Here is a 54,148-nt window from a genome sequence, read left to right as displayed (position 1 = left end):
CCCAACGCCGCCCCGCCCGCCCTCCAGGCGGACGACGGGAGCGCGAAGACGGACCCTAGGCGCCCGGCGCCTGGGAGACTCTCGGTGGGGCGCCGGTCCTTCACCGGCGCCGCACCGTTCCGTCCGTCCGCCCCCGACCAGCAGGGAGAACCCCCGGTGAGCGAGGACCACTCCGCCTCCGCCGGCCCGTTCGCGACCACCGACGCGCTGTCCGGCCACCCGCTGTTCGCCCGGCTGGCCCGGATCGGCCAGCGGCTGCGCGAGGCGGACCGCGCGCACCCGTGGGTGCTGGACGCCGCCGTGGTCGCCGTGGTGTTCCTGATGTTCGGCCTGCCCGACCTGTTCCCCGGCCACGGGGACGCCGGCCACGGGGACACCGGGCCGCACGAGCACCGGCTCAACCTGGTCCGGCTGCCGCTGCCGTGGACGCTGCTCCTCCAGGCCGGCCTGGTGCTGCCGCTGCTGTGGCGCCGCCGCCGGCCCACGGTGGCCTTCGCGGTGATCATGGCGGTGTTCGTCCTGCAGTGGTCGCTGGGCGTGGGCCTGCGCGCCGACGCGGCCCTGCTGGTGGCGCTCTACAGCCTGGCCCTGCACGGCCGGCTGCGGCACCTGGCCTGGTCCTGCCTGCTGATGGTCGGGGCGATGGCGCTGGCCGCGGTCGAGGTCTCGGGCGGTGGACTGCCGGTCGGGGACGCCCTGTTCTTCCTGGTCAGCGCCGCCACCGCGGGCGTCGCCCTGGGCATCGCGGTGCGCATCCGCCGCGCCCAGCTGGCCGGGCTGCGCGAGCGGGCGGCCCGGCTGGAGATCGAGCGCGACCAGCGCAGCCGGCTGGCCACCGCCACCGAACGCACCCGGGTGGCCCGCGAGATGCACGACATCATCGGCCACAACCTGTCCGTGATCGTCACCCTGGCCGACGGCGGTGCCTACGCCGCCCAGACCCACCCCGAGCGCGGCCGGGAGGCGCTGCAACTGATCGGCGAGACCAGCCGCCAGGCGCTCGGCGAGCTGCGCCGGATGCTCGGCGTGCTGCGCGACCAGGCCGACCAGGCCGCCGAGTTCAACCCCCAGCCCGGCATCGCCGACGTGGACGGCCTGTGCGCCCGGATCCGCGCGGCCGGCCCCCAGGTGGTGTACACCGTCTCCGGCGACCCGGACCGGCTGGACCGCGGCGTCCAGCTGATGGCCTACCGGATCGTCCAGGAGGCCCTCACCAACACCCTCAAGCACGCCGGAGCGGACACCCGGGCGCACGTCACCCTGACCGTCGACGCCACCCGGCTGCGGGTGCGCGTCCAGGACGCCGGCCCGCCCGGCGGCACCCGCCCGCCGACGCGCCCGGACGGCGAGGGCCACGGCCTGGCCGGGATGCGCGAACGCGCCGCCCTGTACGGCGGGAGCGTCACGGCGGGCCCCGGCCCTGGGGCAGGATGGACCGTGGAGGCCGTCCTGGACCTCACCCCCGACCCGACAGGCGGCCACCCGTGACCACCGTCCTCATCGTGGACGACCAGCCACTGCAGCGCTACGGCTTCCGGATGCTGCTGGAGAGCCAGCCCGACACCGAGGTGGTCGGCGAGGCCGCGCACGGCGCCGAGGCCGTCCGGCTCGCCGCCGACCTGCGGCCCGACGTCGTCCTGATGGACATCCGGATGCCCGGCATGGACGGCATCGAGGCCACCCGCCGGATCGTCGCCGAGGGCGGGCGCTCGCGCATCCTGGTCCTCACCACTTTCGACCTGGACGAGTACGCGCACGCCGCGCTGCGCGCCGGGGCCAGCGGCTTCCTGCTCAAGGACGCGCGGCCGGAGGAACTGCTCGCCGGGATCCGCGCCGTCGCGGAGGGCGACGCCGTGGTGGCCCCGGCGATCACCCGGCGGCTGCTCGACGCCTACGCCCACCACCTGCCGGTCCGCCCGGTCGGCGCGGCGCCCGTCGAGGACCCGAGGCTGGAGGCGCTGACCGAGCGCGAGCGGGAGATCCTGGTGGCCATCGCCCAGGGCTGGACGAACAACGAGATCGCCCAGCGGCTGGTGCTGGCCGAATCGACCGTCAAGACGCACGTCAGCCGGGTGCTGGCGAAGATCGGCGCCCGGGACCGGGTGCAGGCCGTGATCTTCGCCTACGACCGCGGGCTGACCCGGCCCAATCCGCCGATCACCACCTGATCCGGCGGAGACACTAGGCCCGGCTGTTGGGGGAGTCCTGCGGGGCCCGGCCGGGGTGCGGGACGGAACCCGGCAGGCCGTGGCCGGTGCGGTCGTCGGTGTGCCAGGACTGGGACTGGAAGGCGAGGAACACCGCCGCCCAGCGGTTCTCGTCCGGCAGGTGGATCAGCAGGGCGCCGTCCTGGTACACCCCGTCGTCCCCGCGGAACTGGCCGCTGTTGCCCTGGTTCATGTGCACGTCGTGCACGCCGTTGCCGGGCAGGAAGCCGAACACCTTGTCGGGGACGCCGGGTTCGGGCCCGAAGCGCTGGCCGAACACGTACAGGGCGGCGTTCGGGTCGGCGATGGCGTGCTGCACGTAGTGGTCGAGCAGGTCGGCGAGGTCGTTGTCCGGGCCGGGGAGGTCGGGCGGCAGTACGTGCATCGCCGCGTGGTCGAACAGCTTGCCGCGGACGAAGTCCAGACTCGCCGTGCCCGGGCGGGAGTTCAGCGCCGTCCAGCCGCTGCCGGCGGCCGGGAGGAGGGCGGTCACCGGGTGCCGGAAGTTCTCGTCGGCGAAGTAGAGCAGGTTCGAAGGGGCCTGCTGGGAGAGCACGTTGACGGCCGCGCGGTAGTCGGTGCCGGCGGCGTCGCGCAGGTGGATCTGGTAGTGCGGGGTGCCGGTGGCGCCCTCGCGGCGGCGGTCGACGGCGGTGGCGGCGAGCACGCCGTACTGGGCGATGGGCATGGGCGGTTCCTCGGGTGGGGTCGGCCAGGAGCCCCTCCGTTATCGCCCACGCGCCGGGTGCGGGGCCGGGGAATCGGCGAATGTTCACCTTCCGTCCCCCGGAGGGGTGGCCATGGCACCGAACGTTGACGAGCCCGCCGGACCGGGGTGTCAGGCCGGGTCGACCGACGTCGGGGTCGCTGCCCGCGGGGCGGACCCGGCCCGGCCGCGCAGCAGTTCGGCGGTGAGGAAGGCCGTCACGGCGGAGACGATCAGCAGCGGCATCGCGTTCGCCGCCTGCCCGCCCAGCAGCATCGTGGCCAGCACGGTACTGGTCACCGGCAGCCTGGTCACGGCCGCGCTGGAGGCGGCCAGCCCGGCGGCCAGCGCCGGTGCGGTGCCCAGGCCCGGCAGCGGCGCGCAGGCCACACCGAGGGCGGCGCCGATCAGGACGGCGGGGAAGATCGGCCCGCCGCGCAGGCTGCCCAGCGCGATGCCCCAGCCGAGCGTCTTGCACAGCACCAGCGCCAGCAGCGCGCCGATCGGCCAGGCCGCCGGGTCGGCCGCGAGCGCGCCCAGGGTGGCCTGGCCGGAGAGCGCGGCCTCCTCCGGCGAGCGGCCGGTGAGCAGCGCGTACGCGGTGAGGCAGGCGCCGACCGCGACCGCGCAGCCGACCGTGCGGACGGCGGTGCGCAGCGCCGTCCGCGGGGCGGTCGTGGTGTCCGTGAAGGCCTTGACCCGTCGGCCCAGCGTCTGCCCGGCCACGCAGACCAGCGTGACCGCGACCGCCAGCGGCACCCCCCACAGGAAGTCCCCGGGGTCGGGGGTGCCGGTCGCGGGCACGTGCGGCAGCGAGAGCGCGCCGATCGACAGGCCGGTCCAGTGCCCGAAGCCGGTGAACACCAGGGCGCCGACGCCGCTGGCGAGCAGGCAGGGCAGGACCAGCGCGACCAGCTGGGGGCCGCCGAGCCCGGCCGCCTCGATCATCATCACCGCGGCCACCAGCGGGCTGCCGAAGATCGTCGAGATCGCCGCTGCCGCCCCGGCCGTGCCCAGCACCGGGACGACCCGCGGGTTCCGGGCCCGGACGGGCGCCCGGACGGCGAGCAGCGCGAGTCCGCCGCCCAGCGCCATCAGCGGCGCCTCCGGGCCGAGCACCGCACCGAGCGGCAGGCCGACGAGCGCGGCCAGCACCACCCCCGGCACGTCCCGGGGCAGGCCGGGCGCGCCGCCGAGCCCGTCCACCGGCACGTGGCCGCCGCGCCCGGGCAGCCGGGTGACGATCGGGGCGAGCAGCAGCCCGGCCAGCGCCAGCGCGGGCAGCGGCCACCACCAGGGCGCCCGGTCGAACCCGGCGGCGTCCGGCAGGCTCTCCCAGATCCAGTGCTGGAGTTCGTGCTCCAGGCCGACGAACCCGAAGGCGACCAGCGAGATCGGGACGCCGACCAGCACCGCGACCAGCAGCAGCCCGAGGTAGCCGCGGTGCAGCAGCACCTCGCGCAGGGTGGGGCCGCCGCCCTGCCGCGGGGGCGTGTCCGGCGGCTCGGGCTCCGGCATGACCGCTCCTTCGGGTTTCTCATGGTGCTGGCCCCCGCCCTGCGACCGAGTCTCGCCGGGGCCCGCCCGCCCCGCACGGCGTGCCGCCCGTACGGGCGCCGTACACGGGAGCGGGCACCCGCCGCGGTGGCGGCGGGTGCCCGGGGCGGGCTGCGGGTCAGCAGCCGTAGGAGATCTCGCGGAAGTCGGCGTAGTGGTCGGCGGTGTAGTAGACCCGCTTGGAGACCGTGTCGCGGACGATGCGCTCGGCGTCCCGGTGGGTGTTGGCGGTGGGGCGGGGGTTGACGTCGTACTCGTGGTAGGTGGTGGCGTGCGGCAGATCGCCGCTGCGGTTGCCGTACGGGTTGCCGCCGCGGATGAACTCGCCGTCCGGGAGGCGGTAGGTGATGGGCTCCGGGGTGGCCGGCCACTCCAGCTGGCGCCAGGTCTCGCAGGCCTGGGCCACCTGCGGCGGGAAGGCTTCGAGCGGCAGCGGCGGCTGGAGGAGCGCGGCCGGGGCCCGGGTGGCCGTGACGGCGTGCGCGGGCACGGCGGCCGGGGCGAGGCCGACGGTGAGCAGCAGGGCGAGGGCGGTCTTGGCGAGGCGGGCGGTCACAGGTTCTTCTCCAATGCCGTCAGGTAGTTGCGCATGAAGTGGTCGCGGACGCCTTCGCCGGTGGGCTCGAAGGCGGCGGAGGTCAAGCCCTTGGCCCGGTTGGCGAGGCCGGAGAGCAGGCCGCTGGCGCCCTCGTGGACCGTCCCGGCCGAGTCGATGAAGCGCAGGGCGCCGACGTGGGTGAAGGCCGGCTCGGGCGGCAGCTGGGGGACGATGTCGTTGTTGTTGACGAAGCGGTAGTTCCGGCCGTGGAAGGCCCGGTCGTACGCGGCGGTGAGCAGCCGGTCGCAGGTGCGGGGCTGGCCGAAGGTGTACACGCCGTCGGCCGTCAGCCGGGGGTCCTCCAGGTGGAGGCGGGCGGCGGCGAGCATGGCGAGGGCGCCGCCGAGGCTGTGGCCGGTGAGCCAGACGCTCTGCCCGTCGGTGCGGAGTTCGGTGAGGGTCTTGAGGACGTCCGGGAAGACCGAGTCCAGGGCCTCGGCGAAGCCGTAGTGGACGTAGCCGGTGCCGGCGGGGCCCGGCCAGGGCGGGGTGGTGGAGTCGGTGAGCCAGTCGCGGAGCTCCTTGGGCTCGGTGCCGCGGAAGGCGACCACGATCATCCGGTCGCTCGCCATGGTGTAGGCCTGGGTGTCCTGGAGCGGGAACGGCGGGGTGAACCGGGTGTCGTGGTGGCGCACGGTGTCGAAGCCCCAGTCCCGGGCCTGCCGGTCGATGGTGGCGTCGTTCTGGTAGGCGAGGTCCGACGCCCTGGCCAGCCAGTAGGCGTGGGCGAGGCTGTAGCCGGTCGCGCTCTGGTCGAAGGTGGTGGGGACGGGCACGAAGGGGGCCGCCTTTCGATGGGGGGCGTCCCTCGTTGGTAGCGGAACCGCCCGCCGACGGCCGGGCGACGGGCCCGGGAGTCGTTCCAACAGAGCAGGGGCGGCGCACGAACCGGTCCGTAGGTAGACGGGTCAGCTGATTGCTTCATGGGATTTGCGGCTGGTGGTGGCCGGTGCGCTAGTTGGTGGCGTCGGCGGCTTCGTCGAGGCACCGGACGAACTCCACCATCGAGCAAAGGGACTTGAGACCATGAAGCTCGCCGCCCGTGCAGGGCGACGGCGTGGCCAGCATCTACTGGTACACCTACTGGTACACCGGCTTCCCGAACTGCAACCCGACCACCGCCGACCCGGCGAAGAAGCTGTTCCAGATCTACGGCGACGTCCAGATGCAGCCGGTCTACCAGGACGGCAGCTACGGCCCGCTGAGCAAGCTCAACGCCTACCAGGCCGACCGCTGAGCCCGTGCCCCGCCGGCCCCCGGAGCTGCAGGCCGGCGCCGGGGGCCGAACCGCGTACGGTGCTTGGGAGGGAACGGATTCGTTCACTAACATTGGCGGTAGGCCTGGTGAACAGGGAGTCCCCGGAAGGTGTGCAGCGATGTCCGCTGAAGTCCGAACCGCCGAGGGCGGGACCGTGCACGCGGCCGGCACCCCGGTCCGTCGGCGCGGGGAGGCGCTGGAGAGCGCCATCTACGGGGCGGCCCTCCAGCAGCTCACCACCGACGGCTACGCCCGGCTGACCATGGAGGGCGTGGCCGCCGCGGCGCAGACCGGCAAGGCCGCCCTCTACCGGCGGTGGTCCTCCAAGGAGGAGCTGGTGATGGACGCCCTGCGGGCCGCCCTGCCGCCGGCCCGGCCGGCCCCGGACACCGGGAGCCTGCGCGGGGACCTCCTGGAGGTGGTGGCAGGGCTGCGCGCCGCGATGTTCAGCGACCTGGGCGCCGCCGTCCGCGCCATCATGAGCGAGATCGACCACCAGCGGGCCCGGGTCTTCCTGGAGCTGGTGCAGGAGCGGGTGGTCGACCCGACCACCGCGCTGATCGCCGAGGTGCTCGACCGGGGCACCGCCCGGGGCGAGGTCCGCCCCGGGGCGGTCAGCCCGCTGGTCACCGACGTGGTGCCGGCGCTGATGCTCTACCGGATCAAGCTGTGCGGCGGGGGCGCCGTGGAGCTGGACCCGGCGGAGATCGTCGACGAGGTGCTGCTGCCGATCGTCCGCCGGTGACCGCCGACGTGCCTCACGCCCCGCTGTGGCGCAGCATGTCCTCGCGCTCGACGACCTTGACGCGCTCGCGGTCCTCGGCCTGCCCGAGCTCCCGCTCGTGGGCGTCGAGCTGCTTCCAGCCGTCCCAGGTGGTGTAGCGGACACCGCGGGCGCGCAGGTGCTCCTCGATCGCCGCCGGGTCGGGCTCGGTGGCGCCGGGCAGCCGGCCGGTGGCGTGGTCCTCCAGCAGGCAGGCGACGGTCTCGTTGGCGTCGCCCTTGGTGTGGCCGATCAGGCCGACCGGGCCGCGCTTGATCCAGCCGGTGACGTAGACGGCGGTGACGTGCGAGCCGTCGCCGTCCAGGACGCGGCCGGCCTGGTGCGGGACGGTGCCGGAGACCGGGTCGAAGGGCAGCTTGGGCAGCTCGTCGGAGTAGTAGCCGACGGCGCGGTAGACCGACTGGACGTCCCAGTCGGTGTGCCGACCGGTGCCGCGCACGTTGCCGGTGCCGTCGAGCTCGGTGCGCTCGGTGCGCAGGCCGACGACCTTGCCGTCCTCGCCGAGGACCTCGACCGGGGACTCGAAGAAGTGCAGGTAGACCCGGTGGGGGCGGTCGCCGACGTCGCGGATCGCCCAGTTCTCGACGGTGGCGGCGACCAGGTCGACGTGCTTGACGGCGCGGCGCTCGGCGATCGAGCCCTCGTCGTACTCGATGTCCTCGGGGTTGACGATGACCTCGATGGTGGGCGAGTGGTCCAGCTCGCGCAGCTCCATCGGGCTGAACTTGGCCTGGGCCGGGCCGCGGCGGCCGAAGACGTGGACCTCGACGGCACGGTTGCCCTTGAGGCCCTCGTACACGTTCGGGGGGATCTCGGTGGGCAGCAGCTCGTCGGCGGTCTTGGCGAGGATCCGGGCGACGTCCAGGGCGACGTTGCCGACGCCGAGGACGGCGACCTTCTCGGCCTCCAGCGGCCAGGTGCGCGGCACGTCCGGGTGGCCGTCGTACCAGGAGACGAAGTCCGCGGCGCCGTAGGAGCCGTCCAGGTCGATGCCCGGGAGGTCGAGCGAGCGGTCCGCCATCGCGCCGGTGGAGAAGACCACGGCGTCGTAGTGGCGGTGCAGGTCGTCCAGGGTGAGGTCGGTCGGGTAGTCGACGTTGCCGAACAGGCGGACCTGGGGCTTGTCGAGGACCTGGTGCAGGGCGGTGACGATGCCCTTGATCCGCGGGTGGTCGGGGGCCACGCCGTAGCGGATCAGGCCGAACGGGGCCGGCATCCGTTCGAACAGGTCGATCGAGACGCCGGGCGCCTTCGCGGCGTCGGACTTGAGCAGGGCGTCGGCGGCGTAGATCCCGGCGGGGCCGGCTCCGACGATGGCGACTCGGATCGAGCGGGTCATGCGGGTGAATCCTCCGGGTGGACGGAGCGGGCCGAATGGTCTGGACCCTTGCAGCCAACCCGCTGGCCGCGCGGAGGTGTAGGCGGTGTCGATCTATGACCTCATAGAGCCAAGCTATGGCCGGCCCGGGAACTTTCCGGGCCGGCCGGACGTCAGCTGCCGTCGACCGGGGCGGCGGGTTCGGCGTCGCGTGCCTGCGTGGGGACGGCGGGTGCGGGGGCCGGTGGGGCCCCCTCGGCGAGCCGGTTCGCGGAGGCCTCGAAGAACCGCAGCATCTCCACCGGGAACGGCAGCACCAGCGTCGAGTTCTTCTCCGCCGCCACCTCGACCACCGTCTGCAGCATGCGCAGTTGGAGGGCCGCCGGCGTCGCGGACATCGTGGCCGCCGCCTCGGCGAGCTTGGCGGCGGCCTGGAACTCGCCGTCCGCGGTGATGATACGGGCCCGGCGCTCGCGGTCCGCCTCGGCCTGGCGGGCCATCGAGCGCTTCATCGAGTCGGGCAGGCTGACGTCCTTGATCTCCACCCGGTCGATGTGCACGCCCCAGCCCGACGCGGGGCTCTCCAGCATGACCTCCAGGTCGTGGTGGAGGTTCTCCCGGCCGGACAGCAGGTCGTCCAGCTCGCTCTTGCCGATGATCGAGCGCAGCGAGGTCTGGGCGACCTGCAGCATGGCGAAGTTGTAGTTCTGCACGTCCACGGTGGCCCTGATCGGCTCGATCACGCGGAAGTACAGCACCGCGTCCACGCTCACCGACACGTTGTCCTTGGTGATGCCCTCCTGGGTGGGCACCGGCATGGTGACCACCTGGACGTTCACCTTGCGCATCTTGTCGAGCACCGGGATCAGCAGCGTCAGGCCCGGCTCGCGGACCGTCCCGCGCACCCGGCCGAGCCGGAACACCACACCGCGCTCGTACTGCTGGACCACCCGCACGCCGGTCGTCAACAAGAAGAGGACGACCACGGCCACGATCACGAGTGCTGCCACGCCAGTTCCACCTGCTCCCCGTCGCGGTGCGGCCGGGCCGGGTCCGGTGTGGCCCTGTCGCCGGGCGCTCGCCGCGCGCAGCACAGTATGCGCCCGGCCGGACGGCACGGTAAGGGCTGTGCAGGGATCTTGACGGTGAGTTGACGATCTGCGGTGGCGCCGGGAGAGGTGGTGTCGGGGGCGGTGGTCCGTCCCCGTCCCCGTCCCCGTCCCCGTTCCCGCCCCCGGGGGCCCGGGGACGGGAACGGCGCGGGTGGCTCAGGCGCGGAAGGCGTCCGCGTGCTCGGCGGCGAACTCGGCGAAGGAGCGGGGCGGACGGCCGGTCAGCTTCTCGACGTCCGGGCTGACCGTCGAGGCCAGCCCGGCCGCGTACAGCCCGTACAGCTCGACCATGCCCTCGGCCCGCCACCGGTCCCAGCCCATGTTCAGCAGGCCGTCGAGGGCGACCTCCGGGGTGAGCGCGGCGTAGGCGACCGGGTGGCCCGCGGCGGCGGACAGCTGCTCGGCCACCTCGTCGTGGGTGAGCGCGGCCGGGCCGGTCAGGGTGTAGACCGCGCCCTCGTGGCCCTCGGTGGCCAGCACCTCGACGGCGGCCGCCGCGACGTCCCGGGCGTCCACGTACGCCACCGCGCCCTCGCCGCCCGGCACGGCCAGGTGGCCGGCCTTGACGGTCGGGGCCGTGCCGAGGAAGTTCTGGTGGAAGCCGTTCGGGCCGAGGACGGTCCACGGCAGGCCGGAGTCCTTGAGGTGGTCCAGGCCCGTGACGTGCGAGCCGACGAAGCGCACCCCCTCCGGCCGGTACTCGACGCCGGCGGCCGCGTGCAGCACGATCCGCGGCCGGCAGCCGGTGCGCACGGCGGCGTCGATCACGTTGCGCTCGTGCTGGGCCATCTCCGGATGCACGGCGACCAGCAGGTAGACGGTGTCGGCCCCGTCCAGGGCGGCGTCCAGCGAGGCCGGGTCGGTGAAGTCGGCGGCGACCCGCTCGACCCCCGCGTCCCACTCGGCCGGGCCCGCCGACCCGCCGCGCACCAGGGCCCGCACCGCCAGCCCGCGTTCGCGCAGTCCGACGACGACCTTCGAGCCGACCGTACCGGTGGCACCCGTCACGACGATCACGGATGTGTCTCCTTGCTTCCCCGTTGTCGCGAAGCGGACTTGAGTCCGCGTCAGGGGGATGATCGCAGGCGGCGGACGGGTGATCAAGGTCGGGGCCCCGCGGGCCCGCCCCGGGGTTCTCCGACACGCACGGGGCGCTGCCGTTCCTCGACTCGGGGTGGGCCGGACGCTTGGATGGATCCGGCCTGGTCACCGCCCGGACACCGGTCCGGGCACCCCCCTTGGCGAGCCGAGGAGCCACCACCGTGAACGACACTCCCGATCCCGACCGCACCCCCGATCCCGACCGCACCCCCGATGCCGATCCCACCGCCGATCCCGACCCCGCCGTCGTGGCCCGCCGGATCGCCGAACGCCTCGGTCAACTCGGCCTCACCGAGGACGCCCTGGCCCAGCGGGCCGCGATGGCCCCGCAGTACCTGCGCCACCTGCTCGAAGCCGGACCCGCCTTCGACCCCGGCGGCTTCGTCCGGATCGCCGCCGCCCTCGGCCTCAGTCGGGAGGAGCTCGTGGCCGGCCGCGCGGACGCCCCGCCCGGCCACGAAGGGCCCGGCCCCCGACCCCGCCTGCTCGACCTCACCGACGCCGAGTGCTGGGAGCTGGTCGGCACCCACGGGATCGGCCGGATCGGCCTGCCGGTGCGCCCGGGCCCGGCGGTCTACCCCGTCAACTACGTGGTGGACCAGGCCTCCTTCGCCTACCGCACCGGTGAACGCACCGCCACCGCGCCGGAGTCGGGGGCACAGGTGTCCTTCCAGGTTGACCGCATCGACGAGTACCTGGGGCGCGGCTGGAGCGTGCTCGCCCTCGGCACGGCGCGGTACGTCGACGACCCGGCCGAACTGCAGCGCCTCGACGGGCTGCCCGGCGCGGCCCCCTGGGCCGGCGGCGACCGGCCCCGCTGGGTCCGGATCCGCCCGGCCGAGATCAGCGGCCGACGGCTCGTCACCGGGTGAGCGGACGCCCCCGTGCGGCCGTCCGGCAACTTTCCTACCGGCGCGGCGTGTTGGGGGTCGGCCGGTGCTGGACAGCCATGGTGGGCGGCCGCCGGGCGCTGGGGCATACTCCTCGGATGGACGCGACCCCGAAGGACACCTGGACCAACACCACCCACGACTGGGCGGCCGCCGTGGACGCTGAGCACCTCGCCGGGATCCGCGCGGGGGCGGGCGGCCTGGCACCGGGCGGAGTGGCGCACCTGGTGCTGGAGGTACTCGCCTACCCGGGCGACGAGGCGGCCGCGCGCGGCACCGGCCGGTGCGTGGTCACCCTGCACGCCGACGGCGCGGTCTCGGTCCGCGACGACGGCCGGGGCACCGACACCCGGGTCGACGAGCACGGCGAGGCGGTCAAGAAGCCGGTCATGGCGACCAAGGACCTGCGCTTCTTCGACGACCCCGGCGCGGAGCTGCTCCCGGACGGGCACCCGCGCCGGGGCATGTCGGTGGTCGCGGCGCTCAGCACCCGGCTGCTCCACACCAACCGCCGGCTCAACGGCGCCTGGACGCAGCGCTACGAGCACGGCCTCCCCGTCACCGGCCTCGACCCGATCGAGCCCGACGGCACCACCGGCACCTGCGTGACCTTCCACCCGGACGCCGCGTTGGTCCCGCAGGGCCTCCCGGACGCGGAGCGGCTGGCCCGGTGGGCGGCGCACTGGCCGGCCCTGGAGGTCCGGGTCGAACACGGCCCGGCGGCGTCCCGTGCCAGCGGTCGGAGTGCCGAGGCCGCCTTGTAGCGATCCGTAGCTGGGGCTACGCTCACCGCCATGAAGCAGTTGAACGTCCGACTGGACGACGCCGTGCACGAGGCCCTGGAGCAGCGCGCGGAGGCCGCCGGGATGAGCCTGCCCGACTACGCGCGCAAGGTGCTGGCGGAGGAGGCGGACGAGCGGCGCGAGCGGTTCCTCACCGCCGCCGCCCACTTCGCCCAGGCCTGGGGGCCCGCGTTCGAGGAGGAGTTCGGGCCGTACCCGCGCAGCACCCGCGACGCCACGGCGGACGCCGCGTGATCCTGCGGATCGACCGGGTCTGGCTGCTCGACATCGCGCACCAGTTCCTGCCGAGCGACCCGGACGTCACCGACTACGGCACCCTGGCCGCCGCCGTGGCCCGGCACGCCGACGAGGTGATGGAGGTGCCGGTCTACGGCGCCGTGCACCAGCGGGCGGCCGCCCTGATGCACCAGCTGATCCGGGTCCCGGCGCTGGAGTCCGCCAACGAGCACTTCGCCGCCGTGGTGGCCGCCTCCTACCTGAGCGCCTCCGGCGTCATCGTCACGGCCGACTCCAAGCAGGCCGTCGAACTGGCCGCCCGGATCCGGGCCGGGAACGCCGACGTCCGGGAGACCGCGGCCAAGATCCGCACCTGGTACCACTGAGCCAGGGGAGTTCGGGGTGCCAGGGGAGCCCGGGGCCTTGGGACGGGCGTCGCCGGAATTCGACGGCGAACGACCGATTTGGGATCACGGTTCGGTGACCTTCCGCTCCTTGGCGCCCCCATGGTCCGGTCTTGGTGTTCGAGGGGCGATAGGTTTCCCCGGCGAACTTTCTTGATCACCACGGGGGATCCACCATTTCCACTCAGTCTGCCGAGCTGCCCGACGCCACCGGGCCCGCCGAAGCCACCGCGCCTGCTGCGCCTGCCGTTCCCGCTGCGCCCACGGAGACCGCCTCCGCCGTCCCGATTGAGGGGGCGGCGCCCGGTTACGGCGAGGGGCAGCTCACCTGCGCCGTCTGCGGCTCCGTCCCGGCCGTGAACGCCACGATCCGCGGGCACCAGGGCTTCATCGTCGTCCTGCGCTACCTCAAGCGCCGGGGCCCGTACTGCCGCGACTGCGGCATCGCCACGCACCGGGAGATGACCTCCGACAGCCTGTGGCAGGGCTGGTGGGGCATCCCGTCGATGATCATCAACCCGATCGTCATGCTGCTCAACATCCCGCAGCGCTCGAAGATCAACAAGCTCGCCGAGCCGCTGCCCGGCGGCCCCAGCACGCCGATGGACCCGGGCAAGCCGGTCTACCTGCGGCCCACGATCGTCGGGGTGCTCATCCCCGCCGTCCTGGCCACGCTGCTCTTCGTGCTCCTGAAGGACGACCCGGAGTTCGCCAAGGCCGGCGACTGCGTCCACAACAGCAACGTGATCGCCATCCCCGGTCTGGACGACAAGAACCCGGACCTCAAGGTGGTTCCCTGCTCCGACCCGCAGGCCGACGCCCGGGTCGTGGGCCGGGCGGACGACTCCAACGACGGTGAGACGGAGTGCCGGAAGTACCCCGACGCCGACAGCTACTTCACCTACAAGCACGGCAGCGACAAGTACCTGCTGTGCCTCAAGAGCCTCAAGCCGAGGCCGCAGTTCACCTTCGCGCCGTAGGCCCCGCTACGGGCCGTCACCAGTGGGAGAAGTGCCGGCGGTACTCGCCGGGGGTGACGCGCAGGGTGCGCCGGAAGCTGCGGTGCAGGGTCTCGACGGTGCCGAAGCCGCAGGAGTGGGCGACGGCGTCGAGGGTCGCGGCGGTGCTCTCCAGCAGTCGTCTGGCAGCCTCGATCCGGACGCTCTCCACGTACGCGGCGGGCGTGCGGCCGGTCTCCGCGCGGAAGACCCGGGTGAAGTTCCGCTCGCTCATCGCGGCCCGGGCGGCCAGGGCGGGGACGCCCAGGTCGCCGTCGGGGTGGTCGGAGATCCAGTCGAGGACCTCCCGCAGCGGGGCCCGCTCCGGCCGCTGGGCCGCCAGCTGGGCACTGAACTGCGCCTGCCCGCCCGGGCGTTGGACGAACATCACCAGCTGACGGGCGATCGCGCGGGACACCTCCGGGCCGTGGTCGGCCTCCGTCATGGCGAGCGCGAGGTCCATGCTCGCGGTGATCCCGGCCGAGGTCCACAGCTCGCCGTCGCGCACGAAGATCGGATCCGGGTCCACGGTGGCCAGCGGGTACTGGTCGGCCAGATCGGTGCAGCGCGACCAGTGGGTGACCGCGCGCCGCCCGTCCAGCAGCCCGGCGGCGCCGAGCAGGAACGCCCCGGTGCAGACCGAGGCGGTCCGGCGCGCGTGGCGGGCGGTGCGGGCGAACCAGTCGACGAAGCGGCGGTCCTCGCAGGCCTGCTGCACGCCCGCCCCGCCGACCGCCACGAGGGTGTCCACAGGGGCGTGGGCACCGCCGTGCGCGCGGTGCTCGGCGCGTCGGTCGAACTCGTCGATCGTCAGGGTCGGGGAGACGGCGAGTCCGCCGCTGGAGGGCAACGGGCCGGGCGTCGCGGCCACCGTCTCGATGACGACGCCGCCGGTCAGGCGCCCGGCGTGGGTGAAGACCTCGTGGGGGCCGGTCAGGTCGAGGATCTGGAACTCGGGGAAGACCGCGAAGACGATGCGTGGACTGCTCACCCCTCCAGCCTGGCCGTACGGCCCGATGGCAGCAAGGACACGAAGGTGACGATTTCCGCCACGCGGGGGGTGCGACGTGCGGGCGAGCCCTCCGCGTGGCGGCCCTGCCGCACACCGGACCGTCCCTCAGCGGGCCAGGTCCAGCGCGCGGTTCAGGTTGTACTCGGCGATGGCCGCCATCGCCGCCCGGTCGGGGAAGTCCCCGTCGAGCAGCCGGAGCGGGCCCGCGGTCAGCGAGAGCCGCTGCGCCAGCAGGTAGAGGGCGAGCCTGTGTTCGTCCAGCCCGGCCGGTTCCAGTGGCCGGTAGTCCTCGTGCAGCCGGATCCGCAGGAAGACGTGCTCCCACTCGACGTCGAAGTACATCGTGCCCTCGATGTCGATCACCACGGGCTGTCCGGCCGGGTCGACCAGGACATGGTCGGGCCCCAACTCACCGTGCACCACAGCATGTTCAGCGCGTGGCCGGACGGCCTCGGCCAGCGCCGACAGCCGCGCCGCCAGCTGGTCACGGGCCTGCGCCGCGCGGGGATCGCGCGCGGCCGCCTCGGCGAGGTCCCGCCGGGCGCGGGTGAGGACGACCTCCTCGCAGGACCTCCCGTGCGAGCGGCCGCCCTCGTCGACCACCGCCACCTTGCCGTAGCCGGGCGCGCGGTGGCCGCGCATCGCCTCCAGCGCCTCGCCGAGCCGGGCCAGCACCGGCGCCGCGGCCCGCCGGTCGCGAGCGAGCAGGGCTTCCAGGCTCTCGCCCCGGACGTCCTCGACCACGGCCAGGTCGGCCGGACCGTGCGCGCCCTCACGGTCGACCAGTCGGATCGCGGGGACGCGGACGCCGAGCCCGGTCAGGCGGGCGTGCGCGGCCTCGAAAAGGTCGAGGCCGAGCCCGGGGGAGAACGGGTCGGCGAGGTCGTCGTCGCCCTCGGCCGCCGGCCAGTAGTTCTCGCTGCGGTCCCAGCGGTAGGCGACGGCCGTGGTGGCGTCGTCCATTAGCAGGCGGTAGACGCCCTTCTTGCTGCCGCCCGCCAGCCGCCGCACGGCGGCGAGCCGTCGCCCACCGCCCAGGGCGGCCTGCCCCGCGCTCGCCAACTGCGCCCGTACCGCTTCCGTTTCGATCGCCATGTCAGCGGGGCCGTCGGTGGAGGACGTCGGCGAGGGCGGTGGTCACCAGCTGGTGGACGGTCTCCGTGGTGGGTGGGCCGGGGTCCCGGTCCGCGAAGAGGAGGTGGCCGCCGCCGACGAGGGAGAGGGTGAGCGAGTCGATGTCGGCGTCGGCCGCGATGCGGCCCGCCGCGCGTTCCTCCGTCAGGTAGGCGGAGACCGCCGCGGCGACCTGGGAGAGGATCGCGATGCCGCCGCCCGGCATGGCCTGCCGCAGGCGTGCGCGCAGCTCGTCCCGGAAGGTGATGAGCGGGATGATCGCCACCGGGACCGGGCCGAACAGGGTGGTCAGCGCGGTGGTGAGGTTGTCGGCCACGGTGCCGGTGCCGACGGAGTCGCGCAGGGCCCGGGCGTGGGCTTCGAGCTGCGCGGCCCGGTCGATCACCAGTTCGGTGAGGAAGGCGTCGAAGTCGGCGAAGTGCCGGTGCAGCACACCCTTGGCGCAGGCCGCCTCGTCGGTGACGGCCCGGCTGGTGAGCCCGTTCGGGCCGTCCCGCAGCAGGATGCGTTCGGCGGCGTCGAACAGCCGCTGGCGCGCGTCGCGCAGGTGTACCCCGGTCGGCACGTGCGGACCCCTCCGGTGCCAGAAGTCTGGCGGTCGCTTGGCATGTGGGCGCATGCCCACTTTACCGCACGGACAGCAAGGGCGCCCGGAACAGGCGCAGTTGGCGGCGTCGGTGCAACCCCACCGGGCTCGGCAGGTGGCCGAGTCCTTCGGAGCGGAGGCGCAGCGCTACGACCGGGCCCGCCCTCCGTACCCCGACGAACTGGTGGCGCGCATCGTCGCGGGGAGCCCCGGGCCCGATGCGCCCGACGTGCCCGATGTGCCCGACGTGGTCGATGTGCTCGACGTCGGCTGCGGCACCGGCATCGCGGCCCGTCAGTTGCAGGCCGCCGGCCGAGGTGGCCGAGCCGTTCGCCGCGGCCTTCCGGCGGGTGGTACCCGACTCCCCGTTCGGCGACCGGCCGGCCCGGCGTCCGCTGGAGCTGTACCGCGCGGGGTACGCGAGGACCGCCGACGACATCCGCGCGACCGGGCGGTTCGCCGAACCGGAGCAGTGGAGCTTCGCCTGGGAGCGGTCCTACACACGCGACCAGTGGTTGGACCTGCTCCCCACCACCGGCGGCCTCACCGGGCTCCGACCCGCCCCGCTGGCCGAGGTCCTGGACGCGGTCGGCGCGGCCGTCGACGCCCTGGGCGGCCGCTTCACCATGCCCTACACCACCCTGGCGACCAGCGCCGCCCTCCGTGCCGAAGCGCCCTGATCCGCCCGGGGCGTGGAATGGTCGACGGGGTCGGTGAGTTGACTCCAAGTCAGCATGAGCGCGCCCGGAGTCGGAGCCGACCGAGGTTCACGTCGCCTGAGGTCAGGGGTGATCGGTCCGCCGGACCCAGTAGCGCCAGCCGGCCTCGATCTGGCTGGACGGCCAGACGGACGCGTCCTTCTCCAGACTCTCCCGGTGGCCGGTCCAGTGACGCGGGCCGCCCGCCGCGCGAGCGGTGAGCTGGAGGCCGCAGGCCCGTTCCAGCAGTACGGCGTACATCACCGCGTGGGCGACGTCCCGGCCGACGGTGAGCAGGCCGTGCTGCGGCATCAGACAGGCCCGGGCTTCACCGAGGTCGGCGGCCAGGGCCCGGCCCAGCTCCGCGGTGCGGACCAGGTCGGCGGTCGCGCCGAAACGCGGCAGGCCGTGCTCGGCGAAGGGCACCCCGTCGTGGCTCAGTGGCCGCAAGGGCTCGCCCAGCGAGGAGAAGGCGTTGACGGTGCCCGAGTGGGTGTGCAGCGAGACGTGCACGTCCGGGCGGGCCTTCAGCACCTCGGTGTGGATCGGGTACTCCAGGTGCACCCGACCGCCGCCGTCGAGCCGCTCGCCGCCCGCGAGTCGCTCGCCGTCCCAGGAGACCAGCAGCACCCGGTCCCGGTCGATCTCCTCCAGGCCCCAGCCCGAGGCCTTCATCCACACCCCGCGCCCGTCCGGATCGCGGACCGCCAGGTGCCCCCAGACCATGTCCCCGTGCCCCGCCTCGGCGAGCACCCGGCTGCCGAGCGCGGCCAGGGCGGCCGCCTCCTCGCCGGTTCGGGGGGTGACGGTGTCCATGGCGGCTCCCGGGGAGTGTGGTGGGGCGGAGAACGTCGGGGTGGGTGTCAGCCGCAGGGCCGGTCGTAGGGGGTGCCGGGGAAGTACTGCTTCCACTGGGCCTCGGTGATGGTGGCGCCCGCGACGTCGCAGAGGTGGCGGGTGAGGCGGTCGATGTCGGGGTCGAGGATGGTGACCCGGCTCGGGTCGTTGTCCCCGGCGGCTTGGCTGATCAGGAGGCTCCTGCCGTCGGGGCTGAACCCGAGGGCGGGGACGTAGTGCTTGGGGGCCTGCACGGCGATCTCGGTCGGGGCGTGCGGGTCGGCGACCTCCCAGAGGTGGATCTGCCCGCCGTTGAGGAGGGTGTCCCGTTCGGCCAGGGCCCTGCTGATGAGCAGCCGGTTGTCCGGGCTGAACTCGAGGTTGAACTGCTTCTGGGCGACGAGGGAGCCGGCCCGCTGCGGGTGGTGGACGTCGCTGACGTCCCACAGGTCGACGGTGCTGTCGTTCGACACCGCGAGGGTGCGCCCGTCGTGGCTGAACGCGAAGTCGGTGACGGGCGCTTCCGGGAGGGCGCCGTGCTCGGGGTGCCGGGGGTCGGCGAGGTCCCAGAGCTGGATGGTCTTGGGGTTGGAGCCGGGGATCTTGGCCAGGGCGATCGCGAGCCGGTTCTGGGCCTCGTCCGCCTGGGCCACGTTGGTGTCGAGGTCGATCGGCGGGGCGGCCGTCGGATGCGCGGGGTCGCCGAGGTCCCAGACGCTGATCCGGTGGCTGTTCATCCGGTCCAGGGAGACCAGCTTGCGGTTGACGAGGTGGAGCTGGCCGGGCGGCTGGGGGGAGGGGAAGGTGGAGAGCTCCTTCGGGGCGCTCGCGTCGGAGGCGTCCCACACGTGGATCCGGCCGTCGCGGCCGTTGGCCACGACCAGTCCGTTCCGGGCGTCCAGGTCCGTCATGAAGTCGGAGAGCACACCGGTGTGGTCCAGGGGTTCGGAGAGCGCGTTGAGCGTGCCGCCCCGGCGGGGGTGGTCCGGGTCGGAGACGTCCCACAGGAGGGGGGCCGCGACGTCGCTGTAGGTGAGCAGGGTGTGGTCGTCGACGGCGCGGACCGTCCCCCCGTTCAGACCCGTCAGCGTCCCGGCCTGCCGGGTGTCGTAGGGGCCGTCGGTCCGCCACAGGCGGTACTGCCGGGCGCCGTCGGTACTGCGCCCGGGCGGTGGGTCGAAGGCCCAGGCGAGGGTTCGGCCGTCCTGGGTGAAGTTCCCGTAGGCGCCGGTGTCGGACAGCACGGTGGCCGGTGCCGGGTGCCAGCGCCGGAGGGTCGTGCCGGCGCTGAGCAGGGACGAGCCGCGGTCGTCGAGCGCGACCGCGTACACGGTCTCCGAGGTGGGGTAGTCGACGACGCCGACCGGGGAGTGCGGGTCGCGGAGGTCCACCGTCTCGGCGTGGCCGGTGAAGTACTCGTCCGAACGGGAGGAGCCGAACGCCAGGGTCCGGCCGTCCGGGGCGAAGACCAGGGCCGCCACGGTCTGCTGGGAGTCGATCGCCACCGGGGCCGAGGTGTCGTAGGAGGCCTGGTTGACGGGGGCGGGCTTGGCCGGGTCGGTGGTGTCCCACAGGCCCACGCCCCGGCCGTTCCTGCCGAGGGCCAACAACGGTGCCCGGGGGCTGAACGCCAGGCCGAGTCCGTGGCTGTCGGCGATGCTGCCGGTGAGCGCGGGTTTTGACGGGTCGGCGACGTTCCACAGCTGGACGGTGGTCGAGTCCTCGGACTCGCCGTGCAGGAGCGCGAGCAGCCGGCCGTCCGAGCTGAACGCGCCGGACTGCGGCGTACCGGTGGCGGTGGGCAGGGCAGCGGACCGGACGGGGTGCCGCGGGTCGGTGAGGTCCCAGAGCGAGGAACCGGTCTGGCCGAGCACGGCCAGCCGGTGCCCGTCCGGGCTGAGGGCGAGCGCGCCGGAGCTGTCGGGCAGGAGGGCGAGGGCCTCCGGACGGGTGGGGTCGGTCACGTTCCACAGGCGCACCGACGTGTCCGTGTCCTCGGCCGCGAGCAGCCGGCCGTCCGGGCTCAGCGCGAGGCCCGGGTGGTTGGTGTTGGTCGGCGTGGTCGAGAGGGACTTCGTCTCGCGGGGGTCCGAGAGGTCCCAGAGCCGGACGCTCCGGTCGCTGCCCGTACTGGCCAGCAGGTGCCGTTCGGCACTGTGGGCGAGGTTCCGTACGGTGCCGGTGGGTTCGGCGACCGGCGTGGAGTACGGTGCCAGCGCCGAGTCGAACAGGCTGCCGCGCGCCTCCGGGGTGTCCGCGATGTGCCGTGCGGACAGGGCGAGTTGGAGTGCCAAGGTCGGATCGGTGGTCCGGATCCGGCCGGCCGCCTGGGCCCCCACCTTGGAGGCGAGGAGGTCCCGCTGCTCATGGGCGATCCGGTTCTGCCAGGCCGCCGTGCCGACCCCGGCGACCGCCACCGTCAACAGCACGGCCAGCACGCCGGACAGGGCGCGCAGCCGGGTGGCGCGGCGTCGTTCGGCGCGGCGTTCGGCGGCCTGCCGGGCCTGCCCGGCGGCGACGAACTCCCGCGCCACGGGGGTGGTCCCGTGCCGCTGGGCCGACTCCTCGACCCACTGCACGGCGGCGCCCAACCGGACGCCCCGGTACAGGGCTCCTTCGTCGCGCCCGTCCCGCTCCCAGGCGTCCGCCGCGTCGTGCAGCCGCTGGCGCAGCTGCAGGCCGGCCCGGTCGTGCTCGATCCAGTCCCGCAGCTGCTGCCAGGCGCGCAGCACCGCCTCGTGGGCGAGTTCGGCGTGGCCGTCGTCGGCGACGACCAGCCGGGCCCCGACGAGCGCGCGGAGGGCGGCCTGTGCGGCCGGGTCCGCGTCGAGGCCGAGCTCGGCGAGCGGGACCCGGCGGCGGGTGTCCTCGGCGCCGTCGACCACGTGCACCATGCGCAGCAGGAGCTGCCGGGCGGCCCGGCGACCGTCGGTGTCCAGGGCGTCGTAGGTGGCCTGCGCGGTCTGGGCGACCGCGCCCCAGATGCCGCCCGAGGCCTGGTAGCCCGCCATGGTGAGCACCCGGCCCGCGCGCTTCTGCCAGGTGGCCAGCAGCGCGTACGACAGCAGGGGCAGCGCGGCCCCGGGCCCGCGCGGGCGGTCGCCGCCGGTGCGCAGGTCGCGCAGCAGCAGGTCGACCAGGCCGGGTTCCAGGCTCAGTCCGGCGAGCAGCGCGGGCTTCTCGACGGCGTCGCGCAGTTCGCCGGTCCGCATCGGGCCGACCAGCACCTGGCCGTCCTGCAGCGCCTCCGCCAGTGCCGGGTACGCCGCGCAGTGGCCGTAGAAGTCGGCGCGCAGCCCCAGTAGCACCACCGCCCGGGGGAAGGCGTCCGGCTCCGGGCCCCGGGCGCAGGCGGCGGACAGGGCCGCGACGAAGACTTCCCGCTCGTGCTCGTCGGTGCAGGCGGTGAACAGCTCCTCGAACTGGTCCACCACCAGGACGGGCCGGGTCCCGTCGGCGGGCAGCCGGGCGAGGACCGACTCCGGCGCGGCCATCAGCTCGGCGCGGATCGCCTCGGGATCGCGGTGGCGGGGCCCGTCCGGTTCACCCGGTTCACCCGGATCGGCCAGTTCGGCCAGTTCGGCCAGTTCGGCCAGGGCGTGGGCGAGCCGTGTCACCGGCCGCTCGCCCGGGGTCAGCACCACGCGCGCCCAGCGCCAGGCCTGGAGCGCCCCGGGCAGCCCGTGGTCGAGCGCGGGCAGCAGCCCGGCGCGCAGCAGCGAGGACTTCCCGGCGCCGGACGGGCCGACCACCATCAGCGGTCCGCCCCCGGCGAGCCGCGTGGCGACGCGGGAGACCAGCCGCTCGGTCAGCTCCTCGCGGCCGAAGAAGTACGGGGCGTCCTCCGCGCCGTACGCGGCCAGGCCCCGGTACGGGCAGGCGCCGGGGTGGGGCTCGGGCGGGTGGGGACCGACCGGCGGGTCGTAGGCCGGGTTGGGCGCCAGGACCAGCTCGCCGGCCCGCCCCTCGGCCTGGCGGCGCGGCGCCGGGAAGCCCCGGTCGCGGAGCGTGCGGGACAGGGCCCGGTGGACGTCGTCCAGGGTCAGCTGCGGCGGGCCGACCGGGTCGCCCTCGCACAGCAGGCGCAGCAGCTCGCCGCTGAACGCGGTGTACGCCGCGCCGAGCGGGGCGAGGGCGAGCTCCTCCGGAGCGGCGGAGGCCAGGACGAAGCCGCCGCCGGGGTGGGCGGCCTCGAAGGCACGGCCCGCCCGGCCGACGGGCGCGGCTCGGCCGGAGAAGCAGCAGTCCAGGACCAGCACGACCGAGCGGGCCCGGGAGCAGGCCAGCGTGCGGCGCAGGGTGGCGTAGCGCAGCCCCTTGTAGGCGAGGCCGCGGGTGAGGTGCTCGGTGACGCGGGTCGCCAGGTACAGCTCGTTGTCGTCGTCGACCAGGCCGTGGCCGACGTAGTACACGAGCAGCACGGAGTCCGCCGACTCCGCGGCGGCGGTGAGCGCCTCGCCGAGCACGACGGGGTCCTCCGGGTCGAGCACGGTCCGGACGTGCTCGGGGGCGAGGCCGCAGTGCTCGACCAGCGCCCGCGCGACGGCGTGCACGGTGGCGGCCGCGGCCGGGACGTCGGGCAGGACGGAACCGGGGACGTGGGTGCCGGTCCCGATGACCAGGGCCCGGGCACCGGGGAGGCCCAGGGGCAGTCCGCCGCCGCTCACCGCCTTGTCGGGCATCTCCGGGTTACTCGTTGCCGGGCCGCGCGTTGCCCGGGTGCGCGCCGTCGGGCTGCGCGCCGCCTTCGGCGGGCAGGGCGGCCGGTCCGGGGCGCTCGGCCAGCGACGCGCCCACCTCGCGGACGAGGGCGGCGACGCCGTCCGCGTCGAGGCCGTGCACCGCCGTCGCCCGCAGTTCGACCGAGCTGCCGTCCGCGCGGGTCACCTGGACCACCGTCTCGCCGGCCCGGCGCCGGATCCACGCGATCAGCGCGCTGGTCAGGCCGGACACCGCCCCGCCGGCACCGACGGCGACGGTGAGCACGTCGGCGAGGGTGCCCAAGGAGCCGGGCTGCGGCGGCGCGGCCTCCAGCTCGACCCGGCCGCGCAACTCGTCCTCCGCCCGCAGCCAGGCGAGCAGGGAGGTGGTGGCGCCTCGATCGGCGTCGGTGACAAGGATTCGGAGCGATTCGTCCACGGTCTCCCCAGGAGCCAACGGTGCACGCTGTGTTGGCCCAGCGTCACAACAATGAGTGGCCCCGGTCAAACCCCGTGGTCGGGGGCCCATCCGGCTCGTTCGTGAGCCCCTGTTGCGCCGAACGGGTGAAGGTCGGGCGGTGGAGGGGAGGGGGTCCGGCGGGGTCCGCGGCGGCGCTGTGGCGGCGGCGTGGCGGCGGCGTGTCGGGTGGCGGATCCCCGGACGGGACGCGAGGGTGACTGGCGGGGGACCTCACGAGGAAGAGGAAAGAGCGAGCATGCCCGAAGTCACTACCCCGTACGTGACCGGCACCCCGTGCTGGGTCGACCTGATGGCGAAGGACCAGCAGGCCGCGCTGGACTTCTACCGCGACCTCTTCGGCTGGCAGGGGCAGCCCGGCCCGGCCGAGTTCGGCGGCTACGCCGTCTGCGAGCTCAACGGAAAGGCGGCGGCCGGCATCGGCCCGGCGATGTCCCCCGAGGGCATGCCCGAGCCGCCCACCGTGTGGACCAGCTACCTGGCCACCACCGACGCCCAGGCCACCCAGGACGCCATCGTCGGGGCGGGCGGCACCCTGCTGGCCCCGGTGATGGACGTCGGCCCGCTGGGCCGGATGCTGATCGCCGCCGACCCGCAGGGCGCGGTGTTCGGCGTCTGGCAGCCGGGCGAGTTCTCCGGCGCCCAGGTGGTCAACGAGCCCGGCGCGCTGACCTGGAACGAGCTTCACACCAGTGACGTCCCCGGCGCCACCGCCTTCTACGGCGAGGCCTTCGGCATCGAGATCGAGCCGGCGGAGGGCGCGGACTCCTACTGGGAACTGCGGGTCGGCGGCCGCCCCGTCGGCGGGGTCTCGCTGCTCGCCAACGACCCGCCCGGCACCCCGGCGCACTGGCTGAGCTACTTCGCGGTGGACGACGTGGACTCCTGTGCCGACGTCGTGGTCAAGCGCGGCGGCACCGTCCTCGCCCCGCCCTTCGACATGGTGGCCGGCCGGATGACGGTGGTCGCCGACCCGCAGGGCGCACCATTCGCGATGATCAAGCTCGCCCCGATGTAGTCACCCCGGCCCGGTGCGCCGCCCGTCGGCCCCGTCCATCCGTCCGCCCCGCCCGCCCGGCCTGAACGGGCGGGCGGGGCGCGTCACGGTCCGGGAGCAGGGGAAGGGGCAAGAAGGACGGGAAGGACCGGGGGACGACCGGAATCACCAGGAGAGAACGGAGCGCCGCCGTGGCCGGACGCCACCGCCGCCCGCCGGAGCCGGAGTTCCCGGCCGACGCCGACCACCGCCTCCGGGCCATCGCCGACCAGCGGCCGCTGGTGGAGGAGGGCGTCGTGCTGCTCCCCGGCTCGGACCACCCGTACCTGTACCGCACCGTGTACCAGCCGGACGGCACGGTGCAGCACTCGCTGCTCAGGATCGACCCGGGGCCGTCGGAGCCGCTGGAGTCGCCGGAGCCGCCGGAGCCGCCGGGCGAGTGAGCGTCCTCCGGGGCCGCTCAGGCGGTGGCGGGGCCGAACCAGCGGGTCAGCGCCGCGTCCAGCGTCGGCTGGTCCGCGCCGAGCCAGGCCACGTAGCCGTCCGGGCGGAGCAGGACTGCGGGGGCGTCGAAGTCCTCGGCGGGATCGGTGACGTGGTCGACGCGGTCGGCCCAGCCGGTCGCGTCGAGGGCGCCCCCGGTGGCGTCGAGGAGCAGGGCCCGTCCGCCGTGCATCCGCTCGTACAGGCGGCCGCTCTTCAACCGGACGTCCCGCAGCCGCCGCCCGAGCAGCTCGGGACCCGCACCGAAGTCGTAGCGGACACCGACACCGAAGACCATCTCGGTCATGGAGCGGTTCACCTCCTCGAAGTCCATCAGCGTGGAGAGCAGTTCCCGCAGCGCGACCGCACCGGGCTCGGAGCCCAGCAGTGTCATCTGGGCGCGGGTGTTGGCCAGCACCCGGGCGCCCACCGGGTGGCGCTCGGCGTGGTAGCTGTCCAGGAGCCCTTCGGGGGCCCGGCCGTGGACGGCCGCGGCGAGCTTCCAGCCGAGGTTGTAGGCGTCCTGGATGCCGAGGTTGAGGCCCTGCCCGCCGGTGGGCGGGTGGATGTGCGCCGCGTCGCCGGCCAGGAAGGCCCGGCCGACCCGGTAGTGCTCCGCCTGCCGGGTCGCGTCGCCGAAGCGGGAGACCCAGCGGGGCGAGTGCGCCCCGAAATCGGTGCCCGCGACGGCGCGCAGCTGCTGCCGGAACTCCCCCAGGGTCGGGCCGTCGGTGCGGTCCTCGGCGACGCCCGGGGCGGGCACGATCACCCGGTACAGCCCCTCGCCCCGGGGGACGGCGCCGAACCGCAGCTCGGTCCGGCGGACCCGGGCGACCACCTCCTCGATGGTCGCGGGGTCCTCGGCCAGCGACAGCTCGGCGAGCAGGGTGTCGACCCGGGACGGCTCGCCGGGGAAGGCGACGCCCAGCCGGCGGCGCACCGTGCTGCGGCCGCCGTCGCAGCCGACCAGGTAGCGCGAGCGCAGCCGGGTGCCGTCCGCCAGCTCGACCGTGACCCCGTCCTCGTCCTGGTCGAGCCCGGCCACCTCCTGGCCGCGCCGGACCTCCGCGCCGAGCTCGGCGGCGTACGCGCCGAGCAGCCGCTCGGTGACCGGCTGCTCGACGGACAGGCCGTAGTCGTGGGCGGTGTCCATGGTCTCCGGCCACGGCTTGTGGATGTGGCCGAAGAAGCCGCCGATCCGGAACTTCCGGCCCTCCACGAGGAACCGGTCCAGCAGCCCACGCTGGTCCATCATCTCCACGCTGCGCACGTGCAGGCCCCGGCCCCGGGACTCCGGGGTCGGCTCGGCCAGCCGCTCCAGGACGACCACCCGGACGCCCTGCAGCCGCAGTTCGATCGCCAGCATCAGGCCGGTCGGCCCGCCGCCGACCACGATCACGTCGATCATCGGAACATTCCCCCAGTGAGTGTCGAACGAGGCCGACAGTTCGGGACACCGGCCAACGTACGGTGCGAACCGCGCGAATCGCCAGGTTCCGGCCTCGGTCGACGATTGTGCGCCCCGAGGGGGGCCTTGCCGCAAGGCCCCCCTGGCGCGGTACCTTGATAGTGGCGGGGAGGCTCTGACCTCCCCGCCTTCGCTGTTTACGGGGGCCGAACAGACGCCGCCGGGTGGCCGGGGAGCGCGCCCGGGGCGGGCTCAGTCGCCGAGGGCGCGGCGCAGAACGGCGCCGAGGCGGTCGCGATCGACTGAGCGGGACAGTGGCGCGGAGCCACAGCACGGAGCCCCGGCCCGCAGGCGGAAATTCTCGGAATCGGGGACCCCGGGTCCGCCCGGAACGGTGCCGTGTGCGCCGTCGTCGGCGGTGCGACGGCACTCCGGTGGCGGTTCGCGATACCTGGGTCCAACGCCTGCCGACGGGTGCTCAGGCGGCTGGATGCGGCTCTGGTCCACCCGCTCTGACCTGGTGTTCTGCTGGAAATCTCGTAGGCTGGGGGAGTTCTGACGGACACTTTCGGAGGGGACATCGTGAGCACGGAGACCAATGCCTACGTGGGCGCGCGGATCCAGGTGTACGAATGGCCGGAGGCCGTCCGGAAGCGGCCGGGGATGTTCGTCGGATCGACGGGTGAACGGGGCCTGCGGCAGCTGGTGTTCGCAGTCTCCGACCGGGCGGTGAACGACGTCCTCGACGGCCGGGCGAGCCGCGTGGACGTCACCCTCCTGCCCGGGGGTGCGGTGCGGATCGCCGACGACGGGCCGGGTGTCCGCGTCGACGACGCCGGGGGCGCGGACGGGCCCGGTCTGGAGAGCGTGCTGACCCGGCTGGGAGTCGGTGGCCACTACGATGTGGTGCTGGGCAACCCTGATCTGGGGCCTGCCGTCACCAACGCCCTGGCGAGCCGACTCACGGCCGAGGTGCGGCGCGACGGGGTCCGCTGGGTCCAGGAGTACGCGTGCGGGATCGCGCTCGCTCCGCTGGCCCAGGCCGGGCCGGTGGTCGGGAGCGGCACCACCGTCACCTTCCGGCCCGATGCCGAGATCTTCGGGGCGACGGAGTTCTCCTACGAGGCTCTGGCGGAACGCTTCCGCGAACTCGCCTTCCTCAACCGGGGCCTGGACATCTCGCTGACCGACGAGCGGTACCCCGGCGAGCCCCGCGCGGAGCGGTTCCGGTTCCCGGGCGGGGCACGGGACTTCGTCACCTTCCTGGACTCCCTCGACGGGCGGGGTGACGAGCCGATTCGTCCGGAGGTCGTCGGCTTCACGCAGGAGGAGCCGGGGATGGCCGGGAGGATGGAGGTGGCCTGGCGGTGGCACCGCGCACCGGAGCAGCGGGTCCGGAGCTTCGCCAACTGCCGCCCCACGCCTGGCGGCGGCACCCATCAGCTGGGCTTCCTGGACGGGGTGGTGGCGGCGGTCACCGCCTACGCGCGCGCGAGCGGCGGCTGCTGACCATGCCTTGCGCCGACCTCGGCGCCGACCGGGTTGTCGAGGGCCTGATGGCGGTCGTGTCGGTGACCTTGGAGCGGCCGGAGTTCGAGGGATCCCTCCGTGACCGGCTGGGCAACACGGCCGTGCGGGCCTGCGTGGCACGGGCCGTGGAGGAGCGGCTCGGGCGGTGGCTGGCGGAGCACCCGGCGGAGGCCGCGGCCGTCGTCGAGCGGATCGTCCGGCCGGTCCGCGGGGACTGACGGGCGAGCGGGGCGCGGGGGTCAGGTGGTCGGTAGGAGGTAGCGGAGCTTGTTCCCCTCCGTGGCGGTCAGGCGTCCGCCGTTGGCCTCGATCACGCGGCGGGAGGCCGTGTTGGTCTTGTCGCAGGTCAGCAGCGCGCCGGTGATGCCGAGTTCGGCGGCCACCGGCAGTGCCGCGGCGAGCATCGCGGTCGCGTGGCCCCGTCGGCGGGCGCCGGGGCGGACGTCGTAGCCGATGTGGCCGCCGATGCGCTCCAGGTTCGGGGTGAGGCGGTGGCGGATGGCCAGGCGCCCCAGCAGCTGGTCACCCTCGGCCCACCACAGGGTGGTCATCGGCACCCCCGCGTCCCTGCGCATCCCCGCCTCGGTCCGCTCGGCGAGCACGCGTGCGACGTACGCGGCGAAGGCGTCCGGACCGGGGTCGGTCAGCGCGGCCGGGTCGACATCCTTGACGAACCAGGGGACGGCCTGGCCGGGTTCGGCGTGGAACTCGGCCACCACGGCCAGGAACGAGGCCTGCAGCCGTACGGTCGGAGTGATCAGTTCGGGCATCGCGCCATGATGCCCGACCGGTCGGGCCGCCGTCACGGCCCGCGCCGCGACCTCCGTCGACGTCGGGGAGGGCGAGGCGGGCGGTGAGGAGGGAGGTGCGTTGGGCCTCGGTGCACCCGGATTCCTCGGCCGAGGCAATGGTCGGGCGACGGGTGCCCGGGTACGGCGCTCACCAGTGGGTGGCCGGCTCGATTCTCGTGATCATGGCTCAGATGCTGGCACCGGCGCCTCGTTCGGGCAAGTGCTTTTCCGGCGGCGCCCGTTCGGAGTCCGTTCGGGGCCGATCGGCACCGCGGAACGCCGCTGTTAGCCTGATCGGCATGATCATGAGGAGATCAGAGAAACGGACCGATGACCGTGCGACCTCGGGGCCGCAACGGGCCCTGATCGCGGCCAGTTTCGTCAGCAGGGTGGGCAACGGCCTGTTCAACACCGCGGCCATGCTCTACTTCACGCTCGTGGTGCACCTGCCCGCCGTCCAGGTCGGTGCGGGGCTGACGATCGCGGGCCTGTGCGGGCTGGCCGCGGGCATACCGGCGGGCAACCTGGCCGACCGTCACGGTGCCCGCACCGTCTGGCTGGTGAGCGTGGCACTGCAGGCCGTGACCATGGCGGCCTTCGTCCTGATCGACGGCTGGGCGGCGTTCACGCTCGTCGCCACACTGGACCGGCTGGCCGCCACGGCGAGTAGCGCGGCGGGCGGTGCGCTCGTCGCGCGGGCGGGCGGTGAGCGCCCGGCCGCTTTCCGGGCCAGGCTGCGCACCTACGTCAACCTCGGCGTGGTCGCGGGGACCCTGGGCGCGGCCGTCGCCATCCAGATCGACACCCGTGCCGCCTACACCGCGCTGATCCTCGCCAACGCCGCCAGCTTCGCGGGCGCCGGGCTGATCGGCCTCCTGGGCGTCCCGGACTACCCGCCGCTGCCGCGGCCCGCGGAGCACCGCCGGTGGTCCGTCCTGGCGGACCGGCCGTACGTGTCCTTCGTCGCGCTCTACAGCGCCATGGGCTTCCAGTACCAGACCGTCTCCCTGCTGCTGCCGATCTGGCTGAGCGCCCACACCGACGCGCCGCGCTGGACGGTGGCGGCGGTCTACGCCGTCAACAGCGGTGTCTGCGCGCTGCTCCAGAGCCGGCTCGGGTCCAGGGTGGAGACCCCGCGGCAGGGAGGTCGGGCCTTCCGGCTCGCCGGGCTGCTGTTCCTGGTCAGCTGTCCGCTGATGGCGCTGACCGCCGACGTCCCGGTGTGGGTCGCCCCGGTGCTCGCCGTGCTCGCGGTGGGCATCCACAGCGTCGGCGAGGTGTGGGAGTCCTCGGGCGGCTACGCGCTGGCCTTCGGCCTGGCGCCCGACCATGCCCAGGGGCAGTACCAGGGCCTGTTCGGGATCGGCTTCAACGCGGGCCAGGCGCTCGCCCCGGCGGCCCTGACCGGCGCGGTCCTGGCGCTCGGACAGCCGGGCTGGCTGCTCCTCGGCGTGTTCTTCGCCGCCCTGGGCGCGGCCGGACCACCGGTGGCCGCCTGGGCCGAGCGGAGCCGCCCCTGGGCGCCCGAGGCGCCCGAGGCGGCCCGTCCGCAGACCGGGTCCGCGCCGGTGGAGGCCGACCGTTAGCGTGGGGAGCCGGTCCGGCCGCGCCGTCGCGGCGGCTCCGAGCGCCGGCCCCGTCAGCCCTTGCCGCCCGCCTTGAGCACCTGGGCGGCCGCGACGCCGGCGGCGCTGTTGCCGTGGCCGCCGCCCTCGACCTCGGCCGCGACGGCGAGGTCGTTGCGGTAGGCGATGAACCAGCTGTTGGTGGCCTGGCCCGAGCCGGCCTCGACGGTGCCGGTCTTGGCCCCGATCTGGCCGCCGAGGCCGGACATCGGGGTGCGGGCGGTGCCCTGGGTCGCCGTCCTGGCCATCATCGAGCGCAGCCCCTGGGCGACGTCGGAGGGCAGCTTCCCGGGGGCGGTCACCCGCTTGACGTCCTCGCGGAGCACCGGCTGACGGAACGTTCCGCTCTGCACGGTGGCCGCGACGGAGGCCATCAGCAGCGAGTTCACCTGGATCTGCCCCTGGCCGATGTACGCGGCCGCCGCCTCGTCCTTGTTGCCCGGCACCGGGATGGTGGCGTCGCGGCTCGGGACGCCGATCCGCCACTGGAGGCCGAGGCCGAACTGGTCGCGGGCGACCGAGCCCAGCGTGCCGAGCTGGAGCTTCTCCAGGCCCTTGTCGATGAAGCCGGTGTTGCAGGAGTGGATGAAGTCGTCGCTGAGGCTGTAGTCGAGGTGGTTGCCGGGCTCGTCGTTGTGCCAGGTCCGGGGCGAGTTGGTGGTCTCCTTGCAGGGCGCCGCGGTGTCCGGGGTGACCCCGGCCTCCAGCAGCGCGGCCGCGGTGATCACCTTCATCGTCGAACCGGGCGCCTGCCCGCCGCCGACCGCGCGGTTGAAGCCGCCCTGCGGGGCGTAGGCCATCGCCAGGATGTTGCCGGTGCTCGGCTGGACGGCCACCAGCGAGGCGGGCTTGCCGTTCGCGGACTGCTGCTTCACCGCCTCCTCGGCGACCTGCTGGAGGTCGGCGTCCAGGGTGAGCTTGACCTGCGGGGCGCTCGGCGGGGTCAGCACGAACAGCTCCTCCGCCTCCTGCCCGCCGCCGGAGAGCACCACGGCCTGCCCGGTGACGGCCTTCGCGCCGTCGGGCGGGGCGATCTGGGGCAGCACGGACTGCAGCGACGGGAACGCGTCCAGCGGCCGCCCCTTGCGGTCGGTGGGCTTGGACACCGGGTTCGGCAGGGCCTTCACGGCGAGGGTCCGGCCCGCGGCCAGCTTGGGGTGGACCACGGTCGGCGCCCAGCGCACCAGCACCCGCCCGTCGGAGGCACGCACCGCGCCGAGGGCGCTCTCGTACTCCCAGGCCTGCGCGGTGCCGTCGAACTCGGCCCGCACCCGGTAGCCGACGGCGGGCTCGCTCGGCGTGCCGGCGGGCGCGGGGCCCGTCCCGGTCAGGGTGAGGGCGCGGGCGGACACGTTGTCGTGGAACGAGGAGAGCGCCATCCGGGCGGCCTCCGGGCGGTCGGTGAGCCCGGCCGCGACGGTGAGGTCGCCGCGGCCCCAGGCCGCCAGGAAGTCCTTGGCCACGGCGTCGGCCTGTTCGGCGGTGGGCGGCGCCTGCGGCTCCTTGGCGGCCGTGGAGGCGGCCCCGCCGCCGGTGTCGGTGGAGCCGCCGGACACGGCGCTCAGCACGTTGTAGGCGCCGTAGCCCGCGACGACGACCAGTGCCGTGAACACCCCGCCGACCGCCACCAGCCAGATCCGGCGGGAGCGCCGGCGCTGCGGGTCCTGCGGGTGGCCGTCTGCGTGGACGAGGTGGTCGTCGTACCCGTCTTCTCCGTACGGCTCGTACGACTCGTACGGTTCGTGCTCTTCGTGGTCCCGGTGCATGCTGTTGCGTCCCCCTGGTACGTCCTGTGACTTCCGGTGTTCGTGGGCCCGCGCGACGCACCGACACGGCCGGCCGGGTACCCGGGCGGCCGCCCGGCGGGTCGTTCGGGCGCGGACCAGCCTAAGCGTCGTCGATCGGGCGTTCGACGGCGGGGTCTTTGCCAACGCTTGACCTACCCGAGGGGCGGCCGTCGGGTCAGCGGCCCGTGGTGACGACCATCCGGAACCGGGCCCGCCCGCTGCTCATCCTCGCCACGGCGGCGGCGGTCTCCTCCAGCGGGAGCTCCTCGACCCAGGCCCGGACGCCGGTGCGCTCGGCGAAGCGCAGGGTGTCCCGGGTGTCGAGGGCCGCGCCGGAGGAGTGGGCGTAGACCTTGCGGTCCGCGGCGATCAGTTGCAGCGGGCTGATCGCGAGCGGGGCGGGGGACACCCCGACGATGACGAGCTCGCCGCGGCGGCCCAGGCCGTCGACGGTGGCGGACATGGCGTCGGCGTCGGTGACGGTGGCCAGCACGACCTTGACCCCGCCGAGCGCCTGGAGGGCCTCGGCGACGTTCCCGGCGGTGCTGTCCACGTAGTGGTCCGCGCCGAGCCGGTACGCCAGCGGCCCCTTCTCCGCGCCGCGCGCGACGGCGACCGTGCGCAGGCCCATGGCGTGGGCGAACTGGACGCCCAGGTGGCCGAGGCCGCCGAGGCCGAGCACCGCCACGGTGTCGCCCGGGCGGGCGGCGGAGCGGCGGAGGGCGTTGAACACGGTCACGCCGGCGCAGGCCAGCGGCGCGGCCTCGACGGCGGTCAGTCCGTCGGGCACCGCCGCGAGCGCGTCGGCGGGCACGATGACGGAGTCGGCGTAGCCGCCGGGGTAGGCCGCGCCGGGGACCTGGAGGTGGGGGCAGAGGATGGCGTCGCCGTCGCGGCAGGCCTCGCAGTGCCCGCAGCTGCCGCCGAACCAGCCGACCGCGACCCGGTCGCCCACCTGCCAGCCCTCGACGCCCTCGCCGAGGGCGTCGATCCGGCCTGCGATTTCGTGACCGGGGGTGACCGGGAAGGTGGTGCCGGGCAGCTGGCCGGCCGCGATCAGCAGGTCCGAGTGGCAGACGCCGCACGCCTCGACGGTGATCCGGACGGAACCGGCGCCGGGGGTGCGTAGTGGGACCTCGACCAGCTCGGGAGCCCCGCCCGGGGCGGCGATCCGGACGGCCCGCACGACGCCGTCGGCCGGGGCGGGAGCGGGGGCCGGGGTGGAGGCAGGGGTGGCAGCCATGGCGATCCTTCGGCGGGAGGTCGGCGCGGGGCGGGCCCGCACGCGCTGTCCCCACCAGCTTGCCGCCTGCTCCCGCCGTCCGCTCCCGCGCCGGCCGTCGCCGCCCGCGCCCGCTCTTCCGTTCGCGCCCGCTCCTCCGTTCGCTCCCGAGCCCCCGCCCGGCGCGCGCCCGTCCCGTCCGCGCCGTGGACGCGGACGCTCCGGACTGGTATCCAAACCCTGCCAGCCGGGCCGACGGGCGGCCCGGGCCGGACGGACCACCAGGAGAGCAGGGCGATGCGCAGGATTCTGATCGTCGGCGCCGGGCAGGCCGGCCTCCAACTGGCCCTCGGACTGCAGTCCCACGGCTACGACGTCACGCTGCTGGCCGACCGTGACGCCCAGGAGGTGCGGGACGGGCGGGTGCTGTCCAGCCAGTGCATGTTCGACTCCGCGCTGCGCCACGAGCGCGCCCTCGGCCTGGACCTGTGGGCCGGTGCGGCGCCCCGGATCGAGGGCATCGGCCTGTCGGTCGGCGGCCCGGACGCGACCAGGGTGATCGACTGGACCGGACGGCTCGCGGCCCCCGCCCACTCCGTCGACCAGCGGTTGAAGATGTCCACCTGGTTGGAGCTCTACGCCGAGCGCGGCGGCCGGATGGAGGTGCGGCAGGTGAGCGCCGCCGACGTCGAACACCTCGCCGGCTCCTACGACCTGGTGCTGGTCGCCACCGGAAAGGGCGGACTGGCCTCGCTGTTCGAGCGCGACGAGGAGCGCTCCCCGTTCCGGCGTCCGCAGCGCGCGCTCGCCGCGAGCTATGTGTACGGGCTGGCGCCGCGCCCCGACCAGGAGTTCCCGGCGGTGCGCTGCAACCTGGTGCCCGGCGTCGGCGAGTTCTTCGTCGTGCCGGCCCTGACGGCGGCCGGGCCCTGCGACATCCTGCTCTGGGAGGCCCAGCCGGGCGGTCCGGCGGACGCCTTCGACGGGCTCCGCGCGCCTGGTGAACACCTGCGGGTGACGCTGGAGTTGATGAAGGCCTTCACTCCTTGGGAGCACGACCGCGCCCGCTCCGGCGTCGAACTCACCGACGCCGGCGCCACCCTGGCGGGCCGCTTCGCCCCGGTGGTCCGCCGACCGGTCGGCGAACTGCCGGGCGGCGGCGCGGTGCTGGGCGTCGCCGACGTGGTCGTCACCAACGACCCGATCACCGGGCAGGGCGCCAACGCCGCCGCCAAGTGCGCCGCCCGGTACCTGGAGGCGATCCTCGCGCACGGCGACAAGCCCCTCGACCGGGACTTCCAGCAGGCCGCCTTCGACCGCTTCTGGGCGGAGACCGGCCGGGCCGTCACCGACTGGTCGAACGCGATGCTGCGCCCCGCGCCCCCGCACGCCGTCGAACTGTTCGGCGCGGCCGGCCGGTTCCAGGCCGTGGCCGACCGGTTCGCCAACTGCTTCGACCACCCGGAGGACGTCGAGGAGTGGCTGCTCGACCCGGGGAAGGCCGCCGCCTACCTGGCGTCCCCGGCGGTCCGGAGCTGAGCCCCGGCCTCGCCCCGGCCCCGCCCCGGCGTCGAAGCGGTCACGACAGGGTCAAGCTCTCGCCAAGTACCGCACGGCAACGACCTGATGATGGTGGGTTCGTGTCGGCCCCGGTCCGCCGGGGAACGACGGAGCACGGAACGCGAACAACAGGAGACACGTGGTGGCGGTCGACGGCGGCAACATGGCGCACGCGGTGGTGGAGACGGCGGTGAAGGAGCGCACGCGCCTGCAGACCGGGCGCAGCCGGACCACGGCGCTGGTGCTGCTGGTCCTGCTGGCCGGCCTCGGTCTCTTCCTGGCGCTGGTCGTCGGCAAGGCCGATCCGACCAGCGCCCCGGACTGCGACGGCCAGACCATGACCAGGCAGAACACCTGCCAGATCATCTCCAACCGCGGCGGTGGGGGCACGTTCAGCTACGACGAGATGATCGACCGCCGGGAGTCCGGGAAGGGCGTGTGGCAGGCGGTCGGCTTCATCGGCACCGGCCTGTCCGTGGTCCTGATGGGGGTGGCGATCAGCAAGCTCAACCCCAACCGCCCCTGGGGCAAGCAGGTCGACGCCGCCTGCCCGCGCTGCCACCAGCTGACCCTGCGCGAGAAGCTGACGATGCACACCGTCTCGCGGGGGCGCACCAACTACCGCTACAGCGGCATCGTCACGCTCTGCACACCGGTCTGCGGGTTCACCGCCGTCCGCCAGCGCTGACCGCGGCGCCGGACCGCGGCTGGGTCCGCCCTAGCGGGAGTGCGAGGCCAGGCTGAGCAGCAGGTGTGCGGACTCCGGGTGCTGGAAGTCGGAGTGGGCGCCGGACGGGTGGAGGCGACGGGCGGCGAGGCTGCCGCGGTAGCGGTGGCCGGCGTCGATGTTGACGATCGGGTGGTCGAGGTCGGTGTGCGGGTACGGGGAGTCGGTGGGCCGCAGCCGGGTGGTGAACTGGGGGACGGGGGCGGCGCCGGTGCCGGAGTGGCCGATTCCCGGGTGTCCCTCGGCGCGCAGGTGCCAGAAGCCGGTGGCGCGGTCCCAGCGGGAGTGGGTGAGCACCAGCGGGCCGCGCAGCGGGGCGCCGGCCCGGCCGGGGCCGAGGAACAGCCGGGGGAAGAGCCGGGTGAAGGCGTCCCGGGGCGCGGCCATCTGGAAGACCAGGGCGCTGTCGACGGTGAACGGGCGGCCCGGGTCGCCGGGCCGGGCGGTCCAGCTGAGCACCGGGGGCCCGGCCGGGCGGTCGGCCGCGTACTGGACGGCCTCGCAGAGGAAGCGGCCGCCGAAGGAGTGCCCGAGGAGGTGGAGGTACTGGCCGTGGCGGTTGGCCAGCACCCGCGGGGCGTCCGGTCGGCCCCGGCCGGTGTCGAGGTAGCCGAGCAGGTGGCCGAGGATGCGCCCGGCCTGGCCCCGGGCGCTCATCGCGTGCGCCCGCTCGCGGATCCGCCGGTAGCCGTGCAGGGTCGGCAGGCTGGAGGAGGGCCAGCGCACCACCACGCACCAGGGGCGGAAGCCGGCGGCCAGCCCGGGGTAGCCGGCGGGTGCGGCGCGGTGCAGGGCGGCCGCCCGCTCGACCAGGGAGGCGGCCGAGCGGTCGGCGGCGGCCGGGCTGGTCTGCCAGCCGTGCACGTAGACGTACAGGTCGGTCGCCCACTCGGGGATCCGCAGGTGGCGGGCCAGGTGGTCGGCGACCCGGGCCTCGGGGACGGGGGTGGTGGTGCCGGGGACGAGCAGTCGGCCGTGCTCGTCCAGGTCGACGGTCGCGGGCCGTACGGTGGCCGTCGAGGCCGGGTGCAGGGGGGCGGTCACGGGTTGAGCTCCAGGATGCTGTCGATGCCGCAGTGCAGGGAGTAGGCGAGCGCCAGCGGGTTGCGGTACTCGCGGGCGAACCACCGCACCAGCTGCTGGGTGATCTCGCCGGCCGTGAACTCGCCGGTCAGGTAGTGGTCGAGGAAGGCGAAGGCGTACTCGGCGGCGAACTCCTGCGGGATCTGGAGCTGCGGCCCGAGCACGCCGTCCGCGCCGAGGTCGACCAACGCCCGCCCCAGGTGGTCGAGTTCGGCGGCCGCGGACTGCCCGGTGTGGCAGGCGTTCAGCAGCACGAACGGCCGGAACACGGCGTCCGGCCGGTCGAGGTGGCGGCGGCGGTGGCGGCGCACCAGGTCGGCGTCGATGTGCCGGTCGTCGGAGAGCCGCACGGCGAGCTGCTCGTACGGGGAGTCGTTGGCGACGAACTGGCCGTGGCACCAGAAGTACATGACGTCCTCGTCCAGCACGGCCGCGGACAGCGCCTCCAGCAGCCGGTCCGACTCGGTGCGCACGGTCAGCTGGGAGCGGTCCTCCAACAGCTTGCGGACCTCGGGCGCCCGGCCGATCCCGGTGAGCTGGTCGTCGGTGTTGAGACTGGTGACGGGCTTGGTGCGGGGGGAGGAGGGCGGCTGGATCGGCGGGTAGGCGGCGCCGGTCTGCTCGACCTGGTGGCGGTGGCCGAGGAAGTCGGCCCAGTCGTCCGGCTGGTGGCCCTCGACGGCGAGCATCGGCCAGGGGAGGTGGAGGTCCGAGTCGAAGCTGATCCGCAGTGAGCCGTGCTCGGTGAGGGTGCGGTTCAGGTAGTCGCGGAACTGGACCAGGCTGCGGTCGCCGCCCTCGAACATCTTCTCCAGGAAGTACCGCCCCTCCTCGGCGAGTTCGGCGACCGTGCGTTCGGCGGCCTCGGCGAGCGGGGTGAAGTCGACGGCGGTGGCGAAGGGGTAGGGGTGGTACGGGTCCGGGTTGTAGCCGATCAGCCGGTCGCGCCAGACGGAGCGCAGCCGGGCGGCCTTGCCGAGGAGCGCCGGCGCGGAGACGGCCAGCCGGGCCCGGTGGATCCGGCTCCCGGGGGTGCGCTCGCCGGGGCGGAAGGCGCTGATGTGGAGCTCGTCGCCGTGCCGGCGGAGCGAGACGATCAGGTCCAGCGGGGCCGGGCCCTTGAGCGGGAGGCCGTCGGCGGGGCCGAGCTGCCGGGGCAGCCGGGTGTAGTCGGCCGAGGGGTTCTGGCGGACGGCGACTTGGAGGTCCCGGGGCACGTCGATCTACTCCTGCTCCTGGTCTTCGGGTTCGGCCGGGACGGCGGCCCCGGCCTCGGCGGGGCTCTCGGCGGGGACGTCCAGGACGGCGGAGAGGTCCTGGAGGACGGCGCCGTGGCCCCGGTCGAAGACGGTGATCCGGACGGTGTGCGGGCCGGCCACGGCCGGGGTGAGGGCGAAGCGGGCGGGCGCACCGGCGGGGACGTGGTCGGTGACGGGCGGGTCGAGCACGGCCTCGGGGGACACTGCGGCGACCAGGCGCAGCTCGGGGAGGGCGGCGGGCACGGAGCCGTCGGCGGGTTCGAGGTGGAACTCCAGGTGGGTGGTGACGCCCACGGCGGGGTCCTCGACGAGGGTGAGCCGGGGCCGCCAGGCGGGCCGGGGCGCGGGCGGGTCGACGGCGCGGTGTACCGAGCCGCGGCTACGGCGGGGGAGCAGTTGCGGCGCACCCCGGCCGAGCCCGGCCTGGGCGGGCGCGCCGGGAACGGGTGCGCCGGGGACGGGCGCGCCGGCGACCGCGCCGAGGGGCACCCGCTCGGCGCGGTCGAGCCCGGTCAGTGCGGCACGGGCCTCGGCCGCCAGCGGGTGGCCGGGGTCCATCAGGGCCTCGCGCCCGACGCAGACCGCCGCCAGCAGCTCCCGGGCGGTGTCGCGGCGCCCGTCCGCGGCGAGGGCCGCCGCCAGGCCGACGGCGAGGCTGGGCGTGACCGGCACCGGCCCGGTGCGCAGGGCGCCGAGGCTGACGCCCACGTCGTCGGCGCTCGCGTGCCCGGCCAGGAGGGCGGCGGTCGGCGCGGCGCCCCCGGCCGGGAGCCGGTCGGCGACGATCCGCTCGTACACCCGGACCGCCCCGTCGGCGTCCCCGGCGCGCAGCCGGGCGTGGGCGAGGCCCTGGCGGACCTCCAGGGTGAGCGGGCTGCGCGGGCCCCGGCTCTCGGCGCAGGCCTCCGCCAGCTCCTCCAGCCGGACGACGCCCCGCAGTGGGCGCGGGCCGTCGGCGAGCAGGAGCGCCTCGGTCAGACGGGCCGGCACGGTCGCGTCGTCCGGGTCGCCGAGGGCGGCGGTCGCGGTGGCGACCAGGTCGCCGGCCAGCCGGAGTGCGGTTTCGCGCTGCCCGTCCAGGTGGTGGGCGAAGGCGAGGACACAGCCGGCGTGGACCAGCTCGGGCAGGCCGGGGCCGGTGAGCCGGGTCCACTCGTCCGCCAGTGGGGCGAGTTCGGCCACGGCCGCGGCGCTCTCCCCGGCCAGCAGCAGGGATCTGGCGAGTTCGCGTCGGAGCTCGCGGACGAAGGAGTGCCCGGGCCCGTGCGCGGCGAGCGCGTGGGCGAGCGCGTCGCGGTAGGCGGCGGTGGCCTCGGAGTGGCGGCCGGCCGCGGCGAGGTTGCGCGCGAGGCTGTCCCGGACGTCGAGCACGTCGGGGTGGTCGGCTCCCAGGATCCGGTCGCAATCGGCGAGCAGGGCCCGGTAGAGCGCGTCGGCGCGGTCGTGCTGCCAGCCGTGCCGCAGGGCGTGGCCCAGGCGGTGGCGGGCGGTGAGCGTGTCGGGGTGGTCCGGGCCGTCGACGCGTTCGTGGTCGGCGAGGAGCGCCCGGACCTCGGCGATCTCCTGGCGGTGGCGTCCGGCGAGGCGGTGGGTGTAGGCGAGTTCGTCCCGCTCCTCCAGGGTGTCCGGGTGGTCCCGGTCCTGGAGACGGCGCCGGGCGGCGACCAGGTCGGTGAGGAGCGCGGTGGCCCGGTCGAGTTCGCCGGTCTTGGCGAGTTCCTGGGCGAGCAGGGATCGGACGGCGAGGGTGTCGGGGTGCTCCGGCCCGAGGACGCGGTCGTGGTCGGCGGCCAGTTGCTCCCGGTCGGTGGCGGCCCGTCGGCGCAGTCCGGCGTACGCGAGGTCGGCGGCGAGGATGCTCCGGGCGGTCAGCACGGCCGGGTGGTCGGGGCCGTGGATCCGGATCCGGTCGAGCAGCAGGGCCTCGCTGAGCCGGATGCTGAGCAGGTGGTCGCCGGCGGTCCGGTGGGCCCAGGCGAGGAGGAGCCGGGCGTCGAGGGTCTCCGGGTGGTCCGGGCCGTCGAGCCGTAGGCGGTCGGCGAGCAGCTGCTCGCACAGCTGCCGGGCCCGGTCGAGGTCGCCGTCCGAGCGGCGCGAGGCCGCCTCCCACCAGCGGGCGTTCAGGGTGTCCGGGTGGTCGGCGCCGAGCACCCGGGCGCGGTCGGCGACCAGGGCGGCGAACAGGTCGCCCGCCCTGCGGTGGTGGCCGGCCTCGCTCTGGGCGAGGGCCTGCCACCAGCGGGCGTCGAGGGTGTCCCGGTAGTCCGGGCCCAGGATCCGGGTGCGGTCGGCGACCAGGGCCGCGAACGACTCCGCGGCGCGGCGGTGGTCGCCGGCCCGGGAGTACGAGCGGGCCAGCTCCCGGCGCAGCTCCAGGGTGTGCGGGTGGTCCGGGCCGTGGACCCGGGTGAGGTCCGCCACCAACGAGGTGAACTCGGCGATGGCGCTGGGGTGTTCGTCGGATCCCCGCCAGGCCGAGGCCCGCTCGCGCCGGCACCGGACGGTGGTGGGGTGGTCCGGGCCCAGGACCCGGACGAGGTCGGCGGCGAGCGTCTCGAACAGCCGGGCCGCCCGTGGGTGGTCGCCGGCCTCGTGGCAGCTGAGGGCCTGCCCGATGCGGATGTTGAGGGTGTCCGGGTGCTCGGGCCCGAGGACCCGGTCGCAGTCGGCGACCAGCGCCTCGAACAGCGGTACGGCGCTTTGCGGGTCGTTGGCGGTCTGGCAGGCGGACGCGCGGGTGTAACGGGCCAGCAGCGTGTCGGGGTGGTCGGCGCCCTGGACGCGGGTGCGGTGCTCGACCAGGGCGGCGAACAGCCGGTCGGCCCGGCGGTGGGAGCCCGCGTTCTGGTGCGCGGTCGCCAGCCAGTGGCGGGCGGTCAGGGCCTCCGGGTGGTCGGCGCCCTGGAGCCTGGTCCGGTCCCGCACCAGGGACTCGGCCAGCTCGACCGCCCGGCGGTGGTCCCTGGTGTTCAGGTGGAGCGCGAGGCAGCTGACCCGGGCGTCGATGCTGTCCGGGTGCTCCGGCCCGAGGATCCGGACGTGGTCGGCCACCAGGGCCTCGTACACCTCCAGGGCGCGGCGGTGGTCGCCCAGGGACTGGTGGCTGTGGCCCAGCCAGAAGCGGGTGTTCAGGACGTCGGAGTGGTCCGGGCCCTGGATGCGGACGCGGTCGGCCAGCAGCGCCTCGTACTGGGCCAGGGCCTCGCGGTGCCGGCCGAGGTTGCGGTGGGTGGTGGCCAGCCAGAAGCGGGTGTTGAGCACGGCGGGGTGGTCGGGGCCCTGGAGCCTGGTCCGGTCGGCCAGCAGCAGCCGGAACAGGGTCAGCGCCCTGCGGTAGTCGCAGGCGTTGGAGCGGATCGAGGCCTGCCACCACCGGGTGGTGAGCACGTCCGGATGGTCGGGGCCGACGGTCCGTTGCCGGTCGGCGACCAGGCGGTCGCACTCCTCGGCCGCCCGTCGGCGCTGTCCGGCCTCGTCGAGGGAGCGGGCCAGCCGCAGCCGGGCGTCGAAGGTCTCGAAGTGCTCCGCGCCGTGCACCCGTTGCCGGTCGGCGACGAGCCGCTCGCGCAGGGCGAGCGCCGCGCGCGGGTGGCCGGCGGCGTTCAGCGCCCGGGCGAGGCCCGAGCGCTCGTCCAGGGTGTCGGGGTGGTCGGGGCCCTGGATCCTGACCCGGTCGGCCACCAGGCGTTCCAGCTCCTCGACCTCCAGCTCGGGCCGGCCGGCGACCCGCAGCGCGTAGCCGAGGAAGCTGCGCTCCTCCAGGGTGTCCGGGTGGTTCTCGCCCTGGACGCGGGCGCGGTGGCGGACCAGCGCCCGGTGCTGCTCGACCGAGCGGTCGGGCGTGCCCGCCTCCCGGTGGGCGCGGGCGAGGCCGCTGCGCGCGTTCAGGGTGTGCGGGTGGTCCGGGCCGAGCACCCGGGTGTACGCGGGCACCAGGTCCTCGAAGTCGGCCACGGCGACGGCGGCGAGGCCGGACTTGCGGTGCACCGAGGCCAGGCGCTTGCGCGCGAACAGCGTCTGGGGGTGCTCCCGGCCCTGCACCCGGGCGCGGTCCGCGACGAGCGCCTCGTAGCCGGCCGCCGCCGCGAGGTGGTCGCCCGCGTCGGAGTGGGCGGCGGCGAGCCAGCCGCGGCTGTTCAGGGTGTCGGGGTGGTCGGGGCCGAGCAGCCGGGTGCGGTCGGCGACCACCTGCTCGTACCCGGCGATGGCCAGGTCGTAGTGTCCGGCCGCGAGCCGGGCGAAGGCGAGGCCGCTGCGCCGGGTCGACACGATCCGGTGGCCCGGTCCCCGCATCCGCGTCGCGTCCGCCACCAGCTGTTCGTACTCGGCGATCGACTCCCGGTGCCGTCCCGCCATCTGGAGGGCGTACGCGAGGCTCGCCCGGCTGTGCATGGTGTGGGCGTGGTCCGCCCCCAGCACCCGCGCCCGCTCGGCGACGACGGCGCGGAACTCCGCGACGGAGAGTTCGTGCTGACCGGCCCGGCGGTGGCTCTCGGCGAGGCTGTGCCGGTCGGTGAGGGTGGCCGGGTGGTCCGCGCCCTGGAGGCGGGTGCGCCGGGCGACCACGTCCAGGCAGAGTGCGACGGCCCGGGCCGGGTCGCCGGTCTTGGCCTGGAGCCGGCCGAGCCGCCCCTGGGTGGTGAGGGTGTCCGGGTGGTCCGCGCCGAGCATCCGCCGCTGCCCGTCCGCCACCGCCTCGACCAGCCGTACGGCGTACACCCGCTGCGCCCGGTCGGTGAGTTCGGCCGCCGCCAGCTGGTACAGGGCGACGGTGCCGGCCGTCGGCCGGTCGGCCGGGCCGCTGTCGGCCAGCTCCCGGACGTGCGGCAGCAGGGCGCGGCGCAGGCCGGGGCCGCCCGTGGACCAGAGCCGGGCGGCGGCCGCCGCGAGGTGGTGCTCGGCGCGCTGCCGGAAGGTGCGGTCGCCGTCGGCCCCGCGCAGCACGGCCTGGAGCAGCCGGTGGACGGCGACGGTCTCGCCGAGGGTGATCAGGTGGTAGTCGGCGAGCAGCCGCAGCGCCCGGTCGACCTCCTCGGGCCGGCGGGAGCCGTACGGGGTGAGCACCTCGCGCGGCAGCGCCTCGGGGGCGTACCAGGCGAGGGTGCGCAGCAGCTCGACGGCGAACGGCGCGGTGTGCTGGACGGTGCGCAGCGTGGTCCGCCAGAGCCGGGCCACGGTGGACTCGGCGCCCGGCCCCACCGGGCCGGTGGCGCGCAGGAGTTCGCGGTAGGCGGCGAAGGTGGTGCCGGTCTGCTGGACGTAGGCGCCGGCCTGGGCGAGGGCGATCGGCAGGTGGCCGAGTTCGTCGGCCAGCGCCCGGGCCTCGTCCTGCTCGGCGGCGTCCAGGGTGTCGCCGGTGTAGGCCGTGGCGCACAGCAGCCGGGCGGCCTCGGGGGCGTCGAGGACGTCGACGCGCACCGGCCGGATCCCGGGGTGCCAGCCGCTCGCGCGCCGGCTGGTGACCAACTGGTGGCCGCGGCCGAGGAGTCGGCCGACGTACGGGGTCAGGTGGGCCGGGTCCTCGGCGTTGTCGTAGACGAGCAGCCAGCGGTCGTGGGCGCGCAGCCAGGCGATGGCCCACTCGACCTGCTGGCCGGGCGGGGCGGTGAGCGCCCAGGAGGGGTGGAGGTGGACGGCGAGCCCGGCGAAGGCCTCGGCGAGCTGGCCCTCGGACTCGGCGGTGATCCACCAGATCAGCCGGTAGTCCCCGGCCCGGGCGTAGGCGTGGTGCAGGGCCAGGCTGGTCTTCCCGACGCCGCCGAGGCCGTGCAGGGTGGTGGCCTGGGTGACCAGTCCGCCGCCGTCCGCGTGCCCGAGGGCGTCGGCGACGGCGCGCAACTCGCCCTCCCTGCCGATGAGTCGGCCGGCGGCCCGGGGCGGGAGGTTGGGGGTCGGGGTGGTGGCCCGGACGGTCAGCGCGGCCCGGGCGGCCTCGGGCGGGAGGACGGCGACGTGCGGGTCGCCGCCGCCGGCGAACGGTGAGCCGGGGCGGCGGCGCTGCTCGTAGGGCTCCGGGCCGGGCATGCCGTGCTCGGGACGCCCGTGTGCCGTCATGGACATCAACACTGCGCCGCCCTCGCCCCCGTGCCCTGCTGCTCTGCCCGCCTACCGTAGTGCAGGCCGGACGCGCTGTCAGCGGAACCTGGGCGGGCGGTCCGTCAGTCGGCGAGCCCCAGCGGGTCCGGGGCGGCGGCGAGCAGCTCGGGGCCGTTGTTGCGGACGCTGTTGACGACGGGTGGGACGGCGCGCACCCGCAGCGCGCCGTCGGCGGGGCGGCGCAGCAGGTGGTGGAGTTCGGCCGGGTCGGTGCGGTCGGGCGAGAGCCAGGCGGGGACGTCGTCGGGGGCGACGGTGAGCGGCATCCGGTCGTGCACCCGCCCGGCCGAGTCGGTGGCGTCGGTGGTGACGACCGTGGCGGTGGCGAGCCAGGCGAGCGGGTCGTCCTCGGCGCGGGCGGGGTCGCGCCAGAACTCGTACAGGCCGGCCATCAGCATGGTGGCGCCGGTGCTGAGGAAGTACGGCTGCTTGTACTTCTTGCGGTCGGCGGTGGCGGGCACCTCGCGCCACTCGTAGTAGCCGTCGGCGGGGATGACGCAGCGGCGGGCCCGGAAGGCCTTGCGGAAGGCGGGCTTGGTGTCGACGGTCTCCGAGCGGGCGTTGATCATCCGGGCGCCGCCGGACGGGTCCTTGGACCAGGACGGCACGAGGCCCCAGCGCAGCGGGCGGAGCTGGCGCAGCAGCTCACCGGTCTCCCGGTCGACGCGTTCCAGGACGGCCGGGACGGCGTCGGTGGGGGCGACGTTCCAGCTCGGCGCGAGGGTTTCGGCCGGGTCCCACCGGAGCTCTCCGAGCAGTGAGACGAGGTCCTGGGGCGTGGTGGTGGAGACGAATCGGCCGCACATGCCCCCAGCCTGCCACCCGGCACGGACAACCGGGCGCTCGGCACACGACGGTGGTCGGCCAGGGGGCTCGGTCGGGGGCCGGGCAGGGGCCCGGTGAGGGGTCGGTCGGCGCGCCGGTCAGCGCGCCGGACGGCCGTCGGGGCCGTGCCCCGGGGTGTGGCCGAAGGTGCGGCGGTGGACGTCGATGAACGCGCTGGCGGAGGACCAGCCGCAGCGGTGGGCGACGGCGGTGACCGGCTGCCCCTCGGCGAGCAGCACCAGGGCGTGGTGCAGCCGTAGTTGGGTGCGCCACTGGGGGAAGGTCATGCCGAGGTCGGCGCGGAACAGCCGGGACAGCGTCCGGTCGCTGGCGCCGACGGCCCGGCCGAGTTCGGCGAGGGTGCGGTGGTCGGCCGGGTCGGCGTGCAGCAGCGCGCACAGGGCCCGGAGCAGCGGCGCGGAGGGGGTGGGCAGGTGCAGCGGCTGCTGGGGGGAGGCGCGCAGCTGGTCGAGCAGGACGGCGCGCAGCCGGGAGCGTTCGGGGCCGTCCTGGGCCGGGGCGCGGGTGTAGGCGACGATCAGTTCACGCAGCAGCGGGCCGACGGCGAGGACGGTGGGCCGGTCGAGGCCGAGCGGGTTCTCGGTGGCGGGCAGGCCGACGAGGTGGAGTTCGAGTTCGCCGTGCGCCTGGTGGGCGTGCACGGTGCCGGCCGGGATCCAGAGCGCGCGGGTGCTCGGGGCGACCCAGGATCCGGCGTCGGTGGTGATGGCGACCACGCCGCGGGCGGCGTAGGCGATCTGGTGGTCGTCGTGGCGGTGGGCGTCGATCCCGGTGCCGGGGGCGAGCAGCTCGGCCCGGGTGGGGGCGACGGGATCGTGGCGGATTTCCGGCATCACCTGGCAGATTATCGGAAGTCCGACAGGAGGTTCCGGTTCCAGCATGTCCGGGTGAGCACTCCAAGGACCCCAGTGACAGCGACGACGGCGACGACAACGACACCGACGAAGCGGGCGGCCGGACCGACGGGAGGGCTGTCGGGGCGGACCTCGATCACCCTGCTGTCCGTCGGGCACTCCTGCGTGGACGTCTACCAGGGTGCGGTGGCGGCCCTGGTCCCCTTCCTGGTCGCCGAGCGCGGCTACGGCTACGCCGCCGTCTCCGGCGTTGTGCTGGCCGCCTCGCTGCTCTCCTCGGTGGCCCAGCCGCTGTTCGGGGCACTGACCGACCGGTGGCCGCTGCCCTGGCTGCTGCCGGTCAGCACCCTGGTCGGCGGCGCGGGCATCGCGCTCTGCGGACTGGACGACGCGTACGGGCCGACGCTCGCCTGGGTGGCACTCTCCGGCGTCGGGGTGGCCGCGTACCACCCGGAGTCGGCCCGGGTGGCGCGGGCGGTGGCCCGGGGGTCCGGGCACCGGGGGATGGCCTGGTTCTCGCTGGGCGGCAACCTGGGCTTCGCGGCGGCCCCGCTGCTGGTCGCCGGCGTGGTCGGCCTCGGCGGGCTGCGGCTGAGCCCGCTGCTCCTGCTGCCGGCCCTGGCGGGGGCGCTGCTGTGCCTGCCGGTGCTGCGGGAGCTGGCCCGGCAGCGGGCCGCTGGGGCGGGCCCGGTGGAGCGGACCGGCCGCGACGACCGGGCCGCCTTCGTCCGGCTGTCGCTGGCCGTGGTCTGCCGCTCGATCGCTTTCACCGGGCTGAGCACCTTCCTGTCGCTGTACGTCACCCAGCGCCTCGGCGGCGGTTCGGCGGCGGGCACGGCGGCGCTGGTGGTGCTGTACGCGGGCGGCGCGGTGGGCTCGGTGCTGGGCGGGGCACTGGCCGAGCGGTGGGGGCGGGTTGCCGTGTCGCGCTGGTCGTACCTGGTGGCGGCGGTGGCGGTCGCCGGGGTGCTGGTGGTACCCGGCCCCGCGCTGTACGGGTGCGTGGCGCTGACCTCGGCGGGCCTGTACGTGCCGTTCTCGCTCCAGGTCACGCTGGGGCAGGACTACCTGCCCTCGCGGATCGGCACGGCGAGCGGGATCACCCTGGGGCTGACGGTGAGCATCGGCGGGCTGGCCAGCCCGCTGATCGGCGGCCTCGCGGACGCGACCTCGCTGCGGACGGCGCTGGTGCCGCTGGTGGCGATGCCGCTGCTGAGCTGGGCGCTGTTCCGCACCCTGCCGGAGCCCGTCCTGCCGGAGCCCACCGGGCCGGAGGCCGGTTCCTGACGGTCGTGCCCTGACGGTCGCGTCCCGGCGGGCGGTGGCCGGGCCGGGCCCGTATCCACGCAGCTGTCGTTCACGGTCACAACGTTCGTAGATGATACGTTCGTAATGGACGCGATAGTTCAGCGACGGAAGGGACGACCGACATGAAGGTGCTCGCCCTCGGCGGAGCCGGTGCGATGGGCCGCGTCGCCGCCCGGGTCACCGCCCGGCTCCCCGGCGTCCGGGAACTGGTGATCGCCGACCGCGACCCGGATGCCGCCCGCCGCACCGCCGCCGGGCTCGCCGACCACGCCTCGGGCGCGGGCGTGACCGTCCGGGCCCGGCGGGTCGACGTCACCGACCAGGCCGAACTGGACGCCGCCCTCGACGGGGCGGACGCGGTGCTCAACACCGTCGGGCCGTACTACCGCTTCGGACTCGACGTGCTGCGCGCCGCGATCCGCACCGGGACGGACTACCTCGACATCTGCGACGACTGGGAACCCACCGTCGCCATGCTGGAGTTGGACCAGGAGGCGCGCGCCGCCGGAGTCCGCGCGGTGATCGGCATGGGCGCCAGCCCCGGCGTCAGCAACCTGCTCGCCGTCCGGGCCGCCGCCCTCCTCGACACCCTCACCGACCTCCATACCGCCTGGCCCGTCGACGTCGGCCCCGATTCCGTCACCGGCCCCGATTCGGGCGACACCCCGCTGCTGAGCCGCGACGGCGCCCCGGCGGCCGCCGCCGTGCACTGGATGCAGCAGGTCAGCGGCACCGTCGCCGTCGTACGCGGCGGGCGGCTCACCCGGCGGCCACCGCTCGAACAGGTCGCGCTCGACCTGCCCGGCGGCCACCGGGGTACCGCGTACACCGTCGGACACCCGGAGCCGGTCACCCTGCACCGCACCCTCCGGCCGGGCGGCGACGCGGCCAGCCTGATGGTGGTCAGGGCGGGCACCGCCGCCTACCTGGACGTGCTGCGCCGCGACCTCGACGCGGGGCGGCTCAGCAACGAGACCGCCGCCCTCGCCCTGGACCGGCCCTCGCTGCGCCGCATGCTGCGGGCGGGCGCCCGGACGGTCCGCTTCGGCTCCCCGGGCAGCCTGCCCGGTTTCTTCGCCGCCGCGACCGGGACGGTGGACGGCCGCCGGGCGAGCGCCCTGGCCCGGTTGACCGGCGCGGACGCGCTGCTGGCCGACATGGCCGAGGGTACCGGCGTCCCGGCCGCGCTCGGGCTGGCCCAGCTGCTGGACGGCACGGTGCGCACACCGGGCGTCCACCCGCCGGAGACGGCCGTCGACGCGGAGCGGTTCTTCGCGGACCTGGCGCGGTACCGGCCCGGGGTGGGCGTGGTGGTGGAGTTGGGCGCCTGCGCCTGACGACGAGGTCCCCCGCCCCGGGGGTGGGCAGGGGACCTCGGGCCGGCGGATCGGCGGGCCCTGGCAGGCCCCGGTGGGCGCGGCCGCACCCACCGGGGCAGGGGCTCAGCCGCCGATCGCGGCGAGCGTGTCGTCGAGGGTCGGCGTGCCCGGGCGGGGGCGGTTGTACGGGAGCCTGCCCAGTGCCGTCCCCAGCGCGCAGCTGTCGGTCAGCGCGGACAGGACCAGCCCACCGCCGACCGCGGCGGAGATCCAGCGGGCGCCCGGCCGGGCCCGGTCGGCCAGCAGGCCGAGCAGCACGATCGAGCCGGCCACCAGCCGGACCTGACGGTCCATCGCCCACACCGGGCGGGCGCCGGCCACCCGGTCGACGGGACGGCCCGCGTCCGTCCAGGCGTTGGTGCCGCCGGTCACGACGAGAGCGGTGATCCCGGCTTCGTCGAGCCGCGCGCAGGCGTTCAGCGCCCGCTGCCCGGCCGCGCAGACGACGGCGAGTTGGGACCGTGCGGCCGCGCTGCGCAGGGCGGGCAGCGCGTGGTCGAGCCGGTCGAGCGGGATGTTCAGGGCGCCCGGGATGTGTCCGGCGGCGTACTCGCCGGGGGAGCGGACGTCGATGAGGGTGAGCCGGCCGAGGCGCGGCTCCAACTGGTCGACGGTGAGCGGGGTGGTCATGGGGAAGCGGTGTCCTCTCGGGACGGGAGGGGTGGGGGGACCGGCACGCCCGGGGGAGGCGGCCGGGGCGGGAGGGCCGGTCACGTCAGCGTGGTGACCAGCATCAGGGCGGCGACGCCGAGCAGGGCGATCGCGAAGGCCCGCTGGAGGGCGCGTCCGCTGAGCTTGTCGGCGAGCCGCTTGCCGTCCCAGGCGCCGAGGATCGCGGCGCCGGTGAAGGGCGCGGCGACGGCCCAGTCGATCGAGCCGGCGGCGCCGAGGCGGGGGAGCAGGGCGGCGAGGGAGTTGGCGGTGATCACCAGCAGGCTGGTGCCGACCGCCTCGGCCATGGTGAAGGCGAGCACCGAGACCAGCGGGGGGACGGCGAGGAAGCCGCCGCCGACGCCGAGCAGTCCGGTGACGGCGCCGAGGCCGGCGCCCGCCGCGGTCGAGCGGCCCGGCCCGGAGGCGGAACGTTCCTGCCGGTCGGTCCTGGCCGGCAGCAGCATCCGCCACGCGGCCAGCGCGGCCAGCACCGCGAAGGCGCCGGTCAGCAGCGCGCCCGGCAGACGGGCCGAGAGCGCCCCGCCCGCCGCGGCGGCAGGCAGCCCGGCGGCGGCGAACAGCGCACCGGTGCGCCAGCGCACCCGTCCGGCCCGGGCGTGGGCGAGCAGGCCGGTCAGCGAGGTCGCGGCGACGATCACCAGGCTCGCCGTGGTGGCCAGCGCGGGGGAGAAGCCGAGCAGGTAGACCAGGGCGGGCACGGCCAGCATGCTGCCGCCGCCACCGAGGCCGCCGAGGGCCAGCCCGACCACCGCGCCGGCGGCCAGCGCCAGCAGGAGCGTGGTCATATCACGTGCCCCGTAGCGCCGTTGGGCTCGGCGGTCGGCAGGCCGGCCCGGGCGGGCGCGGACCGCGCGGGGGCGCTCGGCCCGGGGGTGGGCAGGCCGGGGGCGGACGGGCCGGCGGTGGGCGGGCCAGGGGTGGGCGGCAGCTGGGGCACGGGCTTCTCCAGTGGTGCGGGCCGGGCCGCGGTGGTCCGGCGGGTCGGGGGTGCCGCGGTCGCACGGTGCCGCCGCCCGGTGCGGGCGGTGGCGGTGGTGCGCGAGGTGGTGCGGGTCTCTCGTCGGCTCGGCCGGGCCCGGGCGAGGATGCCCGGGGAGGCGGCGGGCCGGTTCCCCCGTCGACGCCCACCATAGTACCCCCGGGGGTATTATCGAAATGCTTCGGCGATACCCCCGTCCGTATTCGGCCATGGCGGCCGTATGCTGGTAGAAATACCGAGGGGGGTATCTGAGAAACCCGCGCCCGCACCGTGGCGCCCGGCGTCGCCCAGGAGGAAAACCCCATGTACTTCGCCCAGTTCTACCTCGACTGCCTCTCCCAGGCCTCGTACCTGATCGCCGACGAGCGCACCGGCCGCGCCGTCGTCGTCGACCCGCGCCGTGACGTGGAGGAGTATGTCGCCGACGCCGAGGCCCACGGCTTCACCGTCGAGGCCGTCATCAACACCCACTTCCACGCCGACTTCCTGGCCGGCCACCTCGAACTGGCCGCCCGCACCGGCGCCTGGATCGGCTACGGGCAGCGGGCCGAGACGGAGTACCCGATCCGCAAGCTCGGCGACGGCGAGCGGATCGAACTGGGCGACGTCGCCCTGCAGATCATGGAGACCCCCGGCCACACGCCCGAGTCGATCAGCATCCTGGTCTTCGAGCAGCCCGACGACGCCGTCCCGTACGGGGTGCTCACTGGCGACGCGCTGTTCATCGGCGACGTCGGCCGGCCCGACCTGCTCGCCTCGGTCGGCGTCACCGCCGAGGAGCTCGGCGCGATGCTGTACGACAGCGTCCACCGCAAGCTGATGGGCCTGCCGGACGAGACCCTGGTCTTCCCCGCCCACGGCGCCGGCTCGGCCTGCGGCAAGAACCTCTCCACCGAGAAGCGGTCCACCATCGGCGCCCAGCGCCGCACCAACTACGCCTGCCGGCCCATGGACCAGGACACCTTCGTCCGCATCGTCACCGCCGGCCAGTCCACCGCCCCCGCCTACTTCGGCCACGACGCCGCCCTCAACCGGCAGGACCACCCTCTCCTCGACCCCGGCACCGCGGCCCGCCCGCTGTGCCCCGAAGGCCTCAAGCAGGCCCGCGCCGCCGGCGCCGTCGTCCTCGACGCCCGCAGCCCCCAGGACTTCGCCGCCGGACACCTGCGCGGCGCCATCAACGTCCCCATCGACGGCCGCTTCGCCGAACAGGCCGGTACCGTCCTCACCCCCGACAGCGACATCGCGATCATCGCCCCCCAGGACCGCGAGAACGAGGTCGTCACCCGCCTCGCCCGCATCGGCTTCGACCGCATCGCGGGCTACCTGCGCAACCCCGACACCGCCCTACCCGCCCTCGCCGACCACCTCACCCCCGCCAGCCGCCTCACCGCCGACCAACTCCGCACCGCCCTCACCACCGACCAGCCCCCCACCGTCCTGGACGTCCGCACCTGCGGCGAACGCGAAACCGGCGCCATCGAAGGCTCCCTCCACATCCCCCTGGCCGAACTCCCCACCCGCCTCGCCGAGATCCCCACCGACCACCCCCTCGTCATCCACTGCGCCAGCGGCCACCGCTCCTCCATCGCCGCCAGCCTCCTGCGCCACCACGGCCACCCCGACGTCTCCGACCTCCTCGGCGGCTACCACGCCTGGCACACCACCACCCACCCCACCCAGCCCTGAACCCAGCCGCCGCGGAGGGGCCGCCCAGGCTTCTGAGGTCACTTCGTCGGAGGTCACGATGGTGTCGCTCGGGTGCGAGACGGGGAACGTCCATGGTTCGCGCGCTCGGTCACGGTGGCATCTGGAGGGGAGGAGGGAGCGGTGCGACAGAGGACGACGGATCGGTTCCAGGACCCGGCTTGATTCGGGTCGAATCGGGCAGGCGCGATGTCCGGAACATCCAGCCAACCGTGAGAAGGGCCGACTCCCATGCTTCTCCTCGTCCTCGTCCTGCTGCTCGCACTGATCCTGGGCGGCGCCGGCTTCGCGATCCACATTCTGTGGTGGATCGCCCTGGCCGTTCTCGTCGTCTGGGTTCTCGGCTTCGTCTTCACGGGCGGCGGAGCCGCCGGTGGTCGCCGGTGGTACCGATGGTGACCGGCCTCCACGCGTACCCCGATCCGACCGTGAGCGGCTCCGGAAGGTCTGGCCTGGATGCCCTTGGATCGTCGCTCCGCCGTGAACGCCGGGCGTACGAGCCGGACGGTGAGCAGCCGATCGGCGGCTACCTCGCCGTCATGGTCGGCTACCTGGGCTGCGTCGGAGTGCTCACGGCCTCCGCCCGACGGGCGAGACGGCCGCTGCCGACACCTGGCCCGTGGGACGTTCTGCTCACCGCCGGCGCCGTGCACAGGCTGTCCCGGCTGGTGGCGAAGGATCCGGTGACCAGTCCGGTCCGGCTGCCGTTCGCCCGCTTCCGCGGCCAGGCCGGTCCGGCCGAACTGGCGGAGGACGTCCGGGGCACGGGCGTTCGTCGCGCCATCGGCGAGCTGGTCACCTGTCCGTTCTGCGCCGGTCTGTGGATCTCCACGGGTCTCACGGCGGGCCAGGTCCTCGCTCCGGAGGTGACCCGGCTCGTCAGTGCGGGCCTGTCCGCGCTCGCGCTCTCCGACCTGCTGCACTTCGCCCGGGCCGGGCTTCAGGAGGCCGCGTCGCGGTAGATGTCGTGGCCCCTCAGTGACGGGTCGAACGCGAGGCGTCCGCAGCTGGCCGCCGCGATCAACCGGACAGTCACCGTTTGGCTCCGGCGGGGGCGGCAACCCGCAGGGGCATGGCGTATCCGGCGGAACCCGTACCAACCGCTGCGCGGCCCAGGCCCCGGTCAGCTACGTCGACTCGGCCGAGCCCCGGCGGTTCACCCACGGCCCGCTCGCCTCGGACGTCAGAGGCGTCGCGGCTTCGGGCGCGACGGCGCGCGTCGCCAGCACTCGCCCGCAACGGAGATCCCGCGCTGGTCCGGCCGACCTCTGGTGCCTGGGGTGCGCTCGCTGCGGTCCGGCACCGACACCAGGACGGAGAACACGAGATGAGCACCGATCCCGCAACCCCTCAGAACCCCGACCCCGCGCATTCGCCCCTGGTCACGGAGACCCCGGCTCCAGAACCACCCGCCGAGCCCGAGCACGAGCCGGATTCCCCGCTCGTCACCGAGACTCCCGAACGCCAGCGGTCCGAGGAGCCGGAGCGCGACGAAAAGGACTGCGCGCTGGACGTCGTCCGCGCGGTGGACCCGGACGGCCCGCTCACCACCGATCAGGGGGTGGGTGTCGACGACACCGACAACTCCCTCACCGTCGCCGACCGGGGACCCACCCTGCTGGAGGACTTCCAGCTGCGGGAGAAACTCACCCACTTCGACCACGAGCGCATCCCCGAGCGGGTGGTGCACGCACGCGGCGCGGGAGCGTACGGCTTCTTCGAACCGTACGCGTCGCTGGCAGAGTCCACCTGCGCCGACTTCCTCCAGGAACCCGGCCGCCGCACGCCGGTCTTCGTACGCTTCTCGACGGTGCAGGGCCCGCGCGGGTCCGCCGACACGGTGCGGGACGTCCGCGGCTTCGCCACCAAGTTCTACACCAGGCACGGCAATTACGACCTCCTGGGCAACAACATGCCGGTCTTCTTCATCCAGGACGCGGCCAAGTTCCCCGACTTCGTCCACGCGGTGAAACCCGAGCCGGCGGACGAGATCCCCACCGGCGCCTCCGCCCACGACACCTTCTGGGACTTCTGTTCACTCCAGCCCGAGAGCACCCACATGCTGATGTGGGTGATGTCCGACCGGGCCATTCCCCGCAGCTACCGGATGATGCAGGGCTTCGGCGTGCACACCTTCCGCCTCGTCGACGCCGGGGGCCGGGGCACCTTCGTGAAGTTCCACTGGACGCCGAAGCTCGGCACCTACTCCCAGGTCTGGGACGAGGCCCAGCTCACCGCCGGACGCGATCCCGACTTCCACCGCCGCGACCTGTGGGAGGCGATCGCGGCCGGCGACTTCCCCGAGTACGAACTCGGCGTCCAACTCATTCCGGAGGAGGACGAGTTCGCCTTCCCCTTCGACCTGCTGGACCCGACCAAGCTGGTCCCGGAGGAACTCGTCCCGGTGCGCCCGGTCGGGCGGATGGTCCTGGACC

General features: G+C 74.9%; 47 protein-coding genes and 1 pseudogene (1 of these 48 running past the window's edge). 23 read left to right on the top strand and 25 right to left on the bottom strand.

The window, feature by feature from the left end; translation table 11 throughout:
* Positions 1–156: 156 nt before the first annotated feature.
* The gene (locus ACFY2K_RS29095; protein WP_380522264.1) at positions 157–1,488 is read left to right on the top strand and encodes a histidine kinase; all 1,332 of its coding nucleotides are present in this window, start codon (positions 157–159) and stop codon (positions 1,486–1,488) included.
* Entirely contained in the window at positions 1,485–2,168 is a 684-nt protein-coding gene (locus tag ACFY2K_RS29090) for a response regulator (RefSeq protein WP_380399981.1), read from the top strand. The genes ACFY2K_RS29095 and ACFY2K_RS29090 overlap by 4 nt, the downstream gene beginning before the upstream one ends.
* Before the next feature lie 13 nt (positions 2,169–2,181).
* On the opposite strand, the gene ACFY2K_RS29085 is transcribed toward ACFY2K_RS29090, so the two are convergent.
* The 4 genes from ACFY2K_RS29085 to ACFY2K_RS29070 form a co-directional block, all read right to left on the bottom strand.
* Positions 2,182–2,895: a DUF2278 family protein gene (locus tag ACFY2K_RS29085; RefSeq protein ID WP_380640230.1), complete on the bottom strand. Its 714-nt coding sequence runs from the start codon at positions 2,893–2,895 to the stop codon at positions 2,182–2,184.
* 150 nt (positions 2,896–3,045) lie between these two features.
* Positions 3,046–4,431 carry a chloride channel protein gene (locus ACFY2K_RS29080; protein WP_387715359.1) on the bottom strand — a complete coding sequence of 462 codons (1,386 nt, stop codon included), beginning with the start codon at positions 4,429–4,431 and terminating at the stop codon, positions 3,046–3,048.
* A gap of 157 nt (positions 4,432–4,588) precedes the next feature.
* Positions 4,589–5,026: a ribonuclease domain-containing protein gene (locus ACFY2K_RS29075; protein ID WP_380522257.1), complete on the bottom strand. Its 438-nt coding sequence runs from the start codon at positions 5,024–5,026 to the stop codon at positions 4,589–4,591.
* A complete protein-coding gene (locus tag ACFY2K_RS29070) occupies positions 5,023–5,844 on the bottom strand; it encodes a lipase family protein (RefSeq protein ID WP_387715356.1) in 822 nt (273 codons plus the stop codon). The genes ACFY2K_RS29075 and ACFY2K_RS29070 overlap by 4 nt, the downstream gene beginning before the upstream one ends.
* Before the next feature lie 281 nt (positions 5,845–6,125).
* On the opposite strand from ACFY2K_RS29070, the gene ACFY2K_RS29065 reads away from it, so the two are divergent.
* Both ACFY2K_RS29065 and ACFY2K_RS29060 read left to right on the top strand, forming a co-directional pair.
* Positions 6,126–6,305, top strand: coding sequence for a hypothetical protein (locus ACFY2K_RS29065; protein ID WP_387715353.1), 180 nt, complete (start codon positions 6,126–6,128; stop codon positions 6,303–6,305).
* A gap of 139 nt (positions 6,306–6,444) precedes the next feature.
* Entirely contained in the window at positions 6,445–7,071 is a 627-nt protein-coding gene (locus tag ACFY2K_RS29060; RefSeq protein WP_380399971.1) for a TetR-like C-terminal domain-containing protein, read from the top strand.
* 13 nt (positions 7,072–7,084) lie between these two features.
* Here the strand turns inward: ACFY2K_RS29060 and ACFY2K_RS29055 are convergent, their stop codons facing one another.
* The 3 genes from ACFY2K_RS29055 to ACFY2K_RS29045 form a co-directional block, all read right to left on the bottom strand.
* Complete coding sequence (locus ACFY2K_RS29055; protein ID WP_360231420.1) at positions 7,085–8,449, bottom strand: FAD-dependent oxidoreductase; 1,365 nt, start codon at positions 8,447–8,449, stop codon at positions 7,085–7,087.
* A 152-nt stretch (positions 8,450–8,601) separates the two neighbouring features.
* Entirely contained in the window at positions 8,602–9,438 is an 837-nt protein-coding gene (locus ACFY2K_RS29050) for a slipin family protein (RefSeq protein ID WP_380522248.1), read from the bottom strand.
* Positions 9,439–9,696: 258 nt separating this feature from the next.
* The gene (locus ACFY2K_RS29045; protein WP_387715348.1) at positions 9,697–10,557 is read right to left on the bottom strand and encodes an NAD(P)H-binding protein; all 861 of its coding nucleotides are present in this window, start codon (positions 10,555–10,557) and stop codon (positions 9,697–9,699) included.
* Positions 10,558–10,802: 245 nt separating this feature from the next.
* On the opposite strand from ACFY2K_RS29045, the gene ACFY2K_RS29040 reads away from it, so the two are divergent.
* The 5 genes from ACFY2K_RS29040 (at position 10,803) to ACFY2K_RS29020 (ending at position 13,934) form a co-directional block, all read left to right on the top strand.
* Positions 10,803–11,513 carry a helix-turn-helix domain-containing protein gene (locus tag ACFY2K_RS29040; RefSeq protein WP_380522244.1) on the top strand — a complete coding sequence of 237 codons (711 nt, stop codon included), beginning with the start codon at positions 10,803–10,805 and terminating at the stop codon, positions 11,511–11,513.
* 116 nt (positions 11,514–11,629) lie between these two features.
* Positions 11,630–12,295 (top strand): ATP-binding protein, encoded by a 666-nt coding sequence (locus ACFY2K_RS29035; protein ID WP_380522242.1) that lies wholly within the window; start codon positions 11,630–11,632, stop codon positions 12,293–12,295.
* Positions 12,296–12,325: 30 nt separating this feature from the next.
* Positions 12,326–12,568, top strand: coding sequence for a plasmid mobilization protein (locus ACFY2K_RS29030; RefSeq protein WP_350508867.1), 243 nt, complete (start codon positions 12,326–12,328; stop codon positions 12,566–12,568).
* Entirely contained in the window at positions 12,565–12,936 is a 372-nt protein-coding gene (locus ACFY2K_RS29025) for a fic family toxin-antitoxin system, toxin component (RefSeq protein WP_380399960.1), read from the top strand. Before ACFY2K_RS29030 ends, ACFY2K_RS29025 begins: the two co-directional genes overlap by 4 nt.
* Positions 12,937–13,310: 374 nt before the next feature.
* The gene (locus ACFY2K_RS29020) at positions 13,311–13,934 is read left to right on the top strand and encodes a hypothetical protein (RefSeq protein WP_380588913.1); all 624 of its coding nucleotides are present in this window, start codon (positions 13,311–13,313) and stop codon (positions 13,932–13,934) included.
* Positions 13,935–13,950: 16 nt separating this feature from the next.
* Here ACFY2K_RS29020 and ACFY2K_RS29015 read toward each other — a convergent pair whose 3' ends face one another.
* The 3 genes from ACFY2K_RS29015 to ACFY2K_RS29005 form a co-directional block, all read right to left on the bottom strand.
* Positions 13,951–14,943, bottom strand: coding sequence for a GlxA family transcriptional regulator (locus ACFY2K_RS29015; protein WP_380588910.1), 993 nt, complete (start codon positions 14,941–14,943; stop codon positions 13,951–13,953).
* Positions 14,944–15,069: 126 nt separating this feature from the next.
* Positions 15,070–16,059: a phosphotransferase family protein gene (locus ACFY2K_RS29010; protein ID WP_387715342.1), complete on the bottom strand. Its 990-nt coding sequence runs from the start codon at positions 16,057–16,059 to the stop codon at positions 15,070–15,072.
* Position 16,060: 1 nt separating this feature from the next.
* Positions 16,061–16,663, bottom strand: coding sequence for a TetR family transcriptional regulator (locus tag ACFY2K_RS29005; protein ID WP_387715339.1), 603 nt, complete (start codon positions 16,661–16,663; stop codon positions 16,061–16,063).
* A 52-nt stretch (positions 16,664–16,715) separates the two neighbouring features.
* Between ACFY2K_RS29005 and ACFY2K_RS29000 the strand changes: the two are divergent.
* A pseudogene (locus ACFY2K_RS29000) lies at positions 16,716–17,364 on the top strand (SAM-dependent methyltransferase).
* Between the two features lie 102 nt (positions 17,365–17,466).
* On the opposite strand, the gene ACFY2K_RS28995 reads toward ACFY2K_RS29000, so the two are convergent.
* From ACFY2K_RS28995 to ACFY2K_RS28985, 3 genes are read right to left on the bottom strand one after another with little or no spacing between them, the layout of a single operon-like run.
* Positions 17,467–18,198: a class II aldolase/adducin family protein gene (locus tag ACFY2K_RS28995; RefSeq protein WP_387715336.1), complete on the bottom strand. Its 732-nt coding sequence runs from the start codon at positions 18,196–18,198 to the stop codon at positions 17,467–17,469.
* Positions 18,199–18,245: 47 nt separating this feature from the next.
* Positions 18,246–22,901: an AAA family ATPase gene (locus ACFY2K_RS28990; RefSeq protein WP_387715334.1), complete on the bottom strand. Its 4,656-nt coding sequence runs from the start codon at positions 22,899–22,901 to the stop codon at positions 18,246–18,248.
* Positions 22,902–22,908: 7 nt separating this feature from the next.
* Positions 22,909–23,358, bottom strand: a complete 450-nt coding sequence (locus tag ACFY2K_RS28985) for a hypothetical protein (RefSeq protein ID WP_380640268.1) — start codon at positions 23,356–23,358, stop codon at positions 22,909–22,911.
* A gap of 277 nt (positions 23,359–23,635) precedes the next feature.
* Here ACFY2K_RS28985 and ACFY2K_RS28980 point away from each other — a divergent pair, with 277 nt between their 5' ends.
* Positions 23,636–24,415 (top strand): VOC family protein, encoded by a 780-nt coding sequence (locus ACFY2K_RS28980; protein ID WP_380522224.1) that lies wholly within the window; start codon positions 23,636–23,638, stop codon positions 24,413–24,415.
* Positions 24,416–24,585: 170 nt separating this feature from the next.
* The gene (locus ACFY2K_RS28975; protein WP_387715329.1) at positions 24,586–24,837 is read left to right on the top strand and encodes a hypothetical protein; all 252 of its coding nucleotides are present in this window, start codon (positions 24,586–24,588) and stop codon (positions 24,835–24,837) included.
* A 17-nt stretch (positions 24,838–24,854) separates the two neighbouring features.
* On the opposite strand, the gene ACFY2K_RS28970 is transcribed toward ACFY2K_RS28975, so the two are convergent.
* Positions 24,855–26,285, bottom strand: coding sequence for an FAD-dependent monooxygenase (locus tag ACFY2K_RS28970; protein ID WP_387715326.1), 1,431 nt, complete (start codon positions 26,283–26,285; stop codon positions 24,855–24,857).
* 582 nt (positions 26,286–26,867) lie between these two features.
* On the opposite strand from ACFY2K_RS28970, the gene ACFY2K_RS28965 reads away from it, so the two are divergent.
* Positions 26,868–27,794, top strand: a complete 927-nt coding sequence (locus ACFY2K_RS28965) for a DNA gyrase subunit B (protein WP_380522218.1) — start codon at positions 26,868–26,870, stop codon at positions 27,792–27,794.
* A gap of 2 nt (positions 27,795–27,796) precedes the next feature.
* Positions 27,797–28,033: a hypothetical protein gene (locus tag ACFY2K_RS28960; RefSeq protein WP_387715323.1), complete on the top strand. Its 237-nt coding sequence runs from the start codon at positions 27,797–27,799 to the stop codon at positions 28,031–28,033.
* Between the two features lie 21 nt (positions 28,034–28,054).
* Here ACFY2K_RS28960 and ACFY2K_RS28955 read toward each other — a convergent pair whose 3' ends face one another.
* On the bottom strand, positions 28,055–28,585 hold the full coding sequence (locus ACFY2K_RS28955) for a GNAT family N-acetyltransferase (RefSeq protein WP_380522213.1): 531 nt from the start codon (positions 28,583–28,585) through the stop codon (positions 28,055–28,057).
* Between the two features lie 320 nt (positions 28,586–28,905).
* On the opposite strand from ACFY2K_RS28955, the gene ACFY2K_RS28950 reads away from it, so the two are divergent.
* Positions 28,906–30,192, top strand: coding sequence for an MFS transporter (locus tag ACFY2K_RS28950; RefSeq protein WP_387715320.1), 1,287 nt, complete (start codon positions 28,906–28,908; stop codon positions 30,190–30,192).
* A gap of 53 nt (positions 30,193–30,245) precedes the next feature.
* Here the strand turns inward: ACFY2K_RS28950 and ACFY2K_RS28945 are convergent, their stop codons facing one another.
* Positions 30,246–31,997, bottom strand: a complete 1,752-nt coding sequence (locus ACFY2K_RS28945; RefSeq protein ID WP_387715318.1) for a penicillin-binding transpeptidase domain-containing protein — start codon at positions 31,995–31,997, stop codon at positions 30,246–30,248.
* A 196-nt stretch (positions 31,998–32,193) separates the two neighbouring features.
* The gene (locus tag ACFY2K_RS28940) at positions 32,194–33,261 is read right to left on the bottom strand and encodes an alcohol dehydrogenase catalytic domain-containing protein (protein WP_380640283.1); all 1,068 of its coding nucleotides are present in this window, start codon (positions 33,259–33,261) and stop codon (positions 32,194–32,196) included.
* A 276-nt stretch (positions 33,262–33,537) separates the two neighbouring features.
* Between ACFY2K_RS28940 and ACFY2K_RS28935 the strand changes: the two genes are divergently transcribed.
* Both ACFY2K_RS28935 and ACFY2K_RS28930 read left to right on the top strand, forming a co-directional pair.
* Positions 33,538–34,779 carry a styrene monooxygenase/indole monooxygenase family protein gene (locus ACFY2K_RS28935; protein ID WP_387715314.1) on the top strand — a complete coding sequence of 414 codons (1,242 nt, stop codon included), beginning with the start codon at positions 33,538–33,540 and terminating at the stop codon, positions 34,777–34,779.
* A 163-nt stretch (positions 34,780–34,942) separates the two neighbouring features.
* Complete coding sequence (locus tag ACFY2K_RS28930) at positions 34,943–35,488, top strand: hypothetical protein (protein WP_380522203.1); 546 nt, start codon at positions 34,943–34,945, stop codon at positions 35,486–35,488.
* Between the two features lie 30 nt (positions 35,489–35,518).
* Here the strand turns inward: ACFY2K_RS28930 and ACFY2K_RS28925 are convergent, their stop codons facing one another.
* From ACFY2K_RS28925 to ACFY2K_RS28905, 5 genes are all read right to left on the bottom strand, one after another.
* Complete coding sequence (locus ACFY2K_RS28925; RefSeq protein WP_387715310.1) at positions 35,519–36,571, bottom strand: hypothetical protein; 1,053 nt, start codon at positions 36,569–36,571, stop codon at positions 35,519–35,521.
* Positions 36,568–37,827 (bottom strand): CHAT domain-containing protein, encoded by a 1,260-nt coding sequence (locus tag ACFY2K_RS28920; protein WP_387715307.1) that lies wholly within the window; start codon positions 37,825–37,827, stop codon positions 36,568–36,570. Before ACFY2K_RS28920 ends, ACFY2K_RS28925 begins: the two co-directional genes overlap by 4 nt.
* A 6-nt stretch (positions 37,828–37,833) precedes the next feature.
* A complete protein-coding gene (locus tag ACFY2K_RS28915) occupies positions 37,834–43,923 on the bottom strand; it encodes a tetratricopeptide repeat protein (protein WP_387715304.1) in 6,090 nt (2,029 codons plus the stop codon).
* 104 nt (positions 43,924–44,027) lie between these two features.
* Complete coding sequence (locus tag ACFY2K_RS28910) at positions 44,028–44,771, bottom strand: SOS response-associated peptidase (protein ID WP_387715301.1); 744 nt, start codon at positions 44,769–44,771, stop codon at positions 44,028–44,030.
* 117 nt (positions 44,772–44,888) lie between these two features.
* Entirely contained in the window at positions 44,889–45,644 is a 756-nt protein-coding gene (locus ACFY2K_RS28905) for an AraC family transcriptional regulator (RefSeq protein ID WP_387715299.1), read from the bottom strand.
* 138 nt (positions 45,645–45,782) lie between these two features.
* Between ACFY2K_RS28905 and ACFY2K_RS28900 the strand changes: the two genes are divergently transcribed.
* Together ACFY2K_RS28900 and ACFY2K_RS28895 are read left to right on the top strand one after the other, a co-directional pair.
* The gene (locus ACFY2K_RS28900; protein WP_387715364.1) at positions 45,783–46,952 is read left to right on the top strand and encodes an MFS transporter; all 1,170 of its coding nucleotides are present in this window, start codon (positions 45,783–45,785) and stop codon (positions 46,950–46,952) included.
* A gap of 143 nt (positions 46,953–47,095) precedes the next feature.
* Complete coding sequence (locus ACFY2K_RS28895) at positions 47,096–48,310, top strand: saccharopine dehydrogenase family protein (RefSeq protein WP_387715296.1); 1,215 nt, start codon at positions 47,096–47,098, stop codon at positions 48,308–48,310.
* A gap of 105 nt (positions 48,311–48,415) precedes the next feature.
* Here the strand turns inward: ACFY2K_RS28895 and ACFY2K_RS28890 are convergent, their stop codons facing one another.
* The 3 genes from ACFY2K_RS28890 to ACFY2K_RS28880 form a co-directional block, all read right to left on the bottom strand.
* Positions 48,416–48,982: a rhodanese-like domain-containing protein gene (locus ACFY2K_RS28890; protein WP_387715293.1), complete on the bottom strand. Its 567-nt coding sequence runs from the start codon at positions 48,980–48,982 to the stop codon at positions 48,416–48,418.
* A gap of 80 nt (positions 48,983–49,062) precedes the next feature.
* Positions 49,063–49,812 (bottom strand): sulfite exporter TauE/SafE family protein, encoded by a 750-nt coding sequence (locus tag ACFY2K_RS28885; RefSeq protein WP_387715291.1) that lies wholly within the window; start codon positions 49,810–49,812, stop codon positions 49,063–49,065.
* Entirely contained in the window at positions 49,809–49,964 is a 156-nt protein-coding gene (locus ACFY2K_RS28880; RefSeq protein WP_387715289.1) for a hypothetical protein, read from the bottom strand. The genes ACFY2K_RS28885 and ACFY2K_RS28880 overlap by 4 nt, the downstream gene beginning before the upstream one ends.
* Positions 49,965–50,309: 345 nt before the next feature.
* Between ACFY2K_RS28880 and ACFY2K_RS28875 the strand changes: the two genes are divergently transcribed.
* The 4 genes from ACFY2K_RS28875 to ACFY2K_RS28860 all read left to right on the top strand — a co-directional run.
* Positions 50,310–51,695 carry a rhodanese-like domain-containing protein gene (locus tag ACFY2K_RS28875; RefSeq protein ID WP_387715286.1) on the top strand — a complete coding sequence of 462 codons (1,386 nt, stop codon included), beginning with the start codon at positions 50,310–50,312 and terminating at the stop codon, positions 51,693–51,695.
* A gap of 249 nt (positions 51,696–51,944) precedes the next feature.
* On the top strand, positions 51,945–52,112 hold the full coding sequence (locus ACFY2K_RS28870; protein ID WP_380522185.1) for a hydrophobic protein: 168 nt from the start codon (positions 51,945–51,947) through the stop codon (positions 52,110–52,112).
* The gene (locus ACFY2K_RS28865; protein ID WP_387715283.1) at positions 52,106–52,675 is read left to right on the top strand and encodes a DUF1360 domain-containing protein; all 570 of its coding nucleotides are present in this window, start codon (positions 52,106–52,108) and stop codon (positions 52,673–52,675) included. The genes ACFY2K_RS28870 and ACFY2K_RS28865 overlap by 7 nt, the downstream gene beginning before the upstream one ends.
* A 365-nt stretch (positions 52,676–53,040) precedes the next feature.
* On the top strand, positions 53,041–54,148 hold the 5' portion of the coding sequence (locus ACFY2K_RS28860) for a catalase (RefSeq protein WP_387715280.1). 1,130 nt of this gene lie beyond the right edge of the window; 1,108 of the gene's 2,238 nt are visible here — the first part of the coding sequence; it begins with the start codon at positions 53,041–53,043; the stop codon falls past the right edge of the window.

Source organism: Kitasatospora sp. NPDC001309 (assembly GCF_042896295.1).
Lineage (GTDB): Bacteria > Actinomycetota > Actinomycetes > Streptomycetales > Streptomycetaceae > Kitasatospora.
This window is presented reverse-complemented; position numbering and strand designations above follow the sequence as displayed.

Excerpts from the sequence above, each read along its gene's own strand:
- ACFY2K_RS28955 (WP_380522213.1), bottom strand. The coding sequence starts at position 28,585 with ATGCCCGAACTGATCACTCCGACCGTACGGCTGCAGGCCTCGTTCCTG.
- ACFY2K_RS29030 (WP_350508867.1), top strand. The coding sequence starts at position 12,326 with ATGAAGCAGTTGAACGTCCGACTGGACGACGCCGTGCACGAGGCCCTG.
- ACFY2K_RS28895 (WP_387715296.1), top strand. The coding sequence starts at position 47,096 with ATGAAGGTGCTCGCCCTCGGCGGAGCCGGTGCGATGGGCCGCGTCGCC.
- ACFY2K_RS28935 (WP_387715314.1), top strand. The coding sequence starts at position 33,538 with ATGCGCAGGATTCTGATCGTCGGCGCCGGGCAGGCCGGCCTCCAACTG.
- ACFY2K_RS28915 (WP_387715304.1), bottom strand. The coding sequence starts at position 43,923 with ATGACGGCACACGGGCGTCCCGAGCACGGCATGCCCGGCCCGGAGCCC.
- ACFY2K_RS28945 (WP_387715318.1), bottom strand. The coding sequence starts at position 31,997 with ATGCACCGGGACCACGAAGAGCACGAACCGTACGAGTCGTACGAGCCG.
- ACFY2K_RS28875 (WP_387715286.1), top strand. The coding sequence starts at position 50,310 with ATGTACTTCGCCCAGTTCTACCTCGACTGCCTCTCCCAGGCCTCGTAC.
- ACFY2K_RS28890 (WP_387715293.1), bottom strand. The coding sequence starts at position 48,982 with ATGACCACCCCGCTCACCGTCGACCAGTTGGAGCCGCGCCTCGGCCGG.
- ACFY2K_RS28950 (WP_387715320.1), top strand. The coding sequence starts at position 28,906 with ATGATCATGAGGAGATCAGAGAAACGGACCGATGACCGTGCGACCTCG.
- ACFY2K_RS28865 (WP_387715283.1), top strand. The coding sequence starts at position 52,106 with ATGGTGACCGGCCTCCACGCGTACCCCGATCCGACCGTGAGCGGCTCC.
- ACFY2K_RS28910 (WP_387715301.1), bottom strand. The coding sequence starts at position 44,771 with ATGTGCGGCCGATTCGTCTCCACCACCACGCCCCAGGACCTCGTCTCA.
- ACFY2K_RS28885 (WP_387715291.1), bottom strand. The coding sequence starts at position 49,812 with ATGACCACGCTCCTGCTGGCGCTGGCCGCCGGCGCGGTGGTCGGGCTG.
- ACFY2K_RS29055 (WP_360231420.1), bottom strand. The coding sequence starts at position 8,449 with ATGACCCGCTCGATCCGAGTCGCCATCGTCGGAGCCGGCCCCGCCGGG.
- ACFY2K_RS28990 (WP_387715334.1), bottom strand. The coding sequence starts at position 22,901 with ATGCCCGACAAGGCGGTGAGCGGCGGCGGACTGCCCCTGGGCCTCCCC.
- ACFY2K_RS28995 (WP_387715336.1), bottom strand. The coding sequence starts at position 18,198 with ATGGACACCGTCACCCCCCGAACCGGCGAGGAGGCGGCCGCCCTGGCC.
- ACFY2K_RS28905 (WP_387715299.1), bottom strand. The coding sequence starts at position 45,644 with ATGCCGGAAATCCGCCACGATCCCGTCGCCCCCACCCGGGCCGAGCTG.
- ACFY2K_RS28940 (WP_380640283.1), bottom strand. The coding sequence starts at position 33,261 with ATGGCTGCCACCCCTGCCTCCACCCCGGCCCCCGCTCCCGCCCCGGCC.
- ACFY2K_RS28970 (WP_387715326.1), bottom strand. The coding sequence starts at position 26,285 with ATGATCGACGTGATCGTGGTCGGCGGCGGGCCGACCGGCCTGATGCTG.
- ACFY2K_RS29080 (WP_387715359.1), bottom strand. The coding sequence starts at position 4,431 with ATGCCGGAGCCCGAGCCGCCGGACACGCCCCCGCGGCAGGGCGGCGGC.
- ACFY2K_RS29085 (WP_380640230.1), bottom strand. The coding sequence starts at position 2,895 with ATGCCCATCGCCCAGTACGGCGTGCTCGCCGCCACCGCCGTCGACCGC.
- ACFY2K_RS29010 (WP_387715342.1), bottom strand. The coding sequence starts at position 16,059 with ATGGCGATCGAAACGGAAGCGGTACGGGCGCAGTTGGCGAGCGCGGGG.
- ACFY2K_RS28960 (WP_387715323.1), top strand. The coding sequence starts at position 27,797 with ATGCCTTGCGCCGACCTCGGCGCCGACCGGGTTGTCGAGGGCCTGATG.
- ACFY2K_RS29035 (WP_380522242.1), top strand. The coding sequence starts at position 11,630 with ATGGACGCGACCCCGAAGGACACCTGGACCAACACCACCCACGACTGG.
- ACFY2K_RS28870 (WP_380522185.1), top strand. The coding sequence starts at position 51,945 with ATGCTTCTCCTCGTCCTCGTCCTGCTGCTCGCACTGATCCTGGGCGGC.
- ACFY2K_RS28980 (WP_380522224.1), top strand. The coding sequence starts at position 23,636 with ATGCCCGAAGTCACTACCCCGTACGTGACCGGCACCCCGTGCTGGGTC.
- ACFY2K_RS29060 (WP_380399971.1), top strand. The coding sequence starts at position 6,445 with ATGTCCGCTGAAGTCCGAACCGCCGAGGGCGGGACCGTGCACGCGGCC.